Annotated in this window: 49 protein-coding genes (2 of these 49 cut by a window edge); 16 read left to right on the plus strand and 33 right to left on the minus strand. The window is 43.5% G+C overall.

From position 1 onward, the window contains the following. Positions 1-107, minus strand: partial view of a LysR family transcriptional regulator gene (locus L3V23_RS00255; protein WP_102965908.1) — the 5' end (the start) only. The gene continues 811 nt to the left of window position 1, outside the view; 107 of the gene's 918 nt are visible here — the first part of the coding sequence; it begins with the start codon at positions 105-107; the stop codon falls past the left edge of the window. A gap of 516 nt (positions 108-623) precedes the next feature. Here L3V23_RS00255 and L3V23_RS00260 point away from each other — a divergent pair. Then, a complete protein-coding gene (locus L3V23_RS00260) occupies positions 624-2,948 on the plus strand; it encodes an FdhF/YdeP family oxidoreductase (RefSeq protein ID WP_237291774.1) in 2,325 nt (774 codons plus the stop codon). 154 nt (positions 2,949-3,102) lie between these two features. Here the strand turns inward: L3V23_RS00260 and queD are convergent, their stop codons facing one another. Beyond that, positions 3,103-3,468, minus strand: coding sequence for a 6-carboxytetrahydropterin synthase QueD (queD, locus tag L3V23_RS00265; RefSeq protein ID WP_102942488.1), 366 nt, complete (start codon positions 3,466-3,468; stop codon positions 3,103-3,105). 301 nt (positions 3,469-3,769) lie between these two features. Between queD and L3V23_RS00270 the strand changes: the two genes are divergently transcribed. Beyond that, a complete protein-coding gene (locus L3V23_RS00270) occupies positions 3,770-5,383 on the plus strand; it encodes a methyl-accepting chemotaxis protein (protein ID WP_180981146.1) in 1,614 nt (537 codons plus the stop codon). 165 nt (positions 5,384-5,548) lie between these two features. Further along, a complete protein-coding gene (asnS, locus tag L3V23_RS00275) occupies positions 5,549-6,949 on the plus strand; it encodes an asparagine--tRNA ligase (RefSeq protein ID WP_042487642.1) in 1,401 nt (466 codons plus the stop codon). Positions 6,950-7,023: 74 nt separating this feature from the next. On the opposite strand, the gene L3V23_RS00280 is transcribed toward asnS, so the two are convergent. Further along, a complete protein-coding gene (locus L3V23_RS00280; RefSeq protein WP_102942487.1) occupies positions 7,024-7,236 on the minus strand; it encodes a hypothetical protein in 213 nt (70 codons plus the stop codon). A 248-nt stretch (positions 7,237-7,484) separates the two neighbouring features. Between L3V23_RS00280 and L3V23_RS00285 the strand changes: the two genes are divergently transcribed. The 3 genes from L3V23_RS00285 to L3V23_RS00295 all read left to right on the plus strand — a co-directional run bounded on the left by L3V23_RS00285 (position 7,485) and on the right by L3V23_RS00295 (position 9,770). Beyond that, the gene (locus L3V23_RS00285) at positions 7,485-7,721 is read left to right on the plus strand and encodes a hypothetical protein (protein WP_102965910.1); all 237 of its coding nucleotides are present in this window, start codon (positions 7,485-7,487) and stop codon (positions 7,719-7,721) included. Between the two features lie 205 nt (positions 7,722-7,926). Further along, entirely contained in the window at positions 7,927-8,298 is a 372-nt protein-coding gene (locus L3V23_RS00290; protein WP_102965911.1) for a hypothetical protein, read from the plus strand. A 272-nt stretch (positions 8,299-8,570) separates the two neighbouring features. Then, positions 8,571-9,770 (plus strand): amino acid aminotransferase, encoded by a 1,200-nt coding sequence (locus tag L3V23_RS00295; protein ID WP_276573982.1) that lies wholly within the window; start codon positions 8,571-8,573, stop codon positions 9,768-9,770. A gap of 61 nt (positions 9,771-9,831) precedes the next feature. Here the strand turns inward: L3V23_RS00295 and L3V23_RS00300 are convergent, their stop codons facing one another. Then, entirely contained in the window at positions 9,832-10,440 is a 609-nt protein-coding gene (locus tag L3V23_RS00300; protein ID WP_102963376.1) for an Ail and OmpX, read from the minus strand. A gap of 180 nt (positions 10,441-10,620) precedes the next feature. Here L3V23_RS00300 and L3V23_RS00305 point away from each other — a divergent pair, with 180 nt between their 5' ends. Further along, complete coding sequence (locus L3V23_RS00305; protein WP_102965913.1) at positions 10,621-12,510, plus strand: DUF294 nucleotidyltransferase-like domain-containing protein; 1,890 nt, start codon at positions 10,621-10,623, stop codon at positions 12,508-12,510. A gap of 8 nt (positions 12,511-12,518) precedes the next feature. Then, positions 12,519-13,235, plus strand: a complete 717-nt coding sequence (locus L3V23_RS00310; protein WP_042487664.1) for a 3'-5' exonuclease — start codon at positions 12,519-12,521, stop codon at positions 13,233-13,235. Positions 13,236-13,322: 87 nt separating this feature from the next. On the opposite strand, the gene L3V23_RS00315 is transcribed toward L3V23_RS00310, so the two are convergent. Next, positions 13,323-14,900 carry a BCCT family transporter gene (locus L3V23_RS00315; protein WP_102965914.1) on the minus strand — a complete coding sequence of 526 codons (1,578 nt, stop codon included), beginning with the start codon at positions 14,898-14,900 and terminating at the stop codon, positions 13,323-13,325. A gap of 382 nt (positions 14,901-15,282) precedes the next feature. Here L3V23_RS00315 and L3V23_RS00320 point away from each other — a divergent pair, with 382 nt between their 5' ends. Next, a complete protein-coding gene (locus L3V23_RS00320; protein ID WP_042487668.1) occupies positions 15,283-15,762 on the plus strand; it encodes a MarR family transcriptional regulator in 480 nt (159 codons plus the stop codon). Positions 15,763-15,832: 70 nt separating this feature from the next. Here L3V23_RS00320 and L3V23_RS00325 read toward each other — a convergent pair whose 3' ends face one another. The 6 genes from L3V23_RS00325 to L3V23_RS00350 form a co-directional block, all read right to left on the minus strand. After that, positions 15,833-16,471: a response regulator transcription factor gene (locus L3V23_RS00325; RefSeq protein ID WP_102953087.1), complete on the minus strand. Its 639-nt coding sequence runs from the start codon at positions 16,469-16,471 to the stop codon at positions 15,833-15,835. Continuing rightward, complete coding sequence (locus L3V23_RS00330; protein WP_102965915.1) at positions 16,455-17,819, minus strand: cache domain-containing protein; 1,365 nt, start codon at positions 17,817-17,819, stop codon at positions 16,455-16,457. Before L3V23_RS00330 ends, L3V23_RS00325 begins: the two co-directional genes overlap by 17 nt. A 135-nt stretch (positions 17,820-17,954) precedes the next feature. Beyond that, positions 17,955-19,238, minus strand: coding sequence for a TRAP transporter large permease subunit (locus L3V23_RS00335; RefSeq protein WP_042487676.1), 1,284 nt, complete (start codon positions 19,236-19,238; stop codon positions 17,955-17,957). A gap of 12 nt (positions 19,239-19,250) precedes the next feature. Next, on the minus strand, positions 19,251-19,790 hold the full coding sequence (locus L3V23_RS00340) for a TRAP transporter small permease subunit (protein ID WP_042487680.1): 540 nt from the start codon (positions 19,788-19,790) through the stop codon (positions 19,251-19,253). Positions 19,791-19,902: 112 nt separating this feature from the next. Further along, on the minus strand, positions 19,903-20,997 hold the full coding sequence (locus L3V23_RS00345; RefSeq protein WP_042487682.1) for a TRAP transporter substrate-binding protein: 1,095 nt from the start codon (positions 20,995-20,997) through the stop codon (positions 19,903-19,905). Between the two features lie 399 nt (positions 20,998-21,396). Then, positions 21,397-21,792, minus strand: coding sequence for a MarR family transcriptional regulator (locus L3V23_RS00350; protein WP_102965916.1), 396 nt, complete (start codon positions 21,790-21,792; stop codon positions 21,397-21,399). A 220-nt stretch (positions 21,793-22,012) separates the two neighbouring features. Between L3V23_RS00350 and L3V23_RS00355 the strand changes: the two genes are divergently transcribed. Continuing rightward, positions 22,013-22,690, plus strand: coding sequence for a DUF2982 domain-containing protein (locus L3V23_RS00355; RefSeq protein WP_237291775.1), 678 nt, complete (start codon positions 22,013-22,015; stop codon positions 22,688-22,690). On the opposite strand, the gene L3V23_RS00360 is transcribed toward L3V23_RS00355, so the two are convergent. The 10 genes from L3V23_RS00360 to gyrA all read right to left on the minus strand — a co-directional run bounded on the left by L3V23_RS00360 (position 22,684) and on the right by gyrA (position 35,001). Further along, a complete protein-coding gene (locus L3V23_RS00360) occupies positions 22,684-23,340 on the minus strand; it encodes an MBL fold metallo-hydrolase (protein WP_102953084.1) in 657 nt (218 codons plus the stop codon). The two genes, L3V23_RS00355 and L3V23_RS00360, sit on opposite strands and share 7 nt — an antisense overlap. 65 nt (positions 23,341-23,405) lie before the next feature. Continuing rightward, positions 23,406-23,954: a YcbK family protein gene (locus L3V23_RS00365; protein ID WP_237291776.1), complete on the minus strand. Its 549-nt coding sequence runs from the start codon at positions 23,952-23,954 to the stop codon at positions 23,406-23,408. Positions 23,955-24,169: 215 nt separating this feature from the next. After that, positions 24,170-25,723, minus strand: a complete 1,554-nt coding sequence (locus tag L3V23_RS00370) for a L,D-transpeptidase family protein (protein ID WP_237291777.1) — start codon at positions 25,721-25,723, stop codon at positions 24,170-24,172. Between the two features lie 69 nt (positions 25,724-25,792). After that, positions 25,793-26,881 (minus strand): DUF1513 domain-containing protein, encoded by a 1,089-nt coding sequence (locus L3V23_RS00375; protein WP_237291778.1) that lies wholly within the window; start codon positions 26,879-26,881, stop codon positions 25,793-25,795. Continuing rightward, positions 26,862-27,893, minus strand: a complete 1,032-nt coding sequence (locus L3V23_RS00380) for an imelysin family protein (protein ID WP_102985989.1) — start codon at positions 27,891-27,893, stop codon at positions 26,862-26,864. Before L3V23_RS00380 ends, L3V23_RS00375 begins: the two co-directional genes overlap by 20 nt. A 24-nt stretch (positions 27,894-27,917) precedes the next feature. Then, positions 27,918-29,300, minus strand: a complete 1,383-nt coding sequence (locus L3V23_RS00385; RefSeq protein ID WP_102965921.1) for a di-heme oxidoredictase family protein — start codon at positions 29,298-29,300, stop codon at positions 27,918-27,920. Between the two features lie 135 nt (positions 29,301-29,435). Further along, positions 29,436-30,695 (minus strand): imelysin family protein, encoded by a 1,260-nt coding sequence (locus L3V23_RS00390; RefSeq protein ID WP_102965922.1) that lies wholly within the window; start codon positions 30,693-30,695, stop codon positions 29,436-29,438. 155 nt (positions 30,696-30,850) lie between these two features. After that, positions 30,851-31,447, minus strand: coding sequence for a GTP cyclohydrolase II (gene ribA / locus L3V23_RS00395; RefSeq protein ID WP_042487713.1), 597 nt, complete (start codon positions 31,445-31,447; stop codon positions 30,851-30,853). A gap of 311 nt (positions 31,448-31,758) precedes the next feature. After that, positions 31,759-31,938 carry a hypothetical protein gene (locus tag L3V23_RS21390; RefSeq protein WP_042487715.1) on the minus strand — a complete coding sequence of 60 codons (180 nt, stop codon included), beginning with the start codon at positions 31,936-31,938 and terminating at the stop codon, positions 31,759-31,761. 414 nt (positions 31,939-32,352) lie between these two features. Next, entirely contained in the window at positions 32,353-35,001 is a 2,649-nt protein-coding gene (gyrA, locus tag L3V23_RS00405) for a DNA topoisomerase (ATP-hydrolyzing) subunit A (RefSeq protein WP_102965923.1), read from the minus strand. Positions 35,002-35,372: 371 nt separating this feature from the next. Here gyrA and ubiG point away from each other — a divergent pair, with 371 nt between their 5' ends. From ubiG to yfaE, 4 genes are all read left to right on the plus strand, one after another. Beyond that, a complete protein-coding gene (ubiG, locus tag L3V23_RS00410) occupies positions 35,373-36,086 on the plus strand; it encodes a bifunctional 2-polyprenyl-6-hydroxyphenol methylase/3-demethylubiquinol 3-O-methyltransferase UbiG (RefSeq protein ID WP_180980302.1) in 714 nt (237 codons plus the stop codon). A 448-nt stretch (positions 36,087-36,534) separates the two neighbouring features. Further along, positions 36,535-38,817, plus strand: coding sequence for a class 1a ribonucleoside-diphosphate reductase subunit alpha (nrdA, locus tag L3V23_RS00415; protein ID WP_042487728.1), 2,283 nt, complete (start codon positions 36,535-36,537; stop codon positions 38,815-38,817). 73 nt (positions 38,818-38,890) lie between these two features. Further along, positions 38,891-40,024 carry a class Ia ribonucleoside-diphosphate reductase subunit beta gene (nrdB, locus tag L3V23_RS00420; protein ID WP_042487730.1) on the plus strand — a complete coding sequence of 378 codons (1,134 nt, stop codon included), beginning with the start codon at positions 38,891-38,893 and terminating at the stop codon, positions 40,022-40,024. Continuing rightward, positions 40,024-40,302: a class I ribonucleotide reductase maintenance protein YfaE gene (gene yfaE, locus L3V23_RS00425; protein ID WP_102953075.1), complete on the plus strand. Its 279-nt coding sequence runs from the start codon at positions 40,024-40,026 to the stop codon at positions 40,300-40,302. The genes nrdB and yfaE overlap by 1 nt, the downstream gene beginning before the upstream one ends. Before the next feature lie 45 nt (positions 40,303-40,347). On the opposite strand, the gene L3V23_RS00430 is transcribed toward yfaE, so the two are convergent. Beyond that, complete coding sequence (locus L3V23_RS00430) at positions 40,348-40,608, minus strand: 30S ribosomal protein S6 modification protein (protein WP_102953074.1); 261 nt, start codon at positions 40,606-40,608, stop codon at positions 40,348-40,350. 237 nt (positions 40,609-40,845) lie between these two features. Then, a complete protein-coding gene (locus L3V23_RS00435; protein ID WP_102965924.1) occupies positions 40,846-42,084 on the minus strand; it encodes a CinA family nicotinamide mononucleotide deamidase-related protein in 1,239 nt (412 codons plus the stop codon). A gap of 180 nt (positions 42,085-42,264) precedes the next feature. Here L3V23_RS00435 and L3V23_RS00440 point away from each other — a divergent pair, with 180 nt between their 5' ends. Then, positions 42,265-43,161, plus strand: a complete 897-nt coding sequence (locus L3V23_RS00440) for a DUF3943 domain-containing protein (RefSeq protein ID WP_102966067.1) — start codon at positions 42,265-42,267, stop codon at positions 43,159-43,161. A gap of 39 nt (positions 43,162-43,200) precedes the next feature. Here L3V23_RS00440 and gntR read toward each other — a convergent pair whose 3' ends face one another. The 6 genes from gntR to L3V23_RS00470 all read right to left on the minus strand — a co-directional run bounded on the left by gntR (position 43,201) and on the right by L3V23_RS00470 (position 49,334). Next, positions 43,201-44,202 carry a gluconate operon transcriptional repressor GntR gene (gene gntR / locus L3V23_RS00445; protein WP_102965925.1) on the minus strand — a complete coding sequence of 334 codons (1,002 nt, stop codon included), beginning with the start codon at positions 44,200-44,202 and terminating at the stop codon, positions 43,201-43,203. A 125-nt stretch (positions 44,203-44,327) separates the two neighbouring features. Further along, positions 44,328-45,797 (minus strand): NADP-dependent phosphogluconate dehydrogenase, encoded by a 1,470-nt coding sequence (gene gndA / locus L3V23_RS00450; RefSeq protein ID WP_102966068.1) that lies wholly within the window; start codon positions 45,795-45,797, stop codon positions 44,328-44,330. A 14-nt stretch (positions 45,798-45,811) separates the two neighbouring features. Then, the gene (locus tag L3V23_RS00455) at positions 45,812-46,318 is read right to left on the minus strand and encodes a gluconokinase (protein WP_102965926.1); all 507 of its coding nucleotides are present in this window, start codon (positions 46,316-46,318) and stop codon (positions 45,812-45,814) included. Positions 46,319-46,384: 66 nt separating this feature from the next. Further along, entirely contained in the window at positions 46,385-47,701 is a 1,317-nt protein-coding gene (locus L3V23_RS00460) for a TRAP transporter large permease subunit (RefSeq protein ID WP_102965927.1), read from the minus strand. After that, complete coding sequence (locus tag L3V23_RS00465; protein WP_042487747.1) at positions 47,694-48,251, minus strand: TRAP transporter small permease subunit; 558 nt, start codon at positions 48,249-48,251, stop codon at positions 47,694-47,696. The genes L3V23_RS00460 and L3V23_RS00465 overlap by 8 nt, the downstream gene beginning before the upstream one ends. 66 nt (positions 48,252-48,317) lie before the next feature. Further along, the gene (locus L3V23_RS00470) at positions 48,318-49,334 is read right to left on the minus strand and encodes a TRAP transporter substrate-binding protein (RefSeq protein WP_102953070.1); all 1,017 of its coding nucleotides are present in this window, start codon (positions 49,332-49,334) and stop codon (positions 48,318-48,320) included. Positions 49,335-49,663: 329 nt separating this feature from the next. On the opposite strand from L3V23_RS00470, the gene L3V23_RS00475 reads away from it, so the two are divergent. Next, positions 49,664-50,176, plus strand: a complete 513-nt coding sequence (locus L3V23_RS00475) for an ACT domain-containing protein (RefSeq protein ID WP_042487752.1) — start codon at positions 49,664-49,666, stop codon at positions 50,174-50,176. Between the two features lie 104 nt (positions 50,177-50,280). Here L3V23_RS00475 and nspC read toward each other — a convergent pair whose 3' ends face one another. From nspC to L3V23_RS00495, 4 genes are all read right to left on the minus strand, one after another. Further along, entirely contained in the window at positions 50,281-51,414 is a 1,134-nt protein-coding gene (nspC, locus tag L3V23_RS00480) for a carboxynorspermidine decarboxylase (protein ID WP_102965929.1), read from the minus strand. 127 nt (positions 51,415-51,541) lie between these two features. After that, positions 51,542-52,786 (minus strand): carboxynorspermidine synthase, encoded by a 1,245-nt coding sequence (locus L3V23_RS00485; protein WP_102963360.1) that lies wholly within the window; start codon positions 52,784-52,786, stop codon positions 51,542-51,544. A 13-nt stretch (positions 52,787-52,799) separates the two neighbouring features. After that, positions 52,800-55,685, minus strand: a complete 2,886-nt coding sequence (locus L3V23_RS00490) for a pyridoxal phosphate-dependent class III aminotransferase (protein ID WP_102965930.1) — start codon at positions 55,683-55,685, stop codon at positions 52,800-52,802. A 549-nt stretch (positions 55,686-56,234) separates the two neighbouring features. Continuing rightward, positions 56,235-57,671, minus strand: the end of a protein-coding gene (locus tag L3V23_RS00495) for a VCBS domain-containing protein (RefSeq protein ID WP_102965931.1). 1,623 nt of this gene lie beyond the right edge of the window; 1,437 of the gene's 3,060 nt are visible here — the last part of the coding sequence; its start codon lies off the right edge, out of view; it ends in the stop codon at positions 56,235-56,237.

Raw genomic sequence — 57,671 nt, forward strand, 5'->3', positions numbered from 1 at the left:
ATTCTCATCGACAATGTTGGCTGCGTGATATGACACAATGCCGCCGCCTGACCAAAATGCTTGGTCTGATCTAAGGCGATTAAATACTTAAGTTGTTTGATATCCATTGTCGATTACAAGACCTAAACCGTATGTGACAAGAGTGTTTTTTCAGCAAATGACGATCGAAAAAAAACACAGAAATAATTGATCTAAATCAAGATTATTCTTATCAAATACCAGGGTCAAATCTAAATTATCTATAGCGTGATAGATAACCGCTATCAAACAAACATCCGTCTGATAAGGCACCACAAGAACAATCGCCTTATTTTCAGCCAAATTATGTCTTCGTTAATATATGCGGTTTATCAGCAGCTATTCATTCGTTTTTTGCATTCATCATAGATTCTGTTTATCACTCAGTCGGTAATATCAATTGGACGCATATCTTGGGACACAATAATCTTTGATTTAGATCAAGACATGATATCAGTCGATCCAATCTGAAATTTAAAAGCAGTAAGCAGGACTCTTCTAAAACCATAATAAGCCGTATTACTACTTCCGCTTTATTCCCATATCGCGCCTGTTTTCACCGGTACTCCTGTTTGCTGTTGTTCCTGTTCGTGAGGAGTAAAGTCGTGAGTCAAAAAGAACATATTAAGCAATACAAAGGCCCTGCAGGTGGTTGGGGGGCGTTGAAAGCCGTCACGAAAAGTTTGTGGGGCAGCGAGAACGCCGTTAAGAACATTCGTACCATGCTCAAGACTAACCAAAATGGTGGCTTTGACTGCCCCGGTTGTGCTTGGGGAGAATCGCCGGAAAGCGGTAAAGTTAACTTCTGCGAAAACGGCGCAAAAGCGGTTAACTGGGAAGCCACCAATCGCGTGGTTGATCCAGAGTTTTTCGCCACTCACAGCGTTTCATCACTATTGAAACAAACAGACTATTGGCTTGAGTATCAGGGTCGCATTACGCATCCGATGAAATACGACTCAGCCAGCGATCAATACGTTCCAGTAAGCTGGGATGAGGCATTTCAGTTAGTTGCTAAACATCTCAATCAACTTGAATCACCGCATCAGGCTGAGTTTTATACCTCTGGTCGTGCAAGCAACGAAGCAGCGTTCTTATACCAGCTGTTCGTGCGTGCTTTCGGTACTAACAACTTTCCTGACTGCTCTAACATGTGCCATGAAGCAAGTGCAATTGGTATGAAGGACACCATTGGTGCTGGTAAAGGAACGGTGATTTTTGACGACTTTGCCAAAGCCGATGCGATTTTTGTGATTGGCCAGAATCCGGGAACCAACCACCCGAGAATGCTCGAACCTCTGCGTGAAGCAGTGAAGCGTGGCGCGCAAGTGATCTGCCTTAATCCGCTGAAAGAACGCGGTCTGGAACGATTTCAAAACCCGCAAGTACCAATTGAAATGCTCAGTAACGGTTCTAAGCCAACCAACACAGCGTACTTAAGACCTGCTCTCGGTGGTGATATGGCGGTATTTCGTGGTATCGCCAAATACTTGCTGCAATGGGAGCGTCAAGCGTTGGAAACCGGTGGTAAAGCTGTTTTTGATAGAGATTTCATCAACGACCATACCATTGGGATTGATGAATATTTAAAAGAAGTCGACGCGACCACATGGGAACATATCACAGAGCAATCTGGCCTTAAATTGAGCGAAATTGAGATGGTTGCCGATATGTATCGCCGTTCAGATCGTGTGATCATGTGCTGGGCTATGGGTTTGACTCAACATCGTCACTCAGTGCCAACCATTAAAGAAGTAGCGAACGTACAAATGTTACGAGGCAACGTGGGTAAACCGGGCGCTGGTCTGTCTCCCGTTCGCGGCCACAGTAACGTGCAAGGTGACCGCACTATGGGCATTGATGAAAAACCTTCAAAAGCCTTTCTTGATAACATTGAGCGCCGCTTCAACTTTAGTGTTCCACGTGAAGTTGGCCACAACACCGTCCAAGCGATTAAAGCGATGGAAGAACAGAAGTCGAAAGTTTTTATCGGCTTAGGAGGCAACTTCGCTCAAGCCACTCCGGATACTGAACGTACACATCTGGCGATGAAAAATTGCGACCTGACGGTTCATATCTCAACCAAGCTCAACCGCTCACATTTGGTGACAGGAAAAGATGCCCTTATCCTGCCATGTTTGGGGCGCACAGAGATTGATGTTCAAGCTCATGGCCCGCAAGGTGTGACCGTTGAAGATACCTTCAGCATGGTTCACATCTCCTACGGTCAGTTGAAACCTCGCTCGGAATATTTACGTTCAGAACCAGCCATAATTGCCGGAATTGCCCATGCGACACTCGGCTGCCACCCGATTGACTGGAACTGGGCAATTCAGGATTACGCACGTATCCGCGATTTGATTTCTGAGACTATTCCAGGTTTTACCGATTTCAATCAAAAACTGCGTAATCCAGGCGGCTTCCATCTTGTAAACTCAGCAGCAGAACGTAAATGGAATACCCCATCAGGTAAAGCACAGTTTAGTGACAGTCCGCTACCCAAACAGCTGATCAACGAGGCCGTCTTAGAGCAAGGCAACAAACCCGATTTGATATTGCAAACCATGCGTTCGCACGACCAATACAACACCACCCTTTATGGTTTGAACGACCGCTATCGCGGTGTGTTTGGTATGCGTGAAGTGCTGTTTGTCAATGAAGATGATATTGCCAAACTTGGATTTAAAAACGGTGACAAGGTGGATATGGTGTCGCTTTGGGAAGATGGCGTTACACGTAAAGTACAAGGCTTCACCTTAGTAGAGTACGATATTCCTAGAGGTCAGGCTGCCGCATATTATCCAGAAACTAATCCGCTTGTACCTTTGGATAGCTATGGCGAAAGAACCTTTACTCCAACGTCTAAGTTCATCGCAATCAAGCTTGAAAAAGCCTCTTCAGATGAAATTCAACGTTCTAAAGTCGAATAAAAGAATCTGTATTAGCAAACACAAAAAAACCACCCGACACTTCATGCATTATTTAGCGATATATAGTTAAACGATATAACGTTAAACGATGCAGAGTTAAGGTGGTTTTCTTTTTCAGCTTGAAGCGTCGACGAGTCAGCCGCTACAGAGCGAGTTAGGCTTCGCCAGTATAGATACACCCAGCGGTACAGGTTTCTTTGATTTCAACTTTGCTCAGCAAAGGCAAAGACGGTTTTAGCTGCTGCCAAATCCACTTCGCAAGAACTTCACTGGTCGGATTTTCTAACCCTTCAATATCATTCAGATAGTAGTGATCCAGTCTGTCATAGATAGGTTTGAATGCCGCTTTGATTTCTGCGAAATCCACTAACCACCCTGTATGCGGATCAACATCGCCAGCGACGTATAGGCGAACCAAAAATGAGTGTCCATGCAAACGGCCACACTTATGCCCTTCTGGCACATGCGGTAAGTGGTGCGCGGCTTCGAACATGAACTCTTTGTAAATTTCAGTCTTCATATTGGTGATCAGTCTATCAATCTGGCTAGTAAAAATGAGGCGCAATAGTAAGTAATCTGACACTAGGAAACAAGCGTAGGATCTCACTTTTCACTGCAATTTCAGTTTTAACAAAACAATAATTCGATGTCGAAATTATGGCAGCAGCGTCAAATTTCTGAGCACAGCATTTCTGTGTCACAAATATAAAATCCATATTTTGTATGTGGTCACAGTAACAAAAACACTCATTTTCCCTTTATTTTCTAACGTCTATATTCAGTTAAATAATATTTAATAACTCTATAACAATAAGACCATTATGAGCTCAACAATTACCTCCAAACTACTTCTGACGCTGGTGACAGTTTTCGCACTGGTTCTGGCTAGTTCAACCATTTATCAGTCCATTCAACAACGGGATTTGATTAACTCCGTCTTGGGTGAGCAACTGCACGATAAAGCAAGCAACTATTTCGATAGCCTCAATATGATGATGCTTACCGGCACTATGGCGCAGAAAGAAACACTGCGTCAAAAAGCCTTAGCGCAAGATGGTATTGAACAAGTGCGTGTTTTGCGCTCTGACTTAGTCAGTAAACTTTATGGCCCGGGTCAGGAAAACCAAACGCCTGTTGACGATATTGATAAACGTGCATTGAAAGGCGAATACATCTTAGAGCCGATAGAAGCGAGTTGGGGTAAAGGCATTGTTGTCGCTCTGCCGATGAAATCCAGCGAAAACTATCGCGGCACAAACTGTGTGGCTTGCCATATGGCGCCTGAGGGCGAAGTGTTGGGGGTTATCCGCCTTGAGTACAACCTAAGTCATATCAACAGCCTGATTAACCACAGAACACTGATTGGTGTCGGAATCATGGCTGCTATCGCTATTGTTGGCTTCTTGATTACACTCACGCTGATTAAGAGATTCATTGTAAGACCACTTCAGACAACCACACTGTTTATGAGTCAGGTCAGTAAAAGTAAAGATCTTTCACCGCGACTTGATAACGGCAAAAAGGACGAATTGGGGCAACTCGCTGCCTCAATTAACTCCCTTATGGACACCGTATCGGACAGCTTGCAACAAGTACAAACAACATCACACTCCCTCGCCTCTTCCGCTAATCAGTTAACGGGCGTCGCTCAGGTGACAGACAGAGCGGCAAATAATCAACAGAGTGAAACTTCTGATGTGCAATACAACATCGAAGAAATGCAGAATAAGCAGCACGAAGTTGAGTTGTCGACGGCGGACGCGGCTCAATTAGTCAAACACACAACGAATGTTGCCCAAACTAGTGCGAAACAAGCGCACTCTGCCAGCGAAGATATTAAAAACTTGGTTGGTGACATTGAAGATGTGAAAAACAAGATAGCGCAACTGAACAACCAAACTGGCGAAGTTTCTACCATTTTAGGTGTGATTAGAGGTATCGCTGAACAAACCAACCTACTTGCACTGAACGCGGCGATTGAAGCGGCACGAGCAGGCGAACAAGGTCGCGGATTTGCCGTGGTGGCTGACGAAGTTCGTAACCTTGCTTCGCGTACCGCAGAAGCGACGGGGAATATTGAGAAAATTATTGCTCAGTTCCAAAGAGAAAGCGAAGAGTCGATGGTTTCAGTAGATAGCGTCTGTTCAGAGGCTCATGCCCGCTCAAATGAAATTGAAGAACTCTCTTCCGCGATGACGAATGTTGTAGCTGAAATGAAGCAGGTTCTCGAGCACACTGAAAGTATTCAGCGCCAGACCCAGATGACTACGCAAGTAAGCCAGAATGTTCAGCAAAAAGTAGAAGTGATCGCACGCCACGCGCAAGACACTTCTCACTCTGCAACAGAAACGCGCGAAATCAGCTTAAATCTAGAGCAATTGTCACAACAACTGGAGTCTTTGCTCAATCAATTTACTCTTTCGCGTAAGAATTAACCACCAAAGTAAGATTAAAGGTTGAAGCTGACGAATTGACAGGTAATATGTCCCGTTGAATCAATAAGAATTCTATCCAACCCAATGAATCGTCTATTTAATAAACAACAATGACGAAAAAACACATTGGGTTGAATGTTTACCTCAATGGAGACTATATCAAACATGACTTACGCGCCTGTAACTGACGTACTTGGCGGCAAGCTAGCAGTAGACAGTGAAGTCACTGTACGCGGCTGGATCCGTACACGTCGTGATTCCAAAGCTGGAATCTCTTTCCTTGCCATTTATGACGGCTCTTGTTTCGACCCGATTCAGGCCGTGGTCCCAAATAATCTTAATAATTACGAAAACGAAGTATTAAAGCTAACAACTGGCTGCTCTGTTGAAGTAACAGGTAAGATTGTCGAGTCTCCAGCGTCTGGTCAAGATTTCGAACTTGCAGCAACTGAAGTTAAAGTTGTTGGCTGGGTTGAAGATGCTGAAACATACCCAATGGCAAAAACTCGTCACTCTATCGAGTACCTTCGTGAAGTGGCACACCTTCGTCCACGCACTAACGTAATCGGTGCTGTTGCTCGTGTACGTAACTCTCTTTCTCAAGCGATCCACCGTTTTTACCATGAGCAAGGTTACTTCTGGATGTCTGCTCCACTGATCACTGCTTCAGATGCAGAAGGTGCTGGTGAGATGTTCCGCGTATCTACGCTTGATATGGCGAACCTACCACTCGATGACAAAGGCAATGTGGACTACAACGAAGATTTCTTCGGCAAAGAAACATTCCTAACTGTATCTGGTCAGCTAAACGCAGAAGCCTACGCTTGTGCATTAAGCAAAGTGTACACTTTCGGCCCTACTTTCCGTGCTGAAAACTCAAACACTAGCCGCCACTTAGCCGAGTTCTGGATGGTTGAGCCAGAAGTTGCATTCGCAGAGTTGGATGACGTAGCAAAACTAGCAGAAGACATGCTGAAGTATGTATTCAAAGCGGTACTGGCTGAGCGTCGTGACGACCTTGAGTTCTTTGCTTCTCGTATCGACAAAGATGCGATCACTCGCCTAGAGCAGTTTGTACAATCTGACTTTGCACAAGTGGATTACACTGATGCAATTCAAATCCTTCTAGATTCTGGTCGTGAGTTCGAGTTCCCAGTTGAATGGGGTATCGATATGTCTTCTGAGCATGAGCGTTACCTAGCTGAAGAACACTTCAAAGCGCCTGTTATCGTTAAGAACTACCCGAAAGACATCAAAGCTTTCTACATGCGTCTGAATGATGACGGTAAGACAGTAGCAGCGATGGACGTTCTTGCACCGGGTATCGGTGAAATCATCGGTGGTTCTCAGCGTGAAGAACGTTTAGACGTTCTTGATGCACGTATGGTTGAAATGGGCATCGACCCAGAGCACATGAGCTGGTACCGCGACCTACGTCGTTACGGTACTGTACCTCACGCTGGTTTCGGTCTAGGTTTCGAGCGTCTTGTGTCTTACGTAACTGGTATGGGTAACGTACGTGACGTGATTCCATTCCCACGTACTCCTCGCTCAGCGAACTTCTAATCACTTTTTGGTGATACGTAATTAAAAAGACCTCCCTAGTGGAGGTCTTTTATTTTGTCTGGCACTCAAACTGGTTAACTTTCTTTTTGTTCGGCTTTCAACGCGTACTTTATACCTACAAAGCACAGACTAAAGATAACAAACGGAATAACCGCTGCGGTGTACTCAACCCACGCATATTGTGCAAATGATTTGGCCAAGATAAGGTGTGCAAACACAAGCAAGAAAGCACTAAATATCGCCACTATAATCAGTGTGAGTTCATGTTTTACCAACTGCTTTTTCATCATCGATCCTAACTAAGGGTTGTTATTACGCTGATTAAACCACATTAATAGATAGGTGAACCGATACAGTTGTTGTGATAAAAACCTAAACAGATGCTAGTCACTCAGCTAATTTTTTTGATGGTATTTTTCTCATACGCCATCAACAGATATTTAGGTGTCGAGTCATAAGTAGTCTTGAAACAGCTGTCACTTGAAAAATTATGTTCCATACTTTCAAAGGAATGACGAATTTTTTGGAGGAAGTTATGAAAGTTTTTAGAATGGAAGACCTCAACTACAACGGTATAAAAGATAACGTGCACAGTTGGGACCATCCTGAAGCTCCGGATCCCTATTATTGGCGCCCTGATTGGTTACATATTGCGGAAGATGCCTTGGGCTTACACCCGAAACAACCATTGGACGTCAAAGAAGGTCAGACACCGACTGAAGACGATGCAAAGAAAGCCATCGTTAAACACCTCAACGAAAATCAAAATTAGCCACTGTTGACGACTAAGTGCGTTGATGAAAAACCTCCTACTACGGAGGTTTTTCTCTATCTATGTGTTCAATTTTGTGAACTACAGAAGCTTTCCTTAAGATTTTTCCGCTTTCTTAAGTTTTCCTTAAGTTACTCCCTGCACTATCCACCTCACAAAGACACTGTTGTCCCCTATCAACTTACTGAACGAGTCGGTGTGCATTATGACAAAACTCGCTTTTGCTTCTTTTGCTGGATTACTTTTAATTCACACTTCAGTACATGCATTCACGAATGACCCGTTCGCAGACAGTGATTCTCCAATGCAGGCTTACTCAAACGTTGAGTACACGGCCTACACCTCAAACAAAACCAGCGGGTTAGATTTTTCATCAGTGGCAACCTCAACCTTAGTTGGGTATCTAGATGAAAATAGCGATAGCGACTTCTTACCTAATGCGGTTGCTGCAATCGCTCTTTCGGCAGGTCTACAGTACACGGTCGATACCCAAGTCAACGCAATTTCAGATGTAAAAATTGCCCCTTACTTTAATGGTAGCGAAACCGGCATTAGCCTTTCTTTTTCATTTCAATGATCACTATTAATCCGCTCCTGATTAAACATAACTGTTCACTGCATAGTTCTGTAATCGCCAACGACTTCCGTCAACAAATTGGTAACACTTTTCTGCTTCGTTTCCTGCAAAATACAATGGTCTTTTCATAAGAAAAGCGACCTTTAAGCATTAATCATCAGGCAAGTTAAATTATTTTGAAATTTTCTAAACACCACTGTTGTCAGCGTTGGTGCAGAAAGGTATAAATACGATAAATTTGACTGGTTTTACCCTCCACCTAACTTACATGGATGAGCATTATGTTTGAAAAAGTTGTCGCGGCCCCTGCTGACCCTATTCTTGGTTTGACTGAAGAGTTTAAAAAAGACCCTCGCGCTGAGAAAATTAACCTGGGCGTTGGTATTTACAAAAATGAAGCAGGTCAAACCCCTGTTTTAGCCACCGTTAAAAAAGCAGAAGCAGCTCTACTTGAATCTGAAAAAACAAAATCTTATCTAACTATCGAAGGTACTGCAGAGTACGGTTTGGCAGTACAAAAACTGCTATTCGGTGCAGACTCAGACATCGTTACTAAACAGCTAGCAAAAACAGCTCAGGCGCCGGGCGGTACTGGTGCTCTACGTGTGGCGGGTGAGTTCATCAAACGTCAACTAGGTGATGTAAAAGTGTGGATCAGTAACCCAACTTGGGCGAACCACAACGGTGTGTTCTCTGCCGCTGGTCTGGAAGTTGCTCAATACTCTTACTACAACGCTGAAGCAAAAGACAAAGATTTCGCTGCTATGGTTGCAGACCTAGAGAAAGCCGCAGCGGGTGACGTTGTACTGCTACACGGATGCTGTCATAACCCTACAGGTATCGATCCAACAGCACAAGAGTGGGAAACGCTAGCAAAACTAGTGGCTGATAAAGGCCTTCTTCCTATGTTTGACTTTGCATACCAAGGTTTTGCAAAAGGCGTTGAAGAAGATGCTGAAGGTTTACGTATTTTCGCTAAGTACAACAGCGAAATTCTAGTCGCAAGCTCGTTCTCTAAAAACTTTGGTTTGTACAACGAGCGTGTGGGTGCTTTCACTCTAGTTGCACCTTCATCTGAAGTAGCAGAAACAGCTTTCTCTCAAGTTAAAGCTATCATCCGTTCTATCTACTCTAACCCACCAGCACACGGTGCAGCAGTAGTAACGCACATTCTTAACAACGCTGAATTGCGTGCAGAATGGGAAGCGGAAGTTGCGGAAATGCGTGAACGTATTCAAGAGATGCGTGAGCTGTTCGTAGCGACTCTGAAAGAGCAAGGTGTAACAGCCGACTTTAGCTTTATCGAACGTCAAAACGGTATGTTCTCTTTCTCTGGTCTAAACAAAGAGCAAGTGGCTCGTTTGAAAGAAGAGCTAGGCATCTACATCGTAGGTTCTGGCCGTATCAGCGTAGCAGGCATGACGAAGTCAAATATGCTTCCTCTTTGCCAAGGTATTAAAGCAGTACTTTAATCCTTATCAGACAAGTAAAAGCCGACCATAGGGTCGGCTTTTTTGTGCAGATTTTTTGAAACTAATAATTGAACTTGACTAGGATACCCGCTTCTCGAATCGATGAGTTTCGCTCACCATCTCGGTAAGAGATGAAACCACCGAGAGCAAACTTCGGATAGAAATAGTAATCACCGCTAAGTGTGTAGATATTTTCGTCCAGCCATTTGTTTCGAAGGGTCTCAGCAAACAGTGACGTTTCTAATTTTTCGGTAACAGCGTACCTTAAACCAAGGTCTACGCTATATACAAAGTCTGTTTCTTTATCGCCAGCATCTATTCTCAATGCACCAATTTTACCGTTGGTAACCAAATCCAGTTTATCAGCCAATAACCAGCGATAACCTAAACCAACTCTGAGTAGATAGTGATCAATAGTGACATTATTAGGGTGAACAAACCGAGAACCATAATCGGCACTCCAAAGAAGGTCACTATTATCAAACTTATGGTTTATTCCGATAACTGCTGCACTCGCATTGTCGCCATCAGTTGAATTAGAACGATATGAACCAGAACTGACACTACCATATGCATAGTCGTACTGAAGCGGAGTCGCTTCAGTTAGCTCATGTGAAAAAACAGATGAAGATAGCAACACCGACGAGATAAGTACTGCCCATTTTTTCATCAACAACTCCTTGAATTTCCTGCCTCACTCAAATTAGCTTAGTCGAATCTGGCAAAAGATTTTGAGATATCGCCATAGAATCTGCGTTCGAAGGAAAAGTCGTGTACAATTTATATTTTCTTGTGTTGACAGACTCTTACGTTCATTACGTCCACATAACGCATCTTTCAAGGAGCCTATATGGAAGCCGAGCTATCAGAAATTAAAAATTTCCTTAGCCAACACCTCCCTTTCTCTGAGTTACCAGAGGAAACTCTAGAAGACATCGCTCACCATATAGAAATTGCTTACTACAGACAGGACACACCGATCATCCATCTTGGCGATCATATCCAAGATCTGTATATGATTCGCAGTGGCACGGTTGAAGTCTATCGACGTAAAGGTGAACTCTATAACCGTTTAACCGAAGGCGGACTGTTCGGCCAGATGGGGTTACTCACCAACAATAAAGTTCGTTTCCCTGTTACCGCTATTGAAGACACGCTTGTTTATTGCATTCCAGAATCTGTTTTCCAGTCACTCTATGAAGACCACGATTCTTTTGCAGATTATGTAGAAGTAGAAGATAACGCTCGCCTTCGCCAAGCTGTGTCGAACAGCTCAGAACAAAATGACTTAACCACGTCAAAAGTAAAACGTATTTTGACTGGTGAAGCGCCTTACGTATTTAAAGATGCCACCATACAACAAGCAGCAATCAAAATGGCAGAGGAAAATGACTCTTCGCTGTTGGTGATCGACCCTGAAATCCTCGAAGATAACGAAGACGATCAAAGCCCGGTCATCGGCATCGTCACAGAAAAGGATTTGTGCCATCGAGTGTTGGCAACGGGTATTGATCATCAAGTACCTATTACTGATGTTATGACGTCAGAAGTCATGTTCTTAGATCACAACGCTTATGTTTATGAAGCGATGTTAATGATGCTTCGTTACAACGTGCATCACCTACCCGTAGTAAAAGACAAAAAGCCGATTGGCATTCTCAACATCACTGACATCATTCGTTACGAGTCCCAAAACTCGCTGTTACTGGTCAGTAGTATATTCCAACAAAACAGCGTCGAAGACTTAGCGACACTATCTAAGCAGGTTAAAGATGCCTTTGTCCGGCTTGTTAATGAGGACGCCAACTCCCATATGGTCGGTACGGCGATGTCGACCATTGGTCGCAGTTTTAAACAACGTATTTTGGAGCTGGCGGAAGAGACTTTTGGCCCTCCCCCTATTCCTTATTGCTTCTTGGCACTTGGTTCTATGGGAAGGGATGAACAACTCGTTGTTACCGATCAGGATAACGCCATCATTCTAGACGATAGCTACAATGAAGAAGCCCATGGCGAGTATTTTGCCAATCTAGCCAAGTTTGTGTGTGATGCTTTGGACCAGTGCGGTTACAGCTATTGCACCGGAGATATCATGGCGACCAATCCAATGTGGCGAATGACTCGTCAGGAATGGGAAGCATGCTTTGCAGATTGGATAGACAATCCGAACCCTAAAGCATTGCTGAATGCTTCCATATTCTTCGATTTAGACGGTGTTTATGGTCGTTTAAAGTGGGCAGAAATGCTTAACGGATTTATCGTTCGTCGCGCACGCAGGAACAATCGCTTTTTGGCTTGTTTGGCACGTAATGCATTAAACCGTACGCCACCTCTCGGCTTCTTCAAGAGTTTTGTCATGGAGAAAGATGGGCGCCACAACAACTCTATCAACCTTAAACGACGCGGTACGGCCCCTCTTGCGGACTTAATACGCGTGCACGCATTAGCGGTAGGGTCACGAGCTAAAAACTCATTTGAACGTCTCGACAACGTTATCGACGCAGGTATTTTGCCTAAAGGCAGAGGTGAAGACTTACGTGATGCACTTGAGTTCATCTCTATGGTCCGTATTCGCCACCAAGCGTTTGATGTAGAGAACGATATCGAAGCGGATAACAATATCGAACCTGAGAATCTTTCTGAATTTGAAAGACGTAACTTAAAAGATGCCTTCCAGATTCTAAGTAACGCTCAGAACTTCTTGAAATACCGCTATCAGGCCAGTAACAACTTTAAATAAGGGACACCATGAAACGTCTGTTTCAGGCGCCAAGTATTGACTGGCCCTACAAATATCAAAGTAAAAGGAACGTAGTGACTCACCCGTTACTGCAAAGCTTTTACCAATCAGAAATGACCGATGGCAATACACCCATTGGCGATATCGAGTTCATCGCGATGGATTTCGAGACCACAGGGCTGGACTCCGATAAAGACGATATCATCACCATTGGTATTGTGCCTTTTACTCTCAACCGTATTTATCTCAATCGAGCAAAGCACTGGATAGTGCGCCCAAGACAAAAACTGGATGAGAATTCGGTAGTGATACATGGCATAACTCACAGTGACATCATCGATGCTCCAGATCTGTCTGAGATTATGGAAGAAGTGCTCGCCGAGTTGTCAGGTAAAATTATGGTGGTTCATTATCGACACATCGAACGTGAATTTCTCGATAAAGCTTTAAAGCTCAGAATCGGAGAAGGCATCGAATTCCCCGTTGTGGATACTATGGAAATTGAATCGCTTATTCAGAAAAGAACCACCAACGGATTATGGAATAAATTAAGAGGTAGGAAACCAGAGTCGGTTCGCCTTGGGCAATCAAGAACTCGCTATGGTCTGCCCGCGTACACGCCTCACCATGCCCTGACAGACGCCGTCGCTACCGCAGAACTGTTCCAAGCCCAGATTGCTTATCATTACAACCCACTCCTAACTATCAGGACACTTTGGCGTTAATGTATGGACTGATGTTTGTTGTTTGCGATAACAAACAAGCACAAAAAAGCCGACTTTTCAGTCGGCTTTTGCTTTAGGTTGTGTCGCTTAACGTTTAAAGGTTTCAGTACGTAAACCCATCACTAAGCTGACACACATCAGCAATAGTACAAACGTAAATGGTAATGCAGTTGAAATCGCCCCAGCTTGCAGCGCTTGTACCGCTTCTGTACCACCAATCCAAAGCAATGCAATCGCAATCAGGCCTTCCATCATTGCCCAGAACACGCGTTGAGCGACAGGAGAGTCAAGCTTACCGCCAGCGGTAATACTATCAATAACCAATGAGCCTGAATCTGAAGAAGTGATAAAGAATACCAATACCAGAATAACCGCAATCATCGATAACACAGTACCGTAAGGTAAGCTATCAAACATCTGGAACATAGCCAGAGAAACATCTGTTAAGCCATGCGAACCGAGCTCACCAACTTTGTCGACAACTTGTTCAACAGCCAAACCACCAAATACAGACATCCAAATCAGAGTAACTACAGTTGGAACAATCAGAACCGCAGTAATAAATTCACGAATTGTACGGCCTCGAGATACGCGTGCGATAAACATACCTACAAATGGTGACCATGAAATCCACCAAGCCCAGTAGAACACAGTCCAGCCTTGGAACCACGCTTCGTCTGAACGACCGTGCGGATTACTTAGCGGAAGAATGTTTTCAATGTATGACATTAACGTGGTTGGAATCGAGGCAAATGTAACGGCGTAGCCAATCAGTGCTACTAGTATCAGTAGCAGGAACGCAACAACCATGTTGATGTTAGAAATAACTTTAACACCACCATCAATACCGCGGATAACAGAAATGGTCGCCAACAGTGTTACCACGATAATGACCGTTACCTGTAGCCCAATACCAGCGTCGATACCAAACACATGGTGAATACCACTCGCGGCTTGCTGTGCACCAAGACCTAACGACGTTGCAAGACCAAACAGAGTCGCAATTACCGCCAGAATATCCACAATGTGCCCTGCCCAACCCCATGCTCGATCACCGAGTATTGGGTAAAAGATAGAACGAATAGAAAGCGGCAGCCCCTTGTTATAACAGAAGAACGCTAGAGACAGAGCCACAACACCGTAAATTGCCCATGGGTGTAAACCCCAGTGGAACATGGTTGCACCCAGTGCAAGCTTAGCTGCTTCTGGTGAATTAGCCGCGACGCCAAGTGGTGTCTCGTACCATCCGGTAAAATAAGCAACAGGCTCAGCCACACTCCAGAACATCAAGCCTATACCCATACCCGCTGCAAATAGCATAGAGAGCCATGAGATAAAGGAATGATCTGCCACAGCATCATCACCACCCAAACGAATTTTACCGTATGGAGAGACAATTAGAGCCAAGCAGAAAAGAACAAAAATGTTACCTGCCCAAATAAATAGCCAGTCAAATGATCCAATGATCTGCCACTTCAGACCGTCCAATGCGGATTTAGCTGTATCTGCGTCAACAAATAAAATCGTCAATAAAAAGAGTAATATTAAGCCGGCGCTTATACCAAATACAGAGTTGTGGACATCAAATCCCCACTTCTGAACGTTGTCTTGACCTACCGTATAGTCGGTACTGTCAATACTGTATTTATCAATACCTTTTGTCATTTGTCCTCTCTTTGAATCAATCTAAATTGAACTCAAATAACTATGAGTAAGAAGTAAGTTCTTACTGAAGTCACAAAAATTACTTTGTACTCATAACTATTAACTCAACAATAAGAGGCCTACATTGTACACATGCCCATTTACAAATCTACAAACAGCTTAAAATAAACACAATATTAATATGAAATCACGTTTGAACGACCAATATTTCACCGCAAAACGCACAACCAATCGTTTGTGCACGAAACATTATTGCATTTTAAGCCACTTCTACATTGCCTCTTTGTAGAGATAAAAAGTATGACGTCTATGCTTTTCAATAACGTCTAACTGCGGTATTGTCGCGCTAGAAAATTACACCGCTTTTACTGGGTAGCTAACCGTGGAAAAACATGAAGAAGTTCTAGTGGCAATTCGCCAAATCATCAGAGCCATCGATCTACACTCTAAGAAGCTTAGCAAAGATGCTGGCTTAACGGGGCCACAACTTATTCTTATGCGTGCGATTCAAGAGTTAGGCGAAGTCACAATCCGAGAACTCTCCAAGCACACCAATATGAGTCAAGCCACTGCCACCACCATACTTGATCGTCTTGAGCGAAACGGTTACGTACAGCGTATTCGTAGCGTCGAAGACAAGCGTAAGGTTCATGCTCATCTCACCGAAACCGGAAAAGTATTGTTGGCCCAAGCTCCAGCACCGCTGCAAGAGAGCTTTGTTAAGCGTTTTCAAACCTTGGCAGATTGGGAACAAAGCTTATTACTCTCTTCCGTTCAAAGACTTTCTTCAATGATGAATGCTGAAAACATCGATGTCGCACCACTACTTGAAATCGGTAGTATCACTAAGAATGAAGAATAGATGATTTGATGAAAAAAGGTTGGGATATCCCAACCTTTTTTTATTTTTAATTACAGACAATTAAGTACAGTTATTCCAACAGACCGTGTTGCACCGCGTACTTAGCCAGTTCCGCAGTTGAGTGAATATCCAGCTTATGTTTGATATTTTGTCGATGCGTTTCAACGGTGCGATAACTAATGCTTAGTAGCGACGCAATTTTCTTACTACTACAGCCTTGAGCAACCAGCTTCAAAACGGCTTCTTCCCTACGGCTCAAAGGGTTAGGCTTATTCGCAGTAGGAGTAATCTCTCCGGTGAACAGAGTTTGGGTGACCGATTCGCAAAAATAGGTAGAACCTTGATTCACCGTTTTGATCGCCTGAACCATCTTAGAAGCTGAAATTTCTTTGAGCATATAACCGACGGCTCCTGCCTGCATCACTTTCATTATGTATTCGCGATTGTCATGCATAGTCAGCATCAGCACCTTTGCATCGGGTACTTCTTCTTTGATTAAGCGAGTCGCATCAATGCCATTCATTATCGGCATACTGACGTCCATCAATATAACGTCCGGTTGGTGTTGTTTCACCACATCCAGCGCTTCAAGACCGTTACTTGCAGTGGCGACAACTTTAATTTCTGGCTCCAATTCAAGACGCGCCATAAAACCTTCCAGTACCACCTGATGGTCATCGACAATGACAACTCTAATTGGTTTTTCCATACACTAATCCATCCAATCGCAATAACACGGTAATCTCTGTGCCAAAACCAGCTTCACTGATTAACTCAAACTCACCGCCAATAAACTCGACTCGCTCACGCATATTACGTAAACCTATGCCTCGTTTGTTAAGTGCTTCTTTAACGTTAAAACCAATACCATCATCCCTCACCATCAACTGAAGCATATTACCCATTTGATGGAGAATCACCGTTACCTTCTTCGCTTGTGAGTGTTTGCGAATATTATTTAGAGACTCCTGCACAACACGATATAAGGTTGTTGCCGCTTCTGACTTCAATTTCTCTGGTTTGGTATCAAACAAGGTCTCGATTTGAATACTTGAGTGCGCCTGAAAATCTTCCAGTAGTGTCACAAGCGCGGCTTGCAAGCCAATATCGTCCAATGCACTAGGGCGTAAATTGTGCGAAATACGCCGGACTTCATTAATTGCTGTCATCAACGATTGCTGCGCTTTTTCAACATGCAAAACTAAGGCATCCCCTTGCAGTTTATGATCGAGCAGCTCTAAATGACATTTACTCGATACCAGTAACTGGTTGATGCCATCATGAAGTTCACGTGCCAAATGTTTCTTTTCATCTTCCTGAAACATCACTGTTTTGTGTGCCAGTTCTTTTAAGTTCTTGTCTGCAAGACGATGTTCATGAAGGTTAATTGCCAGCGTTAACACAATAATCACAGCCACAGTCACGGCCAGAATCACCATCACTGAGAAGAAGGTTGTCTCAATATTCTTATTTATCGCTGATTGCATCGACGCGACTTCTTGCCTTACATCTTCGATATAGAGACCCGTGCCAACCATCCATTGCCATTTATCCAGCCAAGCTACATAGCTAAGTTTAGGTACAATCTCTTTGGTAGACGGCTTTTGCCATAAATACTGATGAAAACCGCCGCCTGACTGAGCCTGAAAAAGCAGTGCTTCAATCAAGAAGTCTCCTTCTTTATCCTGCAAGCGCAGTAAATCCTGGCCGATTAATTCTGGTTGGATTGGATGAACTAAATTGACACCTTTACCATCGTAGGCAAAAAAGTATCCGTCAGAGCCATAACGAAGCTTAGTCAGAATGGCTTTCACTTCTTCTTGCGCTTGTTCTGTAGTTAAAGAATCGCTGTTATAGATATGAGCAATCGAATCCAGTGCGAGGTCCACACTGTCTTTAAGCGCTGTTTCACGCGCTTTGATTAAATTGATGCGAAAAATTTCGACTTCACGCTGACCGAGTGTTTTCGCCTGATGAATAGAGATCCAACTAATACTTGCTGTCACAAGCAGCAGGGGCAATAACGTCAGTAGTATCAGTTTGGCTTTTAGAGGCATTCCGTTTCCCAAAGATCTCTATGCAAAAATAAAAACAGCTTACTGGTTATCGATAATTCGACAATCAGTAAGCTGCAATACTTTAGCAACTTCTAAGGTGTGTTTGACCAAATCGTTATACAACCAAGAATTGGATCACATTCCGTAGAATTCAGGGAAGACTAAAATCGATACCAACACCAGTATTTGAATCGCGATAAATGGCATTACACCTCGATAAATATCCATAGTGGTGACCGATTTCGGGGCAACCCCTTTTAAATAGAACAGACTAAAACCAAATGGCGGAGTTAAGAACGATGTCTGCAAGTTCATCGCCACTAAAATACCAAACCACGTCATTTCAATACCAAGTGTGCTCGCAACAGGCGCCAAAATCGGCACTATGATGAAACAGATTTCGACGAAATCGATAAAGAAGCCGAGAATCAAAATGACAATCATTGTCGCAATGAGGAAGCCCCACTTGTCACCGGGAATAGCTAACATCCACTCTTCGACTAAAATGTCGCCCCCTGTGTAGGTAAACGCCATTGAGAACGCAGTCGCACCAAGCAAAATTGCGAATACCATTGCAGTCACGTTTACGGTCTCTTTAGATGCTTCGTAAACCATCTTCCAGCTAAATTGACCATAAAGCATCGCAAGAATAAGAGCACCAGCACCACCCAATGCGGCAGACTCAGTTGGAGTGGCAACACCCGCAAAAATGGAACCAAGAACCACGATAATCAGTGCTAATGGCGGTATCACTGCTTTTAAAGCAGTGATCACTTCTTCTCTACGGGAAATCGAATCATCTCGACCAATAGGCATGGCCGCTTCTGGGTTCAATTTTGAGTAAATCAAAATGTAAACGATATAAGCGCCAACCAAAACCAAACCCGGCCACAATGCCGCTTGGAATAAGTCGCCGACAGGTACACCTAATACATCACCTAGCAAGATCAAAACGATCGAAGGTGGAATAATTTGCCCCAACGTTCCTGACGCACAAATCGTTCCGCACGCAAGGCCTTTGTCATAGTTGTATTTGAGCATAACAGGCAGAGAGATAAGTCCCATCGCCACGACTGATGCACCAACAACACCGGTTGATGCGGCAAGCAGAGCACCCACCAGCACGGTTGAAATAGCAATACCACCACGCACGCCACCAAACAGGCGTCCCATAGACTCCAGCAACTGCTCAGCTAAGCGTGTTTTTTGCAGTACCAAACCCATAAATACAAACAGCGGCACGGCCATCAACACGGTGTTTTGCATGATGGATTGAATTCGATATGGCATAAAAGCAAACATTTCGATGCCTTCCGCCCATACCCCAAATATCAGTGCGATTCCTCCGAAGGTAAAAGCAACGGGGAAACCTAAAAGTAGTGCAAACAGCGCTACAAAGAACATCACGATTCCGATCATTGTTTTTTCCTTTTACTTCGAATCTTTAAAGTTGGTATGCAAAAGCTGTGGGTTCACGATTCGGTTCAGCGAGTGCAGAATCATGCCGATACCACTCATTGCCATGAAGAAGAACGCCACTGAAATTAGGCTTTTAATAATCCATCGATAAGGTAAACCGCCTGGGTCACCTGAGGTTTCCCCAAGTTCATAACTCTCTTTGGCATAATCAATACCGAAGTAAGCCACCAGCAGGCAGAATGGTAGTAGCAGGATAAGAGTGCCTAGTAGATCGATGACCGCTTGCGCTTTGTTCGACAGTTGCTCGTAGAAGATGTCGACCCGAACATGACCACCCGCTTTTAGCGCATAAGGAATACCAAGCATGAACACGGCAGAGAACAGGTGCCATTCGAGCTCTTGAAAGGCAATAGATACGTCATTAAACGCGTATCGCATGACAACGTCGTAAACCACGTTCGCCACAAGCAGTACGAATAGAATGCTGGATAACCAACCAAGAAAATCGCTAATACGATTAAACAGTCTTTCGATATAGATGAGACTTCTCATTCCCGACTCCATGGAATTTGCAAATATGCTCCGCTTAACCCAGTGAATCCGGAATGAGCTAGCGGAGCTTAGTTATATTTTTCTTGGGCTTCTCAGCAGCTTTAAATTAAAACTACTGTGCTTCGTTGTTTAGGTACGCACGCATAGAGATATCCGTCCACTGGCGAACATCTTTCAGATAGTTTGCTTGTGACTCTTGAATCTCTTTCGCTAGTGGATCTTTAGCTGCGTGATCTGCAAGTAGGCGACCATTTGCATCACGAAGTGCTTTGATAACTTCAGGCGGGAAGTCTTTTACTTTTACGTCTGGATATTCAGTTTTAATTGAAACCCAGTTCTTACCACTTTCATGTACAGATTGTGCATACATGTCGTAAGCAGCCGTACGCATCGCAATACGCAAGATTTCACGTAGATCTTCAGGCAATTTTTCCCAAGTACGTTTGTTTACTAGGAACTGCAACTCAGTTGCTGGCTCATGCCAACCTGTGTAGTAGTAAGGAGCGATTTTGTGGAATCCCATGCGTAGGTCAAGAGACGGACCTACCCACTCAAGAGCGTCGATTGTGCGGCGTTCTAGAGATGTGTACAGTTCGCCCGGTGCAATGTTGGTTGGTTTTGCACCCAGCTCAGCCAATACTTCACCAGCAAAACCAGGTATACGCATTTTCAGACCTTGCAGATCTTCTAATGAATTGATTTCTTTTTGGAACCAACCACCCATCTGGATATCGGTATTACCGCCAGGGAATGAAAGCATGTTGTGAGGTTCATACACTTTCTCCATCAGCTCCATACCACCACCGTGATAGAACCAAGCATATTGCTCAGGTGCTGTCATACCGAAAGGCATAGATGTGAAGTAAAGCGTATTTGGAACCTTGCCCTTCCAGTAATAAGACGCTGAGTGACCCAAGTCATACTGACCTGATTTCACCATATCGAATACACCTAACGGCGCTTTGTGTTTATTCGCAGAGTCAATGCGAATTTGCAGGCGGCCGTTTGACATCTTTTCTGCCATTGCAGCCATATTTTTTGTTGTATCACCGAAAATCGGGAAGTTCGGGCCCCAAGTTTCAGCTAGTTTTAAGCGATACACTTTCTCATCAGCAGACGCTGATGTTGACAGCAAAGCAAAGCACGCTGTAAGCGCAACCATACTCGTTGTCATAACTCGTTTTACAGATTGATGAATCAGACTCATTGTTCACGTCCTTTTGTTATTGGTCAGTGCAGTGGTACTTCAGTAGCGCTTCAGTTCACTACATACTTTGGGTGAACTTTCATCAATAAAAAATGAGCATGATTACGCAAAGAAATAACATCAGCAGCGGTATATAAAACCATAGTCTTACGTAGTAATACGTAGGATATATAACTCCACCGTTCTATCTAATTCTTTTAAAAGGTATTTACATAGACTGGAATATTCGACCTCTGTGTTTCTACGTAATTACTTTCACAGACATGAAGTTTGCGTTTTGTTTTCGAAACTGTGACAGAGCGCCGTAAGTGCTATATAGAATTCTATATAGGGCTGAGAAGTGAAAATGAAAAAGCCCCGGTAATACCGAGGCCTTAGAGATTGAAGCTGCGAAGTGAACTACACCGCTTTGTAGATGACTTTGTTACCCGCTAACTGCTCTTTCACTACAAGATTTTCTTCAAGTAGTTTTTTAAGTGCGCCTGTTGCCCAAGAAGCCGCTTTTGCGTCTTCCTGACCAGCTTCTAGGCCAATAGACTTAGGATTAATGCCTTCCGCATTTTTAGCAACAATATCAAGAACCTGTTGTTGCTTAGGCGTTAATTCTACGTCAACTTTAATCGCTGCTGCTTGAGCAACAACTTTTTCAACCGCTGGTTTAGCTACTTTTTTCTCTACAACTTTCTTTTCAGCTGCAGGTTTCGCAGTTTTCGTTGCTGAAGATAGGTTCGCTACAGTCGCTTTAACACGCTTTTGCAGTTTAGCCTGCACTTTGCGCTTATGAGCAAGTCTCATCGAGTATGTCTCCATTTCACTGCTTTAATCGCAGTGGTGAAAATTTGAAGCGCGTTTTATATCAAAATTCTGCTGTCATTTGTAGCATTGAGGTCAACTTCTCCCGCAAAAATGCATCTATCGCACGTTTATGACTACAATTTATACAAGGACGTTTTTGATTATCACAGTTGCAATACTGGGGATAAACACAGTTTTATAGAGAGTGTATGTGGTTTCTATGCAGAGTATTCATATCGCCAATCATCACTTTGACTTACGTTCTCCTTATGCGAAATGGGTAGGCATTGCGGCTGCTTTATTGGCTTTGGGGTTTGTTATTTGGTCACCCAGTTGGCGACAAGCCTTAGTCGCGGTGATCGCTATTGGTGTGTTGTTGGTTGTTGGCTACTGGCTGATCAGAAAAAGCCAAGTTGGCTATACCTTCACCGCCACTCATTTTCAGCAGCATCTGTTTCGAGGCGGTTGGGTGTTGCGTTGGAATAACATCAGTAAAATCGGCATTTGTACTTTCGAGCAAGACGGATGGCATCATCCGTTGCCATGGATTGGCGTCAAGCTAAGACGCTACTCTCCTTATCTTGACAGTATTTGTCCGCGTATCGCCTCTGAAATACTGCTCAGCCAGCGTGCTCTGCTCTATCTTGGCGCACGACAAAAAAACCAAGAAACGAAGTTTGAAGATATGGTGTTGGATGCTCAGCAGTACAAAGAGTCTGCAACAAAAAGTTATTCAGGCTTAATGGCTATGTTGGCAAACAGAATGAAGTATCAGCGCCAATATTACGATTACGACGTTTTTATCTCGGCGAATGATTTAGACAGAAGTGCGGAAGAGTTTGTAGGGCTAGCTCGGCGCTATCTCGCAGCAGCCGAGCCAGAGAAAGCTGATCAGTAAAGCGGCATTTCATCAGCCACGTAATGATTGTGTAATCGTTCATGACCAAATGTTGATTTAGGTCCGTGCCCCGGAATAAACGTTACATCGTTACCTAATGGCCAAAGCTTGGTTTTGATCGAGTTCAGCAAATCACCATGATTACCCTGAGGGAAATCTGTACGACCGATACTGCCGTGGAACAGTACATCACCAACAAAAGCCAGTCTCGCTTCTTCACTGAACAAAACCACATGCCCCGGAGTATGACCCGGTGTGTGAATCACTTGAAGAGTCTGTTTACCGAAGGTCACTGTGTCACCTTCATCCAACCATCTATTAGGCTCAAATGCTTCTGTAAGCGGGAAGCCGAACATTTGGCTTTGACCTTCCAAACCTTGTAGCCAGAAGTTATCCGCTTTATGTGGACCAACAATATCGACATTGCCAAGCTGATCGGCCAATGATTCTGTACCACCAACATGATCTAAGTGACCATGAGTAAGCACGATGTGAACCACTTTCACTCCCAGCTCATCAATCATAGCTTTCAATTGTTTGACGTCACCACCCGGATCGACAACAACGCCTTCCATGGTTTCATCACACCAAACGATTGAACAGTTTTGAGCGAAGTGAGTCACAGGGACAACTTGATATTGTAAAGACATAAAACAAACCTTGTTCGATATTCGAAATTGTTCGAACTATGCCACTAGAGCCCTAGTTTGACAAGCTACGAGCCTTGCCAGTTGCGGACTGGGCCTGTATCTATGTGTACAAAGCCACTGCGAGGATAATACCCAACGCCACCTGCTTTTAGGCTTAATGCCGCTTCATGAACTTGTTTCAATGAAACGCCATCCAAACGGAAATCAAAGGCCTTCCCCATCATATGGAAGCTCTTCTGCGCAACACCATTTGAGTTTTGACGAAGCATTTCATTGGTTGCCGGAGAGCGGTAACCAGAAATAATCTGTACCTCAGCCTCACTGCCGATTAAGGTTTGAATACGGGTTAATTGGTCGAATAGCCCTTTGTCCATAGGATGAACTTCGTTGCGACGAAAATCGCGGCAAATATGGTTGAGTCTTTTCAGTTCTGAACGCACATAACGATGACCATTGAAATAGCAACTTTCTAACGTTTCACCCGTGTGCAGGTTATTCAGTGCCAAAACACGAGGTTCATCTGGAAGAGAGGCTTGAACAAGGCTTGGCGAACAAGCCGCTACCACTAAACCACTTCCAGCAAATTTCAAAAAATCACGTCGAGAAACAATCAAACCAACACCTTTACTACTGATTAAATTTCAAACAGAGGGCGAAACTTAACGGACTCGCCAGTGAAGGTCAAATGCATAATTTGTGCACAAAATCGCCTTACACGGCGATTTATAGCATTAGTGCTTGAACATAAAGAAAAACTTTAATATGTAAATTTTGAGTAAACTTTGAAGTAAATAACATAGGCCAGCGCTTAATTGCCAACCTTTGCCTCTCATCCACGAGCTTGTGCATCGAAGCGGTAAACATCATCCCTGTACTGAAGACTTCCACCTTCATACCAAACGGTTTGGTAAATGATATGAACTGGGATTCGCTTCTTCAGCGCAATAGACTTATTGCTTGGGTTCTGTTCATCTTTCAATTTGGACTCATCAATTCCCTGAGTTTCAAAAATCTTAGCCGCAAAAATAGACGCATCCTGCACACGGATGCAGCCAGAGCTGAATGCCCTTGATGGGCTGCTGAACAGATGTTTGCTTGGCGTATCGTGCAAATAAATGGCGCGAGCATTCGGTGTATTAAACTTGTACAACCCTAACGCATTTTGACGCCCAGATTGCTGGCGCATTCGGTATGGGAATGTGTCTGGGTCTACGCTTGTCCAATCGATCGCTTTTGGATCTAAAGTTTTGTCTGAGGTCCAACTCTTAATGATTTCAATATGGTGCCGACTGAAATAGTTTGCATCCCTCTTCGCCAGTGGAAGAATGTCTTCCACCATGATTTTTCTCGGAACATTCCAAGTGGGATTTAAAATCACGGAATCGAGTTTAATAGACATCAAAGGCGTCGGACGTTTAACACTACCCACGACCACTTTCGATGAAAATACGGGTTTACCTGAATACCAGTACTTCATATCAAACCCAGGAATGTTCACCACGATCACCGTGTCTTCTTCCTGTGACCATAAGCGGCTGCGTTCGGCATTCAAAGCCAGAAGAGCCAAACGGGACTTAACAGAAAGGTTGAGCCATTTTAACGTATCGGGACCGATGATTCCGTCAGACTTAAGGCCATGCATTCGTTGAAATCGCTTAACCACTTTCACCAGACTGTTGTCATACCAGGTGACACTGTCACTCACTTGACTCATATCGATACTCACCAGTGATAAGCGATGAATTAGCAGCTCTCTATCATCAAGCCTATCCCCCGGCTTTATTAAACCTTTTTGGTTATAGCGAGGAATGATCTCAGACTCTTTCTCAAGCAGAGTATTGTATGCAGTCATCAAAGGCTTGTATGAAGCGTCACTCGGCGTGTATGACTGAACCAGTTCACCAATACCGTTCGTCGCCACAGCAACTTCCAAAGAAACAAAGGCGTTTTCACTAGGGAGTGGTAAGTTGTATGTCAGCTTTTTGCCTTCAAAAAACCACTGTTGCCCAAGTTTTGCAGCCTGCTCAGCGTAACTCAAATACATGATAAGAGTATCAGTCGCTAACAGGTCGTATTCAAACCAAGTATTTTGCTCGCGATATTTTTGCAAATGCCCTAAACGTCCATCAAATAGCGGACTAATACCTGCACGATGGATAACTTCAAGCTGCTGCTCAAACTTTTGAATGGTAGCTAAATCGATCCAAATAAGCTGAGCGTTATTTTCCTGATAAATTCGCTCAACTCTCTGCGGATACGCTAACAGTGACAAAACCGGTGAATCAGGTTCAATCCAACCTAATTCAGAAAGCCGTTTTTCTGCTGCTGAAATCGATACACTGAACAGAAGTAGCAACACTGCAAAAAAACGATTTTTCTTCATATAAAGACGCCTAACTCAACAACCTATAAATTGAGTATGGCAAAAAATGAGTCAATTGTTATGACAAAATTAAACAATTGCTGACCAGTGATTATCCCATTGCACATTTGATACACTCGTTGCCGCGCCATGAGGATATTGGTTTCTCACTACCATCCCAGCACCGGAGCTTACCTGAAACTGCTCACCATGCACAACCACACCTGAAGCATCGGGTAAAGGAGCTAGTTCAACTAAGCGATGAGTTTCCTTCGACCAAATACCGTAGCAATTCCCGACGGGAGACGTAGCCAATATCCATTTATCCGTAGCCGCTATGCTTGCAATATAGTGATTAAAACGAGCCCACTCTTCAGGTTCAGCAAGTAAAGGCTGCATTTCCCCGCCACGGGTATGCATGGCAATTAATGATGGTGTGTCTTCCGGTTGCCCACGATATTGTTGTCCGCACAACACGGTTTCACTTCCGTCATGAGCAAGGTGACGAATACTCAAATGGTGATCCGGTAATGCTACCTGCTCTAGCACTTTGCCATTCATAGACAGATAAGTAAGACTCGGCTGCATTGTCTCTATATTTAAAGGCTCTCGGCCGTTGGTATGAACGCCACCCACACCAATCGCTAAGGTGTTATCTGGCATCATGATCACCTCATGTGGACCAATACCAAACCCTGTCAGTTCATCGGTTTTCTTGTAGCCCTTTTGAACGTCATAAACACCAATGATACCCCTGCTGGTTCCTCTTTCACCTTCGGTAGCAAACAACCATAAGCCATCATTGGAATAGACGCCATGACCGTAATAGTGTCGCTGAGAACCAGACGAATTGAGCGCTATCATCTCGCCACTCTGATAGTCAAAAACCATCATAAACTCACCCGGACGACGGCCAAAAGCAACGGCTTGACTCATATGTGGATGAATAGCGACCCCATGCCCTCTGGCAGGTAAAGGCAACTGAAGAATCGATTGCCCCTGTTTATCGGCAACTACAGCGCTAAACTGGTTGCGGCTTGTCACGGCACAACCAATGAGTGCTGGTTGATTTTTATTGCCGTTGCTTGCACAACCAAACGGAAATATTGGTGTGCAAACACCGAAGAGAGCCGCTTTTAGTAGCGAGCGGCGAGTGTTATCAGTCACCATCGGTTGCATTGAATCCTATCACTACGTCTAGTTCCACAGAGACTTCGTCATGTAACAAATACTTAAGTTGTTCCATTTTGTTGTACTGAGAAAGCACAGTTCGATATCCCTCTTTTGTTTGCAACAGGTCGAACAAACTTCCCTCTTCAGGCCATGTTGCCAAAAGGTTTGCATATTGGGTTTTCACTCGTTCCGCCAAATCGACTAGTCCACGGTCTCTCAGCATTTTGTCCAAACCATTTCCATCAGATAAATACAGCGATTGCATCGCTTCAATGTTGGCTTTTAGGTTGAACATAGACGTTTTAGAGCGCCATGACTCAGAGAAATATGGGCGAGGTTTACCAATATTCGCTAAAGGGCGGCTTAACTTAGACATAGAGAATTCTAACTGATTGGATAGCAGCGCTATGTATTCCGATGTCCACGTTTTCTCATCCAGTTTTGTCCAAGGGTTTGTACGCCACGCTTTTTCAATCGTGTCGGCTCTGTTTGCCAGATTTTCACTGATTGCTGTTGCTGACATACATGCCTTAACCTTCGAAGTGGTCAGCGGCGATTTAGAATCGTAGAGCATCCATTCAATTGCCCCAAGACCTTGTACCGTCACACTGTTTTCTGCAATTTCGGAAGCCGTCCAAACTTTATCCTGCTTTGTTAAAGCGCCCATTTTCAGACCTGTAGTGTTTTTCTTATCCGGCCAAAACTGCACATTCCAACTTTGAGCAAGAGCATCTGCAGGACCTCGCTCCTGACCTTGTAATGCCATCCATGCAAGCATAGTGCTATGCCATTGTTGTTTGATCTCCCCGATATCCACGGAATCTGCCTGACAATACTCAGAAAACATCTCGGCTAATGAATCGGCTTGCAAAGAAAAATGATTTGCTGCTTGATACTCCACCAAATAAGTAGCTTGGCTTACGTGTTGAGTTTGCTGCGCATGCGAAGCTGTTTGGCTTGTCTGACACGCCGTTAAGCTCAGTACCAATATGCTTGGCAAAAAAAGTTTGAAGGTCATATAAACACCTAACAAAGAATGACTTTATAAAGAATTTAGAAATGCGATTAAGGATTCGCGTTCTTGCTTATTGAACTGAAGTACTTTTTCTTTGGCTGGTTGAGCTTCGCCCCCGTGCCAAAGCACCGCTTCCATAAGATTTCGTGCTCGTCCATCATGTAGGAAGTACGTATGGTTATTCACTTCCTCTGTATAGCCGATGCCCCATAGCGGTGGCGTTCGCCACTCATTTCCTGATGCAAGAGCTTCAGGTCGGCCATCACTTAATCCCTCACCCATATCGTGTAATAACAAATCTGTATATGGATGAATAGTTTGTTCTGACAGTGCAGGTCTAGATTCCACTTTTGCGGTTTTAACCTCTGTTTTGTGGCAGCTATTACATCCTACTTCAGCGAACAGCTTTTGACCGTGTTGAACTTTTGGGTCATCAACGTTTCGGCGCACAGGTACCGCTAAGTGTTGCGAATAGAACTCAACGAAATCGAGTATATTATCGCTCACTTCAGGTTCACCACCGTTAGGCACTTGACTACAAAGTGTTTGGTGCACACTGCAGTTTTCTTTTGGGAATAAACGGCTGGTCAACCCTAAATCACCATTGAACGCTGCGGCATTTTGTTGCATCAACGATGGTTGCCCTGCTTTCCAGCCAAAACGTCCAACGACTTTTTTCTCTTCGCGGATATCCCAAACTCGGTTCACACGACCAGAGATTCCATCACCATTAGCGTCGTTCTCGTCTTGCCAAGAAAGAATCGTCTGTTCTGGAATAGCTTCTAACAGTCCTAAACCAATCATAGGCGGAGCGACACGCGCAGAAAATTGAGTCTTCGGATGTAAGGCGCCATAACCTAGATTTTGAATAGAAAGATTCGGTTTACGTAAAAGTACTGGAGTCCCATCCGCAAACTTAACCACCACTTCGTCATAAGTAATAAGAATCGAACCTTCGGCTTTTTTCCCTGGAAGGGCAAAATCTTGCAACTGATCACCGTAAACCGGTTCAGGTACTACACCCGCTCTGTCATATATGGCTTTTTGTGCAGCTGTTTCTGCTGGAATGCTCAAACGCACAAGCATCGAAACCGCTTGGGTATCATTGGCTTCTGGAGGGTGACCACGTCCATCTTTGATATGACAGTTCTGACAACCATTAGTGTTAAAAAGAGGACCAAGGCCATCGCGAGCATCAGTTGATGAAGGTGCCGGAACCCAAGGATTACGGAAAAAACTGTTGCCCACGCTAAAGTCCAAACGTTTTGCCATTGGCAAGTTTGATGCAGGCAGAGAATAAGCATTAGGGCCGGTTTTCGTTATACTAGTACTGCCTCCAGATTTCACGTCTTCAGCGACAGCATGGCAAGAGGCCAAACTCAGCAGTAGTGCTGAAAAATACGACTTCATTACGTCTTTCTCATCGTTTAAAAAGCAAGAAACCCAATCCGTCACACCTCATGTTAAAGGTCTAAAGATTGGGTATAAATGAGCTCTCTTTTTGTGGGGTGAATCTTGCTAAGAGAGCTCAGTCTGCCATCGAGATTAAAATTCGTGGTCAGCGTTATCCGGATTGAGGCTATCGATACCGATAATGCCTGCTGCACGCTCAATAGAAGCCGTTTGAGCCACTAAACCAGCGATAGCTTTATTGACTAATGCGTTGCCCTCAGCGTTGTCTGCAGCAATTAACTGATCAAAGTGTTGATTGTTTTGTTCTGCTGATTTCACTAACTCACCAACTTCTGCACGAGAAACTTCAAATTGAGCCAGAATGTCTTTCGCGGCCGCTGAATCTTTGTCTGCAACCAAATCATTGATGCTTGGACCAGAAATTTTAGATCCGTCTACACGTGAATATGAGCCCGTATAGACGTTGTAAATGCCTTGCTCATTAAAGTAATGAGAGTTGTGCGTATTGTCTGAGAAACAATCGTGCTCGTCTTCAGTTGAATTCGCTTCAAGCGCCACTTTCATACGCTCACCAGCTAACTCACCAAGAGATAACGAACCCATACCAAACAACATTTTTCGAATGCCGTTTGTTGCTGATTCTGAAAGTAGTTCCTGACGGTAATTACCTTTTTCCGATGCTGACCACTGCTTTTCCATCCACTCTAGATCTTGTACCAGAAGCTGAACAGAAGCTTTTAAGTATTGGGCACGACGGTCACAGTTGCCGTTAGTACACGCTGCACCTTGAACATAATCTGTATAAGGACGAGCACCAGCGCCAGGGTTAGTGCCGTTTAAATCTTGGCCCCATAACAAAAATTCAATTGCATGGTACCCAGATGCTACGTTCGCTTCCGAACCACCAACTTCGTTGAGGCTAGCGATAAGCTCAGGTGTAATGGTAGATGCATCAATTGTCGTTGCACCGATCGTGATCGCTTTATTACCGATAATGTTTGCACTTGCACCTTCATTACCCAATTCATATTGATAATCTGTCGCAACGTAATCGATCAGACCTTCATCCAAAGGCCAAGCGTTTAGCTGTCCTTCCCAGTCATCAACAACGGCGTTACCAAAACGGAATACTTCAGACTGTTGGTACGGTACACGCGCTGCTAACCACGCTTTTTTAACGTCTTGCAATTTTGCTTCTGACGGTGCTGATAGAAAAGTATCTACTGACTTTTCAAGACCTTTAGCTGTAGATAATGAATCAGCAAACACTGCGTGAGCAATATCTGCATAGTTTTCTACAACTTGTTGTTGAGTAACTGCGGCAATGCTTGCAGCACTGGCTAAAGCTAAAGAAGCGGCGATAGATTGGACTAAAAACGATTTCACTTTCATTGAAGCATCCTTGTTGAGCAACCTTATATTGTTAGTGCTAATTATTCTCATTTGCACTACTAGTTACGCATCATACAAATTTACAATTTATTTGCAAGCTGTAACAAAAAAAACCTCACCGAAGTGAGGTTTTTTTATGCAAAAGTGATGAGCTATTAAAGTTTTAAGTCGTGCTTTCCGTGTGAGACTTTTGCTTTTAAATAGTTTTCATTGCCTGACTTAATATGAGCTGCTGTATTTACAACTTCAACGATCTCTATGCCATGCTGTTTTAGTTCGTTGACTTTCTTAGGGTTATTAGTCACCAATCGAATCTTATTTATACCCAAAGCTTTCAACATTTGCGCAGCTTCAGTGAAATCACGGAGATCGTCGCCGAAACCCAAATGATTGTTGGCTTCGTAGGTATTCATCCCTTGGCTTTGTAAACGGTAAGCATCGATTTTGTTATAAAGCCCAATGCCCCGCCCCTCTTGACGTAAATAGAGAATAATTCCGCCAAACTCACCCATTTTCTCTATGGTTTCTTCCAACTGTTCACCACAATCACAACGCGACGAATGGAAAACATCACCAGTTAAACACTCAGAGTGCATGCGAACTAATGGTATCTCTTGAGACTTATCAACGGATTTGAAGATAACAGCAACGTGCTCTTTGTCTGTTTCTAAACCTTTAAAAGAGAGGATTTCAGCATCAATGCTGCTTTTAGCGCCGACCTTAAAGTCAACTCTGGCTCTTACTTCCGCCATATCTGTACTCACTTTACTCAAACATTACTTATGCACAGTCGTTAATAATTTATCTTCTTCTCGTACTTAGCGAAGCTAATGCTCTGCCACATTGAGAGTCCATGCATTCGAATCAGTTAATCTTGCCATAACTATGGGGATTGGCCCGCAAGTTTTCAATGAAAAGATCATAATCTGTTTACCAACTTAAGTAACTTATAGAAACGCGCTCTGTAAGATTCATCAAGCTTTGTTGTTATAATATAACAATTTCGAAAAACGGCAATAAAAAACCCAGCTGTAATAAGCTGGGTAACAAGTACTAGATTGACTTAGCTTTTCTGAGTTTTCTTCCACATAGTGAAATCAATCCAAATCTGTTCTAGTTCTTTCAATTCTTCTGCAGTTAGTAACGATAACGTTGATTTAGACGGAGTCGAAGAATATGGCTGCAGAGAACTAATTTGTTCATGAAAAGCTTCTTTCAATTTATAAATCATCAGTTGGTCCACTGCCTTAATCCATTAATAAGCATTAATTCTCAAAAATAATACCATTTAAAATTCAATTTTGTGACAAAAAACATATTAATGGAACTGTCGTCACACTTTACATTTGATTTTTTATAGGTGCTAATTTTGATCCAAAATATTCAGTTAGATCAATTACCTTGGTTCTTTGATCACCTAGATTACCTTGCAAAAATTTACGCTTTATTCATATTCACTTCACTCTAATGCCACTTCATATAAACCACTCTTTACATTTCATACATTAATAAATACTAATATTTCATTTATTAATGATTTGATATCACATAGAGTTTCAAATATACGCAAATATCGCTTTCTAAAGTGGTATCGCTGTTTTTTAGATGAAAAAAAACCGAGTATTTAATACTCGGCTTTTTATATAGTGAAGATTATTTATTCTGAATCGGATTCGCTATCAGTTTCAGAATCATCACTCTCAATTTCAACGCTATCCGCTGACTCTACTGACGAATCTAAAACTTCATCACCCTCTTCCCCTTCAGGAAGTTCAGTTTCTTCAATTTCTTCGATTCGTTGTAGCCCAACAACTTTCTCATCTTCCGCTGTACGGATAAGTGTTACACCTTGAGTGTTACGGCCAACTTGGCTCACTTCACCAACACGAGTACGTACAAGCGTACCTGCGTTAGTAATCATCATGAACTCGTCGCCTTCTTCCACTTGAACCGCACCGATAACTAGACCGTTACGCTCTGAGACTTTGATCGACACAACACCTTGTGTTGCACGGCTCTTCGCTGGGTATTCACTTAGAACAGTACGCTTACCATAACCATTTTCCGTTACTGTCAGTATGTTACCGTCAGTCTTAGGAACGATTAGAGAAACGATTTGATCCTCGCCGTTCAGCTTCATACCACGAACACCAGCTGCAGTACGTCCCATCGCACGAACTTGTTGTTCGTTGAAGCGGACAACTTTACCTGATTGCGAGAACAACATGATGTCGTTGTTGCCGTCTGTAATATCAACGCCGATTAGAGAGTCTTCATCACGTAGGTTAAGAGCTATCAGACCGTTTGCACGCACGTTGGCGAACTGATCCAAAGACGTCTTCTTAACAGTACCGTCACCCGTTGCCATAAAGATAAATTTATCTTCACTGAACTCAGTTACAGGCAGAATCGCTGTGATACGTTCGTTTTCTTCAAGCGGCAGTAAGTTAACAATTGGCTTACCACGAGCAGTACGGCTCGCTAACGGCAATTGATACGTCTTCAGACGGTATGTCTTACCACGCGTAGAGAAACATAGAATGTTGTCATGAGTGTTCGCAACGAGTAGACGTTCGATATAATCTTCGTCTTTCATGCGTGTTGCACTCTTACCACGACCACCACGACGTTGAGATTCATAGTCGCTTAGAAGCTGATACTTCACATAGCCTTCGTGAGATAGAGTCACAACAACATCTTCACGAGCAATCAGCTCTTCCATATCAATGTCATGGCTTGCAGCTGTGATTTCTGTACGACGTGCGTCACCAAAAGCATCACGAACCGTTTCTAGCTCTTCACGGATAACTTCCATCAAGCGCTCAGTGCTGCCAAGAATATGCAGTAGCTCTGCAATTTCTTCTAGAAGCTGTTTGTATTCATCAAGAATCTTCTCGTGTTCTAGACCCGTTAAACGGTGTAAACGAAGTTCTAGAATCGCCTGAGCTTGTTGCTCAGTTAAGAAATATTGACCATCACGAATACCGTATTGAGCTTCAAGCCACTCTGGACGAGCCGCATCTGTACCAGCACGCTCAAGCATTGCCGCTACGTTGCCTAGATCCCAGCCTCGTGAAATCAAACCAACTTTAGCTTCTGCTGGTGTTGGAGCCTTACGGATCAACTCGATGATTGCATCGATATTTGCCAGTGCTAGTGCCAAACCTTCGAGGATATGAGCACGCTCACGAGCTTTACGTAATTCAAAAATAGTACGACGAGTCACCACTTCACGGCGGTGGTCTACGAAGCACTTAATCATCTCTTTCAGGTTAAACAGTTTTGGTTGGCCATGTTCAAGGGCAACCATGTTAATCCCGAAAGTGGTTTGAAGTTGAGTGTTTGCATATAGGTTGTTCAGAACAACTTCACCAACTGCATCACGTCTACATTCAATAACAATACGCATACCATCTTTATCAGATTCGTCACGTAGTGCGCTGATGCCTTCAACTTTTTTATCTTTTACTAGTTCCGCAATTTTCTCAATCAAGCGAGCTTTGTTCACTTGATACGGAATTTCAGAAACGATGATGGTTTCTTTGCCACTCTTATCTGCTTCAATATCAGCTTTAGAGCGCATGTAAACTTTACCGCGACCAGTCTTATAGGCATCAATGATACCTTTACGACCACTAATCAATGCTGCGGTTGGGAAATCTGGTCCTGGGATGTAATCCATCAACTCATCAATAGTGATGTCTTCATTTTCGATGAATGCCAAACATCCATTCACAACTTCAGTTAAGTTGTGTGGCGGAATATTGGTCGCCATACCTACTGCGATACCTGACGAGCCGTTCACAAGCAGGTTAGGAACTTTCGTTGGCAGTACAGCAGGAATCTGCTCAGTACCATCGTAGTTGTCTACGTAATCAACCGTTTCTTTATCTAAATCAGCCAACAGTTCATGGGCTATTTTAGCCATACGAACTTCGGTATAACGCATTGCCGCAGCAGAGTCGCCATCGATAGAACCGAAGTTACCTTGACCATCCGCTAGCATATAGCGCAGTGAGAACGGCTGTGCCATACGTACGATAGTATCGTATACAGCACTGTCACCATGTGGGTGATATTTACCGATTACGTCACCTACCACACGGGCAGATTTCTTATATGGTTTATTCCAATCGTTGCCCAATACGTTCATAGCAAATAGAACGCGGCGGTGTACTGGTTTTAGACCATCACGCACATCTGGAAGAGCACGACCAACGATAACTGACATCGCATAGTCTAGGTATGAACCTCGAAGCTCATCTTCAATGTTTACGGGCGTGATCTCTTTAGCTAGATCGCTCATAGAGCCTTTATCCCTCTATAGTTTGATCGGTATATCCAGACAGTGAACTATTACTACAAATAAGCCGAATAGACACTGTTTTCCAATTTCCAGATATTATTGATACTTATAAGGTGAAAAAATATAACACAACTTATAACGGTTCGGCATAACTTTCATTGCCCTTTTATCAGGTTGTGATGTTTGTTGCCTCTAAAATGTGGAGAAATTACACACTTCTCCCATATCCAACTGATAAATGGTTAATTTTTGCCCATATATTTACTAAACAATCAATTCTTGTTTAAACAAATAGAGAACAACTGGTTTGATTTACTCATAACGTTATAATGCCAACGTAACCACGGATGAGTATTAAAGGCAAATTCACTATGACGACAACTCAAAATCAAAACGTCGACCCTAACGAAATAAAAAAATTCGAGGACATGGCCTCTCGTTGGTGGGATCTAGAAGGCGAATTCAAACCTCTTCACCAGATTAACCCTCTTCGTCTCAATTATGTTCTCGACAAAGCGGATGGTCTTTTCGGCAAGAAAGTGTTGGACGTGGGCTGCGGTGGTGGCATTTTAGCCGAAAGCATGGCTCGCGAAGGTGCGGAAGTTACGGGCTTAGATATGGGCAAAGAACCGTTGGAAGTCGCTCGTCTTCACGCGTTAGAAACTGGAACTAAGCTCACTTATATCCAGAGTACAATCGAAGACCACGCAAAAGAAAACCCACAAACCTATGATGTGGTGACTTGTATGGAAATGCTGGAACACGTTCCAGACCCGCTTTCCGTAGTTAAGTCTTGTGCTGCATTGGTCAAACCGAACGGTCACGTCTTTTTCTCTACTTTGAACCGCAACATTAAATCGTATCTTTTTGCCATCGTAGGCGCAGAAAAGCTGATGAAGATTGTCCCTGAAGGTACTCACGACCACGAGAAGTTCATTCGTCCTTCTGAGCTGCTTAAAATGGTCGATCAAACACACCTTAAAGAACAAGGTATCACTGGTTTACTTTACAACCCGCTGACTGACACATATCGCTTAGGGAAAAATGTTGATGTGAACTACATCGTTCACACGCGTTTGTTCTGATCACAAAGTTGAGGGTTTTTTAACCCTCAACTACTTCGAGAAACATTTCATTTTTATGCACGATTTTCGTGCATTCTGTTCCATTTTGAATCAACTAAATTTGGCTCGAATTTTTAGTTAAAGATCAAGGAAATTTTTTTTTGATCGGTTACGAATAAACCAATCTTGAAAGCTCGATTTTTTACAATCAACTCTGTTCTTAGATCATCAGTTAGTGGCTACTAACGTTTTTTTTCATTTTCAAAGTTATCCACAAAGTTTCCCCTAAACTGTAACTTGCATTAAAGGGGTTATAGCACTATGTTGTAACTCGAACACTGATGCACCCCTATATGTAGTGTCTAAGCCACTAGATATAGGACGAGCATAATCACAAAACCGTTAATAATTTTACAAGAATTACATATAAAAACGGTTTTAATCAGTTTTGTTAGGGAAATGAAGCAGAATGAACCAACAACTCACTGTCACAAAGCGTGATGGCCGCAAAGAAACTATTGATCTGGATAAGATCCACCGAGTGATCACATGGGCTGCTGAAGGTCTACAAAATGTCTCTGTATCACAAGTGGAACTTCGTGCTCACATCCAGTTCTACGATGGCATTACCACATCAGACATTCACGAAACGATTATTAAATCAGCAGCTGACCTGATCTCTGAAGAGAGCCCAGATTACCAATATTTGGCTGCGCGATTAGCGGTATTCCATCTACGCAAAAAAGCTTATGGTCAATATGAGCCACCAACACTATTAGAACATGTTTCTTCAATGGTTGAGAAAGGCAAATACGACAAGCACTTAATGGAAGATTACACGCGTGAAGATTTCATCAAGCTAGACAGCTTTATCGATCACCGTCGTGACTTAAACTTCTCTTATGCTGCTGTAAAACAGCTTGAAGGTAAGTACTTTGTACAGAACCGAGTGACAGGCCAAATTTATGAGAGTGCTCAGTTCCTTTACATTCTTGTAGCGGCATGTTTGTTTGCGAAGTATCCAAAAGACACTCGTTTGGATTACATCAAGCGTTTCTATGATGCGACGTCAACATTCAAGATTTCCCTACCTACACCAATTATGTCTGGTGTGCGTACGCCTACCCGCCAGTTCAGCTCATGTGTACTGATCGAGTGTGGCGACAGCTTAGATTCTATTAACGCAACAGCGAGCTCCATTGTTCGTTACGTTTCTCAACGCGCAGGTATTGGTATCAACGCTGGTCGTATTCGTGCATTGGGCTCAGAAATCCGTGGTGGTGAAGCTTTCCACACAGGTTGTATTCCATTCTACAAATACTTCCAAACAGCAGTGAAATGTTGTTCTCAAGGCGGTGTTCGTGGTGGCGCAGCAACGGTGTTTTACCCTCTATGGCACGGTGAAGCTCAGTCACTATTGGTTCTTAAGAACAACCGTGGTGTTGAAGAAAACCGTGTTCGTCATATGGACTACGGTGTTCAGCTAAACAAACTGATGTACCAACGTTTAGTGGAAGGCGGAAACATTACTCTGTTCTCACCTTCTGACGTACCTGGACTTTACGATGCGTTCTTCCAAGATCAAGACGAATTCGAACGTCTATATGTCAAGTACGAGAACGATGCTTCGATTAAGAAGACAACCGTTAAAGCTCTTGAAATGTTCACGCTACTAATGCAAGAACGTGCTTCTACAGGTCGTATTTACATTCAGAACGTTGACCACTGTAATACTCACAGCCCGTTTGATGCGAGTGTGGCTCCAGTACGTCAATCAAACCTATGTTTGGAAATTGCACTGCCAACCAAACCTTTAACTAATGTTGAAGATGACAATGGTGAAATTGCACTTTGTACTCTGTCTGCATTCAACCTAGGTTCGATTGAAAATCTAGACGATTTTGAAGAGCTAGCAGACCTAGTGGTTCGTGCACTTGATGCTTTGTTAGATTATCAAGACTACCCACTACCAGCCGCTTATAAGTCAACGATGAATCGTCGTACGCTAGGCGTGGGTGTGATTAACTACGCATACTACCTAGCGAAGAATGGCGTTAAATACTCAGACGGCAGTGCAAACGCTCTAACGCACCGTACTTTTGAAGCTATGCAATACTACTTGCTAAAAGCTTCTGTACAGCTCGCGAAAGAACACGGTAAGTGTCCTTTATTTGGCGAAACAAATTACGCGAAGGGCTTGCTACCAATTGATACGTACAAACGCGACCTAGATAAAATCTGTGATGAAGAACTTCATTATGATTGGGACGCACTACGTACAGAGATCTTGGAGCACGGTCTACGTAACTCAACTCTGACTGCACTGATGCCTTCTGAGACATCTTCTCAGATTTCGAATGCAACTAACGGTATCGAACCACCTCGTGGTTACGTATCAGTAAAAGCATCAAAAGACGGCATTTTGAAACAAGTTGTACCAGAGTTCCTAAAATACAAAGAAAACTACGAGTTGCTTTGGAACATCGGTTCTAACGATGGTTATCTACACCTAGTTGGTATCATGCAGAAGTTCGTTGACCAAGCTATTTCAGCGAACACCAACTACGACCCTAGCAATTTTGAGTCTGGCAAAGTGCCAATGAAGAAACTGCTTCAGGATCTGCTGACTGCATACAAGTTTGGTGTGAAGACGCTGTACTACCATAACACTCGTGATGGTGCGAAAGACGATCAAAAAGACGTGGTGCAGCCACAAGATGACGACTGCGCAGGTGGCGGTTGCAAGATCTAATCTGATTGACTCGAATTTTTAACTGATTTGAATGCCCTTTGACGAAGGCAAAGGGCAAAATGGATGACAGCAAATGGCTTACAGTACTTTTACTCAGAAAAAGAATAACCAACTTAAAGAACCAATGTTTCTTGGTCAGCCAGTTAACGTGGCTCGCTATGACCAACAAAAATACGACATTTTTGAAAAGTTGATCGAAAAGCAACTTTCGTTCTTCTGGCGTCCTGAAGAAGTTGACGTTTCAAGTGACCGTATTGATTACAACAAGTTACCTGATCATGAAAAGCATATTTTCATCTCGAACTTAAAGTATCAGACTCTTCTTGATTCAATCCAAGGGCGTAGTCCTAACGTTGCTCTACTTCCATTGGTTTCACTACCAGAATTGGAAACGTGGATTGAAACTTGGTCTTTCTCAGAAACAATTCACTCTCGTTCGTACACGCACATTATCCGTAACATCGTTAATGACCCTGCGGTTGTATTTGACGATATCGTAGAAAATGAACACATCATTAAACGTGCGAAAGACATCGCGCATTACTACGACAATCTGATCCAGTTAACCAACGATTATCACCGTTACGGCGAAGGTACACACACGGTTAATGGCGAAACAATCAAAGTAAGCCTGTCTGGACTTAAGAAGCAGCTATACCTGTGCTTGATGTCTGTAAACGCGCTAGAAGCGATTCGTTTCTACGTAAGTTTTGCGTGTTCATTCGCTTTCGCAGAACGTGAGCTGATGGAAGGTAACGCGAAAATCATCAAGCTTATCGCTCGTGACGAAGCGCTGCACCTTACTGGTACTCAGCACATGATCAATCTGCTTCGCAACGGCATGGACGATTTTGAGTTCTTACAAATTGCAGAAGAGTGCAAACAAGAGTGTTTTGACTTGTTTAAAGCTGCAGCAGAACAAGAAAAAGAGTGGTCTGAATATCTGTTCAAAGATGGATCTATGATTGGTCTAAACAAAGATATTCTTTCTCAATACGTTGAGTACATCACGAACATCCGTATGCAAGCTGTGGGTCTTGATGCGGCATACCCGAATGCAACCAGCAACCCTATTCCATGGATCAACGCTTGGTTATCATCTGATAACGTTCAAGTTGCTCCACAGGAAGCAGAAATCAGCTCATACCTCGTTGGTCAAATCGATAACGAAGTTGGCGCAGACGATTTCGAGGGCTTTGAGCTGTAATGGCAACGGTCAAAATCAACAAAATAATCACTATTGAATCTAACCCGTCAAACACATTGCTAGAAACAATGGAACAGGCTGGGTTAGAACCGGAATACAACTGCCGAGATGGCCATTGTGGAGCGTGTCGTTGCACGCTTCTCTCCGGCGAAGTCGAATATGTTGGTTTTGCAATGGCGTATACGCAAAGCAATGAAATTTTGCCTTGCATATGTAAAGCAAAAACGCCAGTTGAACTATCCGATGTGCATTACCAGCCGAAAGCGAAACGAGCATAATCCCGCGTTATTTGTTCGCACAAGCAGGATAAATTGAAGCCAGAGCTAAGCTCTGGCTTTATTCATTCCAAATAGAATTTCATCTGCCGTTCCCATAGAAACGGATTTATGACCGATTTCCCTACCGCCATCATCATACAAAGACAAGCGATAGCCAGGATAGCTTGAATTGTTATTGTCGACTGGCGCATGACGCCAAAGTGAAACAACATCATAATCCTCACCACTACCGGTAAGTGCTTCTCCTAACACTACTTTTTGGCTTGCAATTTCGTACCACACTAAGATTTTTGATTGTGAAAACATATCCAGCCTCCTGCCGAAGTCACAGCGACGAGCTTTCAGTTTACAAACAAAATTGAGAAATTTTGGACTCATTTGTGAGACGAATTTTTACCTCTCTTAAAATCATCGGTTTAGATCTTAGACAATTTACGCATATGAAAAGAGATAATGTCGATTTCGGTAATAAGCCAATTATTCATCAGCTTATTACCATTCATCGTACGGAAAATAAAACTAGCGGAATTCAAGGTGTGCAAATCAACCCAAAACACTACTTGGAAGATACATGTCTTTAACCGTCGTCACTGAACTGTACTTGGCGAGAATAGGTTTACCTTCCAAATAACGACGCAACATATCAGCGGCAATAGTACCGATGATTTGCTTCTGTTCTCCAGAAGCATAAGCGCGGTTGAACTTCACCGTTTGTCCCCACTCGCCTTGCGGAGCAGACAAAGAAACCGTGAAATGGTCTTCATTGAGCATGCCTGTTACAAGGGAAAGATCAGTGGCGCACTTTTCTTTCGTTGCTGCCGCCAAAGCAAAAGAAGCAGCCAACGGATCCTGATGCCCCAAACCTTCCTCAGCTTTATGGCTGAGAATCCAGCTATGCCCGCTAAGCTTCTCGATTTCGGCATTACTTAAAAGCCAATTGGATAGCCAACCTTTAGTTGATTGCTCAGCCAAAGCAAGCGACATCCCTTTCTCAGCCATAAGATGTCCGATATGTTCAAGCATCGGTTCATCAACACTCACAACATGTTGCTCTAAATGCGAGTAAATCATTTGTAGCAGCTTTACACGCGTATCTAAGTCATTGCGAGGCCCAAACAACTTCACTTCAATAAACGGCAAATAGGAGCGGTAACCGAGTACATAACCTTGAGGAAGGTGAAGTTTATCCAACTTGTCGGATATACCCGATTCCGTCGTGCCAAATGTATAGAGACGACTGCACTCCAAACCAACTTGCTGAGGATACTGCTTTTTCAGATCTGGCAATATCTGCTCATTGACCATGAGCTTAAATTCTTTTGGTACACCCGGAGTGAAGTAGAACCAGCAGTCATTGATTTGAACCTTAAAGCCGCAAGCTGTGCCTATTGGGTTATCGAGAATGATCGCTTTCTCAGGCAACATGGCTTGTTTAATGTTACTTTCCGGCATTTTGATTTTACGCTGAGCAAAAAAGGTTTCTAGCTTCTCTAGCCATTCAGGAAACAGTTTGAGTTCTTGTTCAGCGGCCAATGCTGCGCATTCCGAACTTAGATCATCGGTCGTTGGTCCTAGGCCACCGTTCACTACCACTACATCTGCGTTGAAGCTCAGCATTAATAGCTCTTCGACTAGTGAAGTTTTTGCATCCCCTACCGTTGAGCGTTTGTTTAACGCAAAACCATTTTGGAAAAACTCTCGCGATAACCAAGCAGCATTGGTATCAACGATGTCTCCATGCAACACTTCCTCACCAGTGCTTAACATTGCAACTTTGAGCATATTCTTACCTTTAATATATTTACCTAACCTATACTCGGTTATATGACATTCACTATATCCTCTGGAATGTGTTATTTCTCCAGAAGTTTTCCGTTTATGTGCAATTTGATGTTTCCATGCTCAAGAGTTTAATGGATAATTGTGACAGCGATCATTAAAAACAGTGCCTTGGAGCCTTTTGTGCTAAAGAAAACTATCACAGCCCTCACGTTATCAATGTCAGCTTGTGCAAATGCAAGTACCTACTTTGACAAACAACCTCTCGAACTTGACTACTCAGGATACTGTGCGGATTCTTTTTGTACTTTTAATTCTCCACTTTCTTATCAAGCACCTTCTCCGTTTTCAATGAGCCTTTCTGAGCAACAGGACTTGCAAATTGATGCCCCACACCCTAGATACCTGACGGTATCTAACGAAAAAGATGCAGAATACTTAAGACAACAAACCTATACCATTCTGGGTTTGAGTGTTGCAACCGTTGCACTTATGACACTTCTTCCCGAATCCGTCACTAAATGGGATGCAGAAGATCGCGACCTTAGCGGCTTAGGCAAAAAATGGAAAGACAATGTCTCATCTGGTCCAGTATGGGACAGAGATGAACACTACCTAAACTACATCATGCACCCCTATTTTGGCGGCGTGTACTACACTGCAGCGCGTCATGCTGGTTACAACGAATTTCAGTCTTTCTTGTATTCGTTCACTATGTCCGCATTCTTCTGGGAATACGGCGTAGAAGCGTTTGCAGAAGTACCGTCCTATCAAGACCTTTTCATCACGCCATTCTTTGGTGCGGTCGTGGGTGAGATCATGTTCGAGACAGAGCAAGAAATCGTCGCCAATGGCGGTGAAGTTCTAGGTTCTGAAACCGTGGGTGATATTAGCTTGTTCTTCCTGAACCCTGTTGGTCATATTCACGGCTGGGTGAGCAATGCTTGGGGTGGTTCAGCAGAACTTCAGCTGCAAACGGACCCTTGGTATGGTAATAACGATGCTGCGAACTTTGCGCTAAGTTCAGGCGTACCTTACGACGACCAGTTCTACTCTTTGAACTTCAAAGTGACGTTCTAATTTCAGTTTTTGACATTTAAAAGCGCTGTGTTGGCGCTTTTAAATGCTCTCTCCCAACTCAATTCGGTAGCCAAGATCAATGCACTCTTGGTATTCCTTTTCGCCATTGAGTCGATTCATAATCTCTCTTGCCGCAATCAGGCCGATTTTTTCACGTGGAGTCACCACTGTGGCTAACCTTGGTGTCATAGCCTGACTAATATCGTGCCCATGGAAACCTGCGATAGAAATTTGGTTAGGAACAGAGATGTTGCGCCTTACACACTCATAAAACGCACCAATCGCTAAGTCATCGTTGGTACAAAATATGCCGTCAACCTTGGGGTGTTTTTCAATTGCATCACCCAATAACTTTGCACCCAAAGTAAACGATGAGGCAGCTTCCGTTTGCAGAGCCAAAGGTTCTAAACCAGCGTCATTCATCGCCTGATTAAAACCAGACATTTTTTGACGGGTACGTTCATCCATTCGTGCGGCTAAATAGACAATCTGTTTGCATCCTTTTGCCAACATTGCTTTTGTCATATCTTTCGCGGCTGCAAAGTTGTCAAAACCCACCGCTTGTTCAATTCTCGGGGAGATAGAATCCATAATTTCTACCACCGGAATAGACGCGGTTTGCAGCATTTTTTTTACTCGTTCTGTGTGAACATTTTCAGAAAGGATAATAGCGTCCACGTTATAGGAGAGTAATGAAGCCACACTCTGCTCTTCCAGCTCAGAGCTATAACCATAGTGCGCAAGCATAGTTTGGTAGCCAGCAGGCCCAGTCACTTGCTCAATACCTCGAATAACTTCTGCAAAGACTTGGTTAGTTAAAGACGGAACAAGAACGCCAATCGCATGGCTTTTCGCATTCGACAAAATATCAGGAGCACGATTGGGGATATAGCCCAGCTCCTCGACAGCTGCGAGCACTTTCTCTTGTACCGCAGGAGATACAGAATTGGGATCACGTAGACAGCGACTGACTGTCATTTTGGTCACTCCGACTAAATTCGCTACATCCTGAAGCGTCGGGCGTTTTTTCTTACTAACCATAAATAAATATTCTCTTTGTTACTGGTAACATTGTACTCAAGAGCTCAATAGAGAAATAGGTTTAATCGCACTTATTTATTTGACTCTGTTATCAAAAAAGCGCCCAGATAAAAGGCGCTTATTGATTAACGTTTAGTTTCTAGTCGAGTTTCACTTTCCCAAAGCAAATGAAACTTATCCGTAGATGGCTCATCCACCCGCGCATAAGTATGCGCACCAAAGTAATCTCGCTGCGCTTGCAGCAAATTCGCCGGAGATAGTGAGCTCGACAAAGCATCGTAGTAATTCAATGCCGAAGTCATTGCTGGCATAGCAACACCGGATAATATTGCCTGAGCACTGCAGGATCTCCAGCCTAATACACGCTTGGAAAGCTGCTCAATGAAATCTTCGGCAAATAACAGATGTTCAAGTTCAGAATTCTGCTCATATACAGCGGAAATGTTTTGCAAGAATGCCGCACGTATAATGCAGCCAGAACGCCATATTTTCGCAATGTCTGAGAAATTGAGCTGCCAGCCCTCAAGCTCTGATTTACTCTTGAGTAAGTCAAAACCTTGGGCATAAGTGACTAATTTCGCACAATACAAACCATCCTCTAGTGCTTTCAGGGCTTGTGTCTTGTCTTCCAAGCAAGTTTGCTTCACTGAAGGCAATATGGAAGAGGCTTTTACTCGACGCCCTTTATTAGCGCTTAATGCTCGAGCAAATACAGCCTGAGCGATCGTTGTCGCAGGGCTTCCCATCTGCAACGCATTGACCGCTGTCCAAAGCCCAGTACCTTTTTGCTCCGCGACATCCAGAATCATATCCACCAACGAGTTGCCCGTTCTTGGATCGTGTTGCTTGAGTATGTCTGCACTGATTTCCATCAGATAGCTGTTAAGTGCACCTTGATTCCAAACCGTAAACACTTCACCGATTTCGGTGGCAGACATCTGCAAAACTTGGCGCATGTACTGATACGCTTCACAGATAATTTGCATATCGGCATATTCAATGCCGTTGTGCACCATCTTCACGTAATGCCCTGCCCCAGCCGGACCTAAATATGCAGCACATGCCTCGCCTGACTGATGAGAATCGATGGATAAACCGTTCGAATCGACCTTAGCGGCAATTGCAGTCCACATAGGTTCAACGTGCTTCCATGCAACAGGATCACCACTGGCCATTAAAGATGGGCCGTGTCGGGCACCTTGCTCACCACCAGAAACAGCAGTACTGAAGAATCGCAGACGACCAGCAAACACCTCTTCTCTACGTTCAGAGTCGGTCCACAAACTGTTGCCAGTATCAATAACAATGTCTTGCGCTTCCAAGCCATTTTGCAACAGTTGCTCGATGACTTGATCAACGATTTCTCCAGCAGGAACCGATAAGGCAATCACTCTTGGTGTTGCCAAGCAAGAGAGCAAGTTCTTTAGGTTCTGCGCTATTTTGAACTGCCCTTTATTCGGATTTAAGGAGAGTTCTTGAGCTTCCTTATCCGCTCGTAAACAGTGACTTTGGCTTAGGTCAAAGCCCACCACTGAAAACCCGTGGTCAACCAGATTAAGCGCAAGACTCTTACCCATTACGCCTAATCCAACCATAGCAATCTGATAATTCAAGCGCTTTCTCCTTTGTTACGAAGCCCTTGAAGTGCCTGCTCTAACACCTCTTCCATAGATGAGGAAACATCAACAAAAATGGCTTCGTCAGCTTCTGGTTCAATCAAAGTATCAAACTGACTTTTCAACATCTTCTCACCATGGAAATAGTGATTTGCGCGCTGTGACAAACGAGCCCAAATCGTGTCGTAGTCACCTTGCAAATAGACAATAGCTAAGTCCTGATTGTTGTTGCGTAAAATGTCTCTGTATTCGGGTTTCAAAGCAGAACAAGCGATCACCGCAGACTCATGCTCTAAAAACAGGCTATTCAAACGTTGCAGCCAACCAATACGGTCTTCATCAGTAAGAGGAATCCCTTGTCTCATCTTTTCTACACTCTGTTCAGAGTGGTAGTCATCACCATCAAAGAATTTCAGGTTCAATGCTTTTGCGATAGCGCTGCCAACCGAGCTCTTACCGCAACCTGAAACGCCCATAACCAATATTTTCTTTGGGTCCATTGAACACACTTCCCTAGACTACTCTCACCGTAGCCGCCTTACTAAATTCAATAAAATGGGTTGCTTTTATTTCCACCACATAGCGAGCTGCGGAAAAGCAATGACCAAACCCAGAACAAAAATTTGCATAAAGATAAATGGAATCAGTGACTGGAATATCTCACCTAAGCTGATTTCTTTTGGCGCTACCGATTTAAGGTAGAATGCCGCCGGACCAAATGGTGGTGATAAGAAAGAAACCTGCATGTTCAGACAGAACACGACACCAAACCAAATCGGGTCAAATCCTAGATTCGTGATAATAGGTACGAAAATTGGCATGGTTAGCAGTGCAACACCCACCCAGTCCAAGAACATACCTAGTACGAGTAGAATCACCATCATAATGAACAGTGTTGCGAATGCGCTGCCGCCAGAAAGCGTAAGAATGGTTTCTTCAACGAAGTCGATACCGCCCATCAGGTTGTAAATCCCAACCAACGCACTCGCACCGATACCAATCCAGATGATCATCCCGCAGGTGCGCATTGTCGCCATCGCACTCTCTTGCAGCATCTTCCAGCTCATTTCTTTACGGATTACCGCGCTGATCATGATACCAACAACACCAAGAGCTGAAGCTTCAGTTACAGAAGCGACACCGGTATAAATACTGCCGAGAACCACTGCCACTGATAACAATGGGAAGAAAAGTGCTTTGAAGTAACTTGGCTTATTTTCGTCTTCTAAATCTTCATCACTAAAATCAGGTGCCAGAGAAGGATTGATATAACAACGAATCAATACATAAGCGATATAACAAGCCGCTAGAATAAATGCAGGGATAAATGCCGCTTTAAACAGATCACCAATGGATACACTTGCGGTCATGCCATAGATGATAAGAACGATACTTGGCGGAAGCATAGTACCTAGCGCGCCACCCGCACACGTTGTACCAATAGCAAGCTTACGGTCATAGCCCAAGCGAAGCATTTGTGGCAGTGCCAAAATACCTAGCAGAACAGTTTCACCACCGATAACACCAGACATTGATGCCAGTAAGACCGCTACCAATAGCGTTTGAACTGCAACACCACCGCGAACTTTACGCCCCACAGACTTCATTGCGTCGAACAGATCTTTCGCGATACCCGAGCGATCCAGCATGGCTGCCATTAATACAAACATCGGAATAGCTAAGAAAATGTAGTCCGATGCAAAGCTGTACATGCGGCTGGTGACCAAAGGAATCGCGTCAACACCAAACCAGCCTAAAGTAAATACGATAGCGACAAAACAGGTAACAAACGCAAGCTGCATACCAGTCAGCAATAAGCCGATCATCATGACCAGCATCAGCAAGCTGCCCCATTCAATACCAATAGAAGATAAATCAAACATCGTGTTTATTCCTTAAGGCTTGAATCTCTTGAATCATATGCAGGACAAACTGCACTACCAAAATGATCAAAGTGATAAAAATAACCGCTTTAAGCAGCGCAGGATAAGGCGGGTTGAAAGCTGAACCAGATGTTTCTAAACGCATCTCTCCCCATGGTGCAAACCATGCGCTTTCTACCGTGATATATGAGGCATAAGCCATCATTAGTGCGAACGCCAAACCGACAATGTGGTGAACCATATTGAGATAGTGTTTAGCGCGCTTTGAAACATTGTCGTAGATAAGAACCACTCGAACGTGCTTGTTCGAGGCCATTGCATACACACCACCGAACACAAACAAACACCCGCCGATAAAGGCTGCGGTTTCATGCACCCACGTCGTTGGAGCGTCAAAAACGTAGCGCATAACAACTTCGTAGAAAGAAATCGCAACAGTCAAAAGAAACAGCAAGCTAAGGGTGTTTCCGATACGTATGATTGCTCGGTCTAATGCATTCTTTGGCTGGTCATCAAGGTGTGATGTAGCCTGTAGCTTATTCTCGCTCATAACGAACTCTTTTAGTGAAATGAGAGAGGGCCTAAACACCCTCTCTAAATAAAGGAAGTACTTCGATTACAGTAGGTCGTTCTTCTCTAGGAACGTAGTCACTGATTCGTAAACCTTTTGTGCATTTGGTGAACGCTCAGCAAATACTTTCCATTGTTCACGAGCGATAGAACGGAACTTCTTGCGCTCTTCATCTGACCAGTTGTGAATCGTGATGTTTGGATTCGCGTTCGCTTCTTTTACTGCCGCTTGGTCAGCAATTTTTAACTGTGTCGTAATGTCGTAAGAGAAATCACGTACAGATGTCTTGAGGATTTGTTGCAAATCTTCAGGCATCTTGTCCCATTTCTTCTGACTAATAGAGATATCGATCAACGGTAGAGAGTGGAAACCAGGTTGAACTGGGTGAGCCGCTACATCGTTCATACCCGCTTTTTGGTTTGTAGAGAATACTGTGTAGTCCGCAGCATCAATAACGCCTTTGCTTAGACCAGTGAATACTTCTGAACCCGGTAGGTTAACTGGCGTTGCACCTGCTGCTGCAAAAACTTGTTGAACCAGACCTTCTGGAGCACGTAGTTTCAGACCTTTCAGATCAGCAACGCTATCAAGCGGCTTTTTAGAAACGAGAGATTCAACACCCGTAGTCGATGCACCAACGAACTTAACGCCGTAAGGTTTGTAAAGCTCAGTTAGAAGCTCGTTACCACCGCCGTAGTTCATGTATTGAAGAAGTTGAGTCGTGTCAGACCAAGCGCCAACCATGTTACCTAATAGGCCGAATGCTGGATCTTGACCAGAGAAGAACTCAGTAGCAGTTACGTGGCCATCAAGAATACCCATTTTGATTGAGCTTAGAGTTTCTGTATGTTTTACCACTGCACCAACAGGTAACAAGTCAATGTCGATACGTCCACCAGACATTTTTTCAACGTTATCAGCCCATACTTGCTGAATTTGGAAATTGCGGTCACCCGATGGATCTGAAGACTGAATTTTCAGTTTGAAATCAGCCGCCATCGCTGACATGGACACTAGGCCCGTCACAGCAGTAGCGATAAGCGTTCTCGTCATAGCTTTCATTTGTCTATCCTTATTTGCTTCACGTAAATACCGGATTATATTTTTATGTTACCGGTAACCTTGAGCCTTAATGTTACCGGTAACTGTTACTAAAAGTCTATGCGGATGATCACAGGATTTAAACATTAATTAACAAACTTCTTATTTTTATAAGGAAGCCATTAACAGGTTTGGCGGGTATTGCCCTGAACAAATGTGCAGAGGGTTAAATAAATGAAATTATTAGAATATCGCGACATCAAAAAATTGACCTTGGTCAAGTCTCGAACACATATAACGCCTAAACTCAAATAGAAAAGTGATTTTGTAATGATGTTCGGAGGCCGTATATGACTTGTACCTTTATTGTAAGTTTCGTAGGAAAAGCAACACCCTCAACAATCAAATCTTTGGCCGCTGCGACAAATGAAAAAAGTGGTAAGTGGCTTATTAGCAAAGTGAATTTTATTGAAGACCAAGTTGCTGCTGTTATCAAAATTGAAATACCAGAAGAAAATGCAGATGTCGTCAAAGAAGCATTTTATGCCACACCTGATCTGCTGGTAAAAATTGTCGATGTTGCTGAACACGTACAACTCGAAGATAAAATATACCAACTTCGTATTGATTCTAACGACCGCTACGGCGTAGTTAACGAGATCACCCATGTTCTTGATGAACAAGAAGTGCAGATTCTGGATATGGATTGTCAGCGCGTGTTTATCGCTGGCGGCGGTGGCGTAAGCTCTAGCTTATTTACTGCAAACTTAGCTGTGCGTTTACCTGTTGAACGTCAATTGAATGATGTGGTCAGCGAGCTGGAATCTTTAAGCGAAGATACTCGTGTTATCGTTGAGTCATAAACTTATTTGAATCATAAGATCAGCTGACTTATAAAACTGATCTGCATAAAAAAACCACCCTTTCTCTTTTAAGAAATGGGTGGTTTTTTATTGCTCGATAAGTCTTATTTAACAGACCATTGAGAAAGCGAACGTTTGAAGTCTTGGTAGCCAAACTCGTTCAATTTTTGAATGTCGCCATTACTGCGCTCGCAGTAAACAGAAGGCATCTTCAAGCCATTGAACCAGTTCAGTTTCACCATGGTGTAACCCGCACTGTCCAAGATATGAAGCTTCTGACCAATTTGTAGTGGCTGATCAAACTTAGCGATACAGAATTGATCACCAGCCAAACATGAACATGAACCAATCACGTATTCATGCTCGCCAGATTCAATTGCTTCCAGTACTGAAGCAGGCTCATTGTAGATAAGTGTATCTAGACGGTGTGCTTCGGTCGCAGAGTCAACAATCGCTGTCTTCATGCCGTTTTCGACGATATCAACAACCGTTACCACAAGGTCAGTGGTCTTAGTGATTACCGCTTCGCCTGGCTCTAGGTATAGTTGCACACCGTGTTTTTCAGAAAATGCTTTAAGCGCTAGACCCAGTTTTTCTACATCGTAACCTGGCCATGTAAAGAATACGCCGCCGCCCATGCTCACCCAATCCAGTTTGTTTAGGTATTCACCAAAACGCTCTGAAATAGAATCCAGCAAGCCGATGAAGGCATCCACATCTTTGTTTTCACAGTTCATGTGGAACATAACACCATTAATCGTATCGAATACCGATCCGTCAACGTGGTCTGCCTGAACACCAAGGCGAGAGAATTTACGTGCTGGGTTAGCAAGGTCTTGACCTGCGTAGCTGACACCTGGGTTAAGGCGCAAACCGATTGACGCTTTGCCTTCCACAAGGTGACGGTATGCAGAAAGTTGAGACTGTGAGTTGAAGATCATCTTGTCACAGATGTCTGCTACTTCTTTAACGTCATCTTCGCTGTAACCTACGCTGTATGCGTGAGTTTCACCGCCAAAAGTTTCATAGCCAAGTTTCACTTCAAATGGGCCAGAACTGGTTGTTCCATCTAGGTAAGGCTTAATAATGTCGAAAACGCCCCAAGTTGAGAAACACTTCAGCGCCAATACCAATTTTACACCTGAAATTTCTTTCAGACGTTTTGCAATTTCCAAATTGGCGATCAGTTTTGACTCATCAATCATAAAGTAAGGAGTTTTCAATTCACTCTTTTGCATCTTGTTTATTTCCTGCGTATTGCCTTAGCAACACTTCATCAATCGCAAAATGGAAAAAACAGCCATCACCTGAGTGACGGCTGTCTTCAACTATTAACTATCCATCTACCCTCTCATAAGAGGTGGATTATTTAAGGATATGAATCTCTGGCTGAGCTGGTTGAAGTTCAAGAACTTCCCAGTTCAAACCAATAGATGGCATAGTTTCTAGGAACGGATCCGGATTAAGCTGTTCCATGTTGAACACGCCTGAATCAGCCCATTCACCACGGAAGAATTGCAATGCAGCAGTAATTGCTGGAACACCAGTAGTGTAAGCAATTGCTTGATGCTCTACATCTTTGTAAGCCACTTCGTGGTCTGCATTGTTGTAGATAAATACACTGCGTTGCTCACCATTCTTCTTACCTTGAACCCAAGTACCGATACAGGTTAAACCAGTGTAACCCGGAGCCAAAGAGGTCGGGTCTGGTAGCATGGCTTTCAGAACTTGCAGAGGTTGCACAACCGTACCGTCTTGTAGAGTTAACGGTTCAGGGCTTAGCAAACCAATGTCACGCATGCAGTTGAAGTAGTTCAAGTAGCGGTCGCCGAAGCCCATCCAGAATTCAATGCGTTTTGCAGGAATGAATTCTTTTAGAGAACGAACTTCATCGTGTGCCATTGAGTACACTTTGAACGGACCACATTTTGGAAAATCGAATTCCAGCATACGAGTATGACAAGGAACGGTTTTCCACTCACCCTCTTCCCAATAGAAAGAATCACCTTGGATTTCAAGCATGTTCGTTTCTGGGTCAAAGTTGGTTGCGAACTTCTTACCGTGATCACCCGCGTTGATGTCCATAACGTCGATAGTGTCGATTTCATCGAACAGATGCTTCGCCGCATAGGCAGCAAACACACTAACAACACCCGGATCGAAACCAGCGCCAAGAATACCTGTGATGCCTGCTTGTTTGAACTTTTCGCGGAAAGCCCATTGCGGATCATAAGCTTCTGGTACTTGCTGACCTTCAGAGCAAAGGTCAACAGCCACCGATGTATCTAAGTAAGATACTTTTGCCTGATAACACGCTTCCATAATTGGAACATTGACCCAAGGAGGGCCAGCGTTAATCACTAAATCAGGCTTCACTTCTTCAATCAACGCAACTAATGACTCAATGTCATCTGCGTTAACTGCACGAGCTTCTAGCTTCTTAGTAGAATCTTTTAAGTTATTTTTACCCTTAATCGATTCAATGATCTTCTCACACTTCCCGATAGAACGAGAAGCAATGGTAATATCACCCAGCACGTCGTTGTTTTGAGCTGCTTTATGCGCGACAACCCAACCAACACCGCCCGCACCAATCTGTAGAATTGACATTTATCCGTTACCTTTATTTCGCTAGCTCTGACGCTAGAGTTTCAATTTTAGCCAGTAGAGATTCGAAGTCCGAAATCTTCAAGCATGGGTTCAAGATTGTGAATTTCAAGGCAGTTTTGCCATCCACAATGGTTTCGCCTAGTACTGCGATACCACGTACCAGCGCTTCCATTCGAACTGCTTTGTTAAGCTCATCGAAATCTGTCGCTTGGCTGTCAACCGCGCGGAATAACACGGTAGACAAAGATGGTTCAGCCAAAAGCTCGAAGGCTTTATGCTGACGAACCAAATCAGCCACTTGTAGAGTTTGGTCTAACAAATGGTCGTACATTGCGCCTAGTTGTTTAGGACCGACGTTTTGCATCGTCATAAACACTTTCAAGGCATCAAAGCGTTTTGTCGTAGAGATAGACTTATCAACCAAGTTTGGCAGAGTGTCATGCTCACGGTTCAAGTAGTCTGCATGGTGAAGCAGGTACTTGAAATTGTTTTTATCGTTTAGAAGTAGCGCACCACAGCTGATTGTTTGGAAGAACAATTTGTGGAAGTCTACGCTTACTGACTGTGCACGTTCTACGCCTTTCAAACGGCCTTTGTGGCTGCTTAGAATCAACGCACCGCCGTATGCACCGTCTACGTGCATCCATAGGTCGTGTTTCTCTGCAACATCAGCAATCGTCGCTAAATCATCGATAGCACCGTGGTCAGTAGTACCCGCAGTACCTACAACTGCAAATGGAATCAAACCTTCAGCTTTAGCTTGTTCAACCGCAGCTTCTAGTTTTGTTACATCCATAGTGCCGTTTGGAAGCGCGTCTACAGCAAGAATCGCTTTCTCACCAAGACCCATCCAAGATGCTGATTTTTGTACTGTGAAGTGTGACTTCTTAGAACAAATAATACGTAGTTTGTCTGCGTAATCAGGTAGACCTAGCTTCTGAATAGAGTGACCGCTTAGTTTGTCCGCAATCCAGTCACGAGCCAACATTAGACCCATCTGGTTACTTTGCGTACCACCGCTCGTTACGATACCGTCAGCTTTAGCGCCTAGCTCGTACTTCTCACACATCCAATCAACCACTTTCTGCTCAACGAATGTCGCTGCAGAAGATTGATCCCATGAATCCATTGATTGGTTTAGAGAACCAATAATCGTTTCTGCCACAACAGATGGCATCAATGGTGGTGTATGTAAGTGAGCAATACAGTCAGGGTGTTGAACCATAATTGAGTTCTTAACCACTAGCTCTGCAGTGTCTGAAATCACTTCTTTTAGTGACGCGTTCTTGTTATCAAGATCAACCGCATAAATGGCTTCTTCCAACGCTTTTGGATTCATACCAGAATATGGCGCGTTCACTTCTTCAAATACCGCTTTCATTGCAGCAGTTGTGTGGTTCATTACACGTGCAAATTCTGCGCTGCCCATTGAACCTGTGTGGATGAAGTGCTTCTTCCACTCTTGGTTGCTTGGCTCTGGGTCTTTATGACCGCCACCAGCAGCAAGAATTGCTTCTTCTAGCGTACGTAGTGCGAAGTCGATTTGCTCGAAAGAGATAATCAATGGCGGAAGGAAACGAATAACCGAACCGTCACGACCACCTTTCTCTACCATCAAACCACGCTCAAGAGCCGCACGTTGAATAGCCAGTGTTAATTGCGGTGCAGATTTTGGCTCACCGAACTTGTTTAGCTCGCCGCTTGGATCTTGAATTTCAAGACCTAGCATCAAACCTTTACCACGTACTTCTGCAACGCAGTTTACGCGGCTTTGAATTTTCTCTAACCCCATACGTAGATATTGGCCCGCAATGTTTGCGTGTTCTACGAGGTTATCACGAGTGATGATTTCTAGTGCTTTAGCACCTGACACCATAGCTAGCTGGTTACCACGGAAAGTACCGGTGTGCTCACCTGGTTTCCATGTATCAAACTTTTTGTTGATAACCAGAATCGCCATTGGTAGACCGCCACCAATCGCTTTAGATAGACATAGTACGTCTGGAATAATTCCCGCTTCTTCAAACGCGAAGTTGTAGCCAGATTTACCTACACCACATTGGATCTCATCAAAGATCAATAGAATACCGTGCTCATCACAGATACGACGTAGTTCACGTAGGAAATGTGCAGGAGCTGGGATAACACCGCCTTCACCTTGAACTGGCTCAACGATAATCGCAGCAGGTTTCATGATGCCAGCTTCGTCGTCGTTCAGAAGACGTTCAATGTAACGAATGCTCGCTTTCGCGCCTTCTTCGCCACCTAGGCCAAACGGACAACGTAGGCTGTATGGGAAAGGCATAAAGTGAACATCTGACATCAAACCAGTACGACGAGCTTTCGTGTTCAGGTTACCCATCATACCCATAGTACCGTTAGTCATACCATGGTACGCACCACGGAACGCAAACATGGTATTACGACCAGTTGTCTGTTTAGCGAGCTTAATCGCCGCTTCAACAGCGTCTGCACCAGATGGACCACAGAACTGAATAACACAGTCGTCACCAAGTTCAGAAGGGAGAAAACCTTTTACTGCTTTAATAAAGTCAGTTTTAGATTTTGTTGGAATATCAAGTGTTTGATATGGCAAACCAGAATCAAGCTGTTGCTTAAGCGCTTGGTTAATCTCTGGATGGTTGTAACCTAAAGCCAGAGTACCCGCACCCGCCAAACAATCTAGGAAGATTTGGCCACGTGTATCTTCTACTAAACAGCCATAAGCTTGTTTAATAGCGATAGGTAGACGACGTGGGTAAGAACGAACTTCTGATTCATGCGCAGCTTGGTCAAGCAACACTTCATCCGGAGTCAGATCATACAATCCGTCTAGTACTGGAATTTGGTTAGACATAATGGTTGCGATAGTGTTATCGACTTCAAAGGCTGTACTCATCTTCATCACCTTGAAAAATAATAATTTCCGTTCATTTCCCACACGTCAATAAAAGAGAGAAATGACAAATAGCAAAAAATTCCGAATGCATTAAGCAAATACGGAATACGGGTCATCAGATTGATGACGATTAACTAAATCAGAGGTTCAAGGTTCTGTAATGCTGCTGTCTTGATAAACAGGGCATTCTGGAAGTACAAAGCTGATTCGTGGTTGTAGTTTAAATGAAATCAATGTTGGGTATCCCATTCACATGCTGTTCCCACAGCAAGAGTATCCCGTCTATCAGTAAAAGGACTTACTGATACCTACCCTACGTAATGTCACAATCAGCCTGAATGGTCATTACGCGTATCCCCCAGAAACTCTGTCTGAGATTGGGGCGGAAATTAACATAAAACAGTGGCTTTTTGCAATATGAAATCATGTGAAAATAATGCTCTTTATTACAAATCAAACACATAATATTGAGCAAATAATTGGTACTGAATTCGAGATAAAGAAAAGCCCCTGCTTGGCAAGGGCTTGGGGTAAATGCTTTCACAAAATTTATACTGTTTCTGTATTCACTTTTACAAGGCTATTTAATATATCTGCTGCTTCCATACCTGCAATATCAGCATATATGTCCTCAATGATAATTGTTTGAGACTCACTAGCTCCATGCTCCACTGTCAACACGACATCTTCGTTATCAACGGAACTGATAGTCACTTTGCCTAAAAGGTCGCTGATGTCCGTCGTTTCTGTGTCATCATCTAATATTGAGGTTAGATCAACCTTATCGACCCCAAACTCAAAGTTTTTGATGATATCAGTACTATTATCTAGAGCAGAATCAAGCCAAGTGAAGATATTAGAACGATCATCTCCTTCAAGCGTATCGTCACCAGTATCTGCATAAACGATATTGACCCCGTTTTCGACATCTAAAGTTACCTCGTAAGTAACTACGTTATCATCCTCATCTACAGGCATCGCCCCTTCAGAATCAACTACCGTGTACTCAAATGTAGGGTCATTAACAACCGCTTCTTCACCTGATATATAAGTAACAACATAATTAGAGCCAGAATTACCACCATTCGTATGTTCAGAAGGATAAAACTCTATTCGAACAATAGGGTTATCATCTGAAACAGAATAGACCCCTTCGGAGCTTTGACTTAATGAACCATTTCCGTAATTGTATGGCTCTGAAGAGGTACCATCAAGGTAGGTATATACTACGGTGGCCATATGATTGCTATTTAAGCCATCGATTCCGAAATCTACTGAGTAAAGAGGATTATCACTTAAATCAAAAATAAGGGTTTCGCCGCTACCAATACCATTACCACTATCTACACCGAAACCAATACCTTGGTTATTTTCTGAATTCCCGGGATTCGTTTCTAAAGTTACCTGACCTTTATTATCACCATGCGTACTAGTCGCAGATACTGTAACAACGGCGCCATTAACAAGTTTAAAAGAATAAACCCCAGCCCCCGCTTCTTCTACGTTATCAATACTCATTGTAAAGTCTGAAGGGTCATCAGCTTTGTAATAAATAGAATTAGGGTCGTATGCTGTCGCATCAACAGCACCATATAAGTTAGAGTCTTCTATTCTTGTGTAGCTATCACCATCTTTAACATACAAACTGCCGTATTCAGGTAGCGCTGTTAAATAAATAGACAACGTTTGGTTAGAGTATAAATCTTGGTTTGCGTCATGCTGTGAATCTGACTCAGGCTCATAGCCAGCTCTATAGGTAGGATTTTGCGAGAAGAAATCAACATCCTCGTCCGAAATATGGTCTCCCTCAGTGTTTACACCAGTTTCAAATACCACCTGAATATAATCGCTTTCACTACCAACACTTACAGTGAAGTCTTCACCTTTCGGAGCCTCGTTCACATTGCGTTCGTATAAATTAACCGTTGCATAAACGGGTTCACCATAAGTCTCGCTACCTTCTTCACCAAATACATCTCTAACAGA

Source organism: Vibrio sp. A1-b2, assembly GCF_021726015.1.
GTDB lineage: Bacteria > Pseudomonadota > Gammaproteobacteria > Enterobacterales > Vibrionaceae > Vibrio > Vibrio diazotrophicus.

Bases quoted from the DNA above. Each gene is read 5' to 3' on its own strand.
- asnS (WP_042487642.1), top strand. From the start codon at position 5,549: ATGACTTACGCGCCTGTAACTGACGTACTTGGCGGCAAGCTAGCAGTA.
- L3V23_RS00435 (WP_102965924.1), bottom strand. From the start codon at position 42,084: ATGCTCAAAGTTGCAATGTTAAGCACTGGTGAGGAAGTGTTGCATGGA.
- L3V23_RS00465 (WP_042487747.1), bottom strand. From the start codon at position 48,251: ATGAGCGAGAATAAGCTACAGGCTACATCACACCTTGATGACCAGCCA.
- gndA (WP_102966068.1), bottom strand. From the start codon at position 45,797: ATGGTTGGATTAGGCGTAATGGGTAAGAGTCTTGCGCTTAATCTGGTT.
- L3V23_RS00310 (WP_042487664.1), top strand. From the start codon at position 12,519: ATGAAACGTCTGTTTCAGGCGCCAAGTATTGACTGGCCCTACAAATAT.
- L3V23_RS00315 (WP_102965914.1), bottom strand. From the start codon at position 14,900: ATGACAAAAGGTATTGATAAATACAGTATTGACAGTACCGACTATACG.
- L3V23_RS00490 (WP_102965930.1), bottom strand. From the start codon at position 55,685: ATGAGTACAGCCTTTGAAGTCGATAACACTATCGCAACCATTATGTCT.
- L3V23_RS00285 (WP_102965910.1), top strand. From the start codon at position 7,485: ATGAAAGTTTTTAGAATGGAAGACCTCAACTACAACGGTATAAAAGAT.
- nspC (WP_102965929.1), bottom strand. From the start codon at position 51,414: ATGCAAAAGAGTGAATTGAAAACTCCTTACTTTATGATTGATGAGTCA.
- L3V23_RS00280 (WP_102942487.1), bottom strand. From the start codon at position 7,236: ATGAAAAAGCAGTTGGTAAAACATGAACTCACACTGATTATAGTGGCG.
- L3V23_RS00300 (WP_102963376.1), bottom strand. From the start codon at position 10,440: ATGAAAAAATGGGCAGTACTTATCTCGTCGGTGTTGCTATCTTCATCT.
- gyrA (WP_102965923.1), bottom strand. From the start codon at position 35,001: ATGAGCGATCTAGCTAAAGAGATCACGCCCGTAAACATTGAAGATGAG.
- nrdA (WP_042487728.1), top strand. From the start codon at position 36,535: ATGAACCAACAACTCACTGTCACAAAGCGTGATGGCCGCAAAGAAACT.
- L3V23_RS00385 (WP_102965921.1), bottom strand. From the start codon at position 29,300: ATGAAGTCGTATTTTTCAGCACTACTGCTGAGTTTGGCCTCTTGCCAT.
- L3V23_RS00330 (WP_102965915.1), bottom strand. From the start codon at position 17,819: ATGCCTCTAAAAGCCAAACTGATACTACTGACGTTATTGCCCCTGCTG.
- nrdB (WP_042487730.1), top strand. From the start codon at position 38,891: ATGGCTTACAGTACTTTTACTCAGAAAAAGAATAACCAACTTAAAGAA.
- L3V23_RS00290 (WP_102965911.1), top strand. From the start codon at position 7,927: ATGACAAAACTCGCTTTTGCTTCTTTTGCTGGATTACTTTTAATTCAC.
- gntR (WP_102965925.1), bottom strand. From the start codon at position 44,202: ATGGTTAGTAAGAAAAAACGCCCGACGCTTCAGGATGTAGCGAATTTA.
- L3V23_RS00270 (WP_180981146.1), top strand. From the start codon at position 3,770: ATGAGCTCAACAATTACCTCCAAACTACTTCTGACGCTGGTGACAGTT.
- L3V23_RS00335 (WP_042487676.1), bottom strand. From the start codon at position 19,238: ATGATCGGAATCGTGATGTTCTTTGTAGCGCTGTTTGCACTACTTTTA.
- yfaE (WP_102953075.1), top strand. From the start codon at position 40,024: ATGGCAACGGTCAAAATCAACAAAATAATCACTATTGAATCTAACCCG.
- queD (WP_102942488.1), bottom strand. From the start codon at position 3,468: ATGAAGACTGAAATTTACAAAGAGTTCATGTTCGAAGCCGCGCACCAC.
- L3V23_RS00370 (WP_237291777.1), bottom strand. From the start codon at position 25,723: ATGAAGAAAAATCGTTTTTTTGCAGTGTTGCTACTTCTGTTCAGTGTA.
- L3V23_RS00350 (WP_102965916.1), bottom strand. From the start codon at position 21,792: ATGAGACTTGCTCATAAGCGCAAAGTGCAGGCTAAACTGCAAAAGCGT.
- L3V23_RS00390 (WP_102965922.1), bottom strand. From the start codon at position 30,695: ATGAAAGTGAAATCGTTTTTAGTCCAATCTATCGCCGCTTCTTTAGCT.
- L3V23_RS00345 (WP_042487682.1), bottom strand. From the start codon at position 20,997: ATGAGTCTGATTCATCAATCTGTAAAACGAGTTATGACAACGAGTATG.
- L3V23_RS00340 (WP_042487680.1), bottom strand. From the start codon at position 19,790: ATGAGAAGTCTCATCTATATCGAAAGACTGTTTAATCGTATTAGCGAT.
- L3V23_RS00485 (WP_102963360.1), bottom strand. From the start codon at position 52,786: ATGTCAATTCTACAGATTGGTGCGGGCGGTGTTGGTTGGGTTGTCGCG.
- L3V23_RS00360 (WP_102953084.1), bottom strand. From the start codon at position 23,340: ATGTCTTTACAATATCAAGTTGTCCCTGTGACTCACTTCGCTCAAAAC.
- ribA (WP_042487713.1), bottom strand. From the start codon at position 31,447: ATGGCGGAAGTAAGAGCCAGAGTTGACTTTAAGGTCGGCGCTAAAAGC.
- ubiG (WP_180980302.1), top strand. From the start codon at position 35,373: ATGACGACAACTCAAAATCAAAACGTCGACCCTAACGAAATAAAAAAA.
- L3V23_RS00470 (WP_102953070.1), bottom strand. From the start codon at position 49,334: ATGAAAGCTATGACGAGAACGCTTATCGCTACTGCTGTGACGGGCCTA.
- L3V23_RS00325 (WP_102953087.1), bottom strand. From the start codon at position 16,471: ATGGAAAAACCAATTAGAGTTGTCATTGTCGATGACCATCAGGTGGTA.
- L3V23_RS00355 (WP_237291775.1), top strand. From the start codon at position 22,013: ATGCAGAGTATTCATATCGCCAATCATCACTTTGACTTACGTTCTCCT.
- L3V23_RS00430 (WP_102953074.1), bottom strand. From the start codon at position 40,608: ATGTTTTCACAATCAAAAATCTTAGTGTGGTACGAAATTGCAAGCCAA.
- L3V23_RS00380 (WP_102985989.1), bottom strand. From the start codon at position 27,893: ATGACCTTCAAACTTTTTTTGCCAAGCATATTGGTACTGAGCTTAACG.
- L3V23_RS00305 (WP_102965913.1), top strand. From the start codon at position 10,621: ATGGAAGCCGAGCTATCAGAAATTAAAAATTTCCTTAGCCAACACCTC.
- L3V23_RS00455 (WP_102965926.1), bottom strand. From the start codon at position 46,318: ATGGACCCAAAGAAAATATTGGTTATGGGCGTTTCAGGTTGCGGTAAG.
- L3V23_RS00460 (WP_102965927.1), bottom strand. From the start codon at position 47,701: ATGTTTGATTTATCTTCTATTGGTATTGAATGGGGCAGCTTGCTGATG.
- L3V23_RS00375 (WP_237291778.1), bottom strand. From the start codon at position 26,881: ATGCAACCGATGGTGACTGATAACACTCGCCGCTCGCTACTAAAAGCG.
- L3V23_RS00295 (WP_276573982.1), top strand. From the start codon at position 8,571: ATGAGCATTATGTTTGAAAAAGTTGTCGCGGCCCCTGCTGACCCTATT.
- L3V23_RS00475 (WP_042487752.1), top strand. From the start codon at position 49,664: ATGACTTGTACCTTTATTGTAAGTTTCGTAGGAAAAGCAACACCCTCA.